Genomic DNA, 57,671 nt, shown 5'->3' with positions numbered 1-57,671 from the left:
CCCGGCACCATTTTGACCCAAAAATCCATAAACATCCCCTTCTCGAACTGAAAAAGAAAGATCATTAACTGCTGTGAGGTTTTTGAAAGACTTTGTAAGACCTTTTACTTGTATAATTTCCTGCATTTCCATGTATAACATCGAAGGTACGGAGTAAGTTCATAGAAGGTGAAAAGTGTCCTTAGGACTCCGTTGGAGAAATGTGAAAAATGAAAGAAAAGCGCTATTCTTTCCCTACTTGAAGGTATTGCTGTAGCGCCTGAACATAAGCTTCAAAAGCCTCAATACCTTTAGGCGTTATTTTACAGGTAGTTTGAGGGTAATTGTCTTTGAATTGCTTGGTCACCTCAATATAACCTGCTTCTTTGAGCTTTTGTACTTGTACGCTCAGATTCCCGGCAGTTGCATTGGTCTTCTCACGGATAAAAGTAAATTCAGCTTCTTTCACGCCAATGAGCAGGCTCACGACTGCCAGCCGTAACTGAGAATGTAATATGGGATCGAGCTCTTTAAACATTCGCTTGCTGTTGGGCTAGATATTTTCTTCTTAAAATGACTCCCGGGATAAACCAGCAAATCAATGCAGCAGCTCCTCCTAATAAAAAGTCATATTCAGTAATGGTAAAACAAGACCAAATGAATAAACCATAGGTAATCAATGCCCCATATAACATGGGTTTAAATTTTTTTACCATGCCGGTTACCAATGTTGGAAGTGCATAAATGAGTATAAATAAAGAGTAGATACTAGGTGTAAATGTATTTATAGGCTCATCGGGCTTTGTATTATCCAGGTAATGTTTGGTCAGTTGCCATCCTTCCAGTTGAATGAATTTATCTGTAACATCAGGAACGATCATTTGGTAGGCATTCAAACCAAAAATTGTAATACCGAATACTAGCCAAATAGCGTTCAAGGCATCGTCCTCATACTTTTTTACTTTATTCGATTTCTTTTCCTGAATGGAAATAATGATTTGAGGAATAATGGCTCCTAATACCAGTAACCAAATATCAAAACCAATATAGAAATCATAGGTACGCTGAAAATACGTCACCACAGATGCAATGGTAACAACTGTTCCCCACAACAGAGAACCAATACCGGTTTCATGATAGCTGCCTTTGGCCTTTTGGATCATATTCGTGATCAGGTCAAGACTCTCCTGTTCGGTCATTTTTTTATCGTCTGCCATGGATTAATTCTTTTTGGTGTTGTATCGGATGCGTAATAAATGTCCGGGTATGATATAACTGATCAAAATAGCCAATGCCCCCATGAGTAACTGACCCGCGAAATTAAACTTTATGGAAACAGCGGCGATGATAAAATTCAAAATTCCACCGATTACTAAAGGCTTGAAGCGTATAAGTCTACCACTTACAAAGGTTCCGATTGCATACATCAGGATATAATAAGTAAATGCAGTATTCCATGCTTCAGAAGTTACATTGATGAACACCATTACAAAAAAGGAAATACCAATAGCAATCCACAGATAACCCAATGCCTCTTCAATATAAGTAACTGACTTTTGTTTTTTGGCTTGTCTTGAACTGTATATGCCTGAAATGATCCCTCCAATAGGCATTGCCCACCAAACAAAACTATGATAGGGGTATTTAAAATAAATCATTAAAACATATTCAACGATACAACAAATAAACACCAACCATCCCCAAAATAGCAGGTAGAAACTATCAACTGCTACCGAATCCTTTGTTTTTCGGATCATGGTTTGGATCAGTTGTAAACTCTCTTCCGGAGAGAACGACTTTTCCTGATCATTTTGGTAATCAATGTTTGACATAAGTATTGTTTTTGGGTCTCGTATATTTTCTTAGGAATACCGTAATAAAGATACTACCGATAACAGAAGGGAGTAGCCATAATACCCATTGCATATCAATCTGCACATTCACCACCAAGAATGCTGTATAGGAAGCAATCATGGCTCCCATCATTCTTACGATATGATTGTACATCCAAGATTGTTTAACAGTTACATTCCCAGTCAACAATCTGATATCTAAAAGAACATAGCTCATACATATTAATCCGAATACACCTGGCACAATACTGAATGTGTTTCCGTGCAATAGACCTTTGACCGACTGGATCAATAAAAAAAAAGCAAATGAAAAACCAAATAGAGTGATCAAATAATCGATGGGTGAAAAACTTTGTTCTTGCTGTTTAGATTTTCTTTTCAATAGTACAATTTGATAACCACTTAAGATCATATACAGTGTAAAACCACCTACCGCAAAAAGGAAAAGACTTTCATGTCCGGGAACCCAGCTTAAGATCAATGCACTGAATGATGCAATGAACATTCCCCAGAAAAATATTTTTCCTGATAATAAATGAGGTTTAGACCCTTTTTTTACTGATGCGGCGATAGTGCCGGCAATTAATCCGGTACTACCTCCCAAAATATGGAGTATCAATAAAGGGGTGAATAGCTGCTCCATTTTTTAAAGTTATTGGATCACCATTTTGTTTTGTGTGTATTCGTCAGAAATTTACTGACATGCAGCTAACAATTTAGTTGCCTGATCCTTTCCCCATATAGGATGAAAAGCAGAAGCTGGCTTATAAGTATCATACAGCTCCAAAGATTTTTCTACCAATTTCTTAGCTACTGCTTTACCACCGCCAAAAGCTGTGGGTACATTGATCATGTATTGGGCTTCGACCAGATAAATTCTAGGATTGTTGGCGTCAGCTTTCTTTGCATCTTCAATAGCTTGCGCTGCGATAGCTCCATAGGTTTGGTAACGTGTCATACCATCTACCGTTAATTGCTGGATCGCAATCATCTGACGCATACAATACGTATCTGCATTTCTTTCCAATACTTCTGCTTTACTTAACAGGTCTTTACTTTTTTCTGCTACTTTATCTTTATCAGCTTTTGGATTCATCCAACCCGTTAGATGATTGGCATAAGCTGCATAATAATAAGGTAGCCACTTGTCTTTCTCAGCATCAGCAATACGCTCAAAAAATGCTGAAGCCGCAGCCATATCTTCTGCTGTCTTAGCTGCACTAAATTGTTCCAATCCCTTTTGCATACCGGCTTCATACCTTGTTTGCGCAGTAAGATGTCCGGTAATGAACATGGATAAAATGATGATGATTTGTTTCATGGTTTAAAGTTTGATTTCTTGATTTATGATTTTTTATCCGAAAGACTCCTGCGGAGATTTTATTTTTGACTTTTGACTTTTCACTTTTGACTTCTTTCCTCTTGCTCCTTCAACTTCTCATACTCTTCCGCAGCCGTTAAAAATTTGGTGCCATGATAAGCATGAAAATATTGGAAAGCCAATCCAACACCCCATCCTAACATCACCCAGATGGGCCAGAAGTATGAGTCGATTCCTGATGTAAAAAACCAGACTCCTATTAAAAAAGCATTTACCATCAGATAGCTGAATAGACTCCATTTGAATCCGGCTCTGGCTTTTGCCATCTGCCAAAGTTGCTCATCGCGTTGTTCGTTGTTCATTTTATTAAGTTTGATTTTTAGATTTTTTGATTTCTTGATCTTTGATTTATGATTTCTTGTCCGAAGGACTCCTTCGGAGATCTTTTTGACTTTTCAATTTTGACTTTTCACTTTTTTTGTGGTCTGTAGCTTGAAACTTGTAGCCTATAAATTATTATTTATTGCATCCTGCCTTCTATCCACTCCCCAACTCAGAAATACACCTAAGAAGAAGAACTGTGGAGCAGGGGGTGTGATGGCTTCTTTTCTTTGTCCGTTGTTTGAATAGTTATAACCGAATATTTGTTTGCTATTTAATACGTTGGTAACCGAACCCACAAATACCGCATATGCTTTTCCTAAGGAAGTGAGGTAATTGAAACTGAAACCCAAATTGTGATAATCGATCGTTTTACCCTGATCTGCTATGGTATACTGAGCTCCGCTCTGAACCAAGTTGTAGTAAGGGCGACCGGTAGCATAAGAATACGTGAAGTTGAATCCTGTATTGATCTTGCTGATAAAACGTTTCATCACAAATGATGCTGTATGATTGGCTGCGAATGTGGGTTGTAATTGTTTGGGATAATTGAGAAAATCACGTTTGGTATCGAGATAAGAATAACTGACCCAGTAATCCAATCCTTTGATTGTTTTTTTATCTCTCCAAAATAATTCAACCCCTTTGGCATCACCGGCTCCGGCATTATTCAACACTGGATGTGTTTTTACCAATTCATCATATTTTTTATAAAATGCTTCTACACGAAAAGTTTGTAAAGCTGTATTTTTGATGTAGTTAGCAATAAAGTGAGTGGCTTTCGCATAACCAAAATTTGTAGTAGTATAGAGAAAATTATTTTCGGGCTTTTGATAGAACTCACCATAAGCAATACTCATTTGTGCTCCTTTTCCTGTTTTATAGGCAAGTGATAAACGAGGAGCGATATTGGCTTTATTTATCAAAGAAGAATGTTCAAATCGTACCCCTACTTTGGCTGCCAGATCATTGGTAATATACAGATCGGCTTCTGTAAACAATGCTTTGAAATGATCAGGTAATGTTGCTTTTTGATTGTTGAATGTACTGCTGTTATAGAAATACATGTATTCACCTCCTGTTCTCAATACACTAATACCACTCAATCGTTTATCAAACACTGCTTTGATTTGTGAAAGATCTGAACGTGTTTTGATGGTAAAGTTGTTATTATCAATCCAGGGTTGTCCTGTGGTAATTTTTTGGTTTTGCTGATTTTGAATCTGTTGTTCAATATCATTATAATCAGTGCTGTAACCCAATCCCAGATTCATTTTCCAGCCATTTCCTAAATTCTCTCTCCAACTTAAATTATTATATACATTGATATTGTTGAGACCGAAAGCGTTCTTTAAATTAGGTTCATCAATATTTGCTCTACGCAAACCCAAATCACTAGCTCCAAAAGTTCCATAGTATTTGATCATACCACCATTTTTGGTTTTCATCCGGAAGTTGAGATCAGCGGTATGAAACTCCGGCATACGGAAATAATCGGGTTTTTGTTTTACGATGCTGAAGTAAGGAAGCAGGTTGGTATAACCATAGTTACCACCCCAAGAAGATTTTTTATTTTTTGCTACTTTCTGTAAACCTGCACCCAGAAAAACTGATGAGATAGAAGCAGATACTTCTGAACGATCAGGGATATCAATACTTTCCATGATCAATGCCGAAGACAATGCTTGTCCATATAAAGCTGAATAGCCCCCGGTACTAAATACGGTTCCTTTGAACAAAGCCGGTGCAAAACGTCCGCGTGATGCAATATCAGGTACGCTCGCAAAAAATGGATTGTTTACTAAAGTCCCATCAATAAATTGTTTGGCTTCATAACCGGCACCGCCGCGTACAAATAATCCTTCCTGTTCTCCTACTTGTTGTGCACCGGGTAGTGTTTTTACAACTGCAGAAATATCTGCATTCGCCCCACCTGTGGTATATACATCTAAAGAACTTAAAACTGTGGCTGCTCTTTTCTTATCACCTGCTTCAAAACTTCCCGCCGTAACAGTTACAGCTTTTAATTCGCTGATTTCTTCTTTCAAAAGAAAATCAATACGAATAGGAAGAGAATCGATGTTTACTTCTTGCTCTACTGTTTTATTGCCGATGCTACTGGCAACAATGAATTGTTTGCCCTTCTCATAGGTTTTAAAAGAAAAGCTTCCGGTAGAATCTGAAACCGTTCCATCATAAGAACCTTTGACAACAATATTGGCTCCCGCTAGAATACGACCTTTTTGATCTTTCACAGAACCTGTCACCTTAATCTGTGCCTGAACCCCGCTGATCAACAGTGTTACGATCAAACTTATTATCCATTTTTTCATTACTCAGTTGTTTTGATAGGACAAACATAGAATAGTTTATTTTATAAACCAAATTATAAAAAGAACTTTTTTATCAAAAAAATAATGGATTGATAATCAATGCTTTTAGTATGATTAACAGATCAGAGATGCTCTAAAGCCCATTTTTGAATGGCTGAAAAAACCGGTTTTAGGTTCTTACCCATAGGGGTCAATGTATATTCCACGGTCGGAGGAACCGTCGCGTAAGCAGTTCGCTGTATAATACCATTTGCTTCCAATGCTTTTAACTCTTTCACCAACATGCGGGTATTGATACCTGCTATGGATCTTTCTAGTTCCTTGAATCTTTTTGTACCATCCATGAGAGAATAAAGTATAGCAAATGCCCATTTCCCTCCAATCAGTTCCAGTGTAGTTCTTACAGGACAAACATTTAATTTCTTAACATTTTTTTTCGTTGCCATAATCTCTTGTTTTTCAGTTATGCTTTACTTCGTGTTAGTACTGTACACTGGTGTAACTACTTTCAAATGTAAAGTAATAGGATCATATTTGTTATTCAGATAAAAACATTGATCCAATTTAATCATTAGACTATGGCACAGCTTATCAAAAAAGTGATACAGAACACACAACTCAATTTTACGAATGACTTTCCCGGATTACGCGGTGTGAATATCATGGCCAAGGATTTTGCCATTGAACCTTTTCTTGTATTCACAGAGTTTACAATGGATCAACCGGTATTTGGTCCTCACCCACATGCGGGTATTTCAGTCATGACTTATCTGTTGCCCGATAGCAAAGGAAGCTTTATCAATCGTGACAGTAATGGTGATTTCAGTACCATTGAACCCGGAGGTCTACATATTACCCAAGCAGGGAGTGGCATTCATCATGATGAATTTCCATCAAAAACAGGAGTTGAAACACATGGCTTTCAAATATGGATCAATCATAAAGAAGATCAACGCATGATAAATCCTAAAGCTATGCACGCAAACGCATCAGAGATCATTCAAGTTCAATCAGAAGATGCGATCATAAGTCTGATTCATGGAAAGTTTAACCACAAAGTTTCTTCCTATCAAATGGTTACTGATATCACATTATTACACGTATTTCTACAGCCTGAAAAATCCCTGCAATTGCCTTCTCAGGAAATGGCTTTTTTGTATGGCTTGAAAGGAACGGGTATTACAGATCAACAAATTATCAACCAACAACGATTGATCAATTATGATACAGAAGGAAATACGATTGAAGTAACAGCGGGAAAAGAAGGACTTGAATTTATGTTTGGAACAGGTATTCCACTCAAAGAAAACATAATTTATGGAGGTCCTTTTGTAATGACAACTGCTGCTCAAATGCAAGAAACAAGAAAACGTTATGCAGAGGGCAACATGGGACACCTCGATACTTATTCTACGAAGTAAATTAAACAGAGCTGAAAATGAATCTCAGCTCTGTTTAAAACTAATACTATTGAATAAACCGATCTTTTGCAAATGCCTTCGCATACATTAACAAAGCTCCAATAACCATGATATTCCTAAAAATATTCAACATATCATTACTGCTTTCCGCAGCCCTAGGAATATGAATCAGGAAGATCATCAACAATACATACAAAGCCATCAGTAAAGAAGCCAACTGGTCGTATTTACCGATTAAACAACTCACAATAAAAGCGGTGATCAGCACGCCGGTTGCATAATTCAAAAAAAGTCTTCCGGGAAAAAAAGAGGGTATCATATCAGCACCCACTTGTGGTAATCCGAAATGAAGTCCGGTATATAACAGGAACGACAGAACAAACAGCCATTTACCTGTTGCCAATACTTTTTGCATATGATGTGTATTTAGCGGTTTATATTTCGAATGGCATGATTGGGCGAATTTCTACTGATCCTTTTTCATATTTCAGAATGGGACAGCTTTTTGACCAGTCTGTTACTTCCGCTATACTTTCTGCCTTACAGATCAGATAGCCGGTCAATAAAATCTGTTGCTGAATAAAAGACCCTTTTTGTATCCCTTTCTGATCAACAATGGTTCCATAGAATTCAATCGGCTTACTCGATACCAGTTTTCCCTGCATCGCAATATTGCCGATCCATTGCTGCCACTTGGGCATGTCTTCGAGCATATCTTCCGGTGAATTGATATACTGTCCGTTACCGGATTGATTGTAGAACAATAACAGATACTCTTTCATAATGATGATGATTTAAGTTTGAAAAATGATCATCACAAAAATGAAAAAGCTAATATGGATGGCTCTTGATAAATGTCAATATTTTACAACTTGCCCTTTAATCTGGTATAAGTTTCAGGAGAGATACCAAGATAAGACGCGATCATTTTACTAGATAAGCGAGTGAAAAGTTTAGGCTGATGATCCATCATCCAACGCAAACGTTCCAATGCATCCATCGATACAAAACTATTGATACGATATACTGAGTTAGCATAAGAAAGCTCGAGTATTTGTCTATACATTTTTTCAAATTGAGGGAACCGTGCAGATAAATCCATAAAATGCTCTCGACTGATGCATAACACCTGCGAAGGTTCGGCTGCACGAAAAAATTCCTTGGAGGGTACTTGTTGCAAAAAACTATTGATCTCCATCAACCAGTGTTCTTCTAGAATAAAATCTCTTGTTGTTTCATTACCAACCGCATCGATGGTGAATACTTGAATAACTCCATTTACAATGAAATAACAAGACCTACATAGCTCTCCTTCTCTTAACAAGTAATCATTTCTTTTCAACTCCAGTGGCTGGAAATAAGAGATTACTTCTTCCAATCCCGCTGTATCGGTACCAAGTTTCGCTCTGATATGTTGTTCTAATACCTGATGCATATGTTTACTGATTGAAAGATGCGTAATGAAAGTTACCTAATAATACAGAATGCTGTCAACCCAATGAACAAAAAAGAGGAAGTCTCAAAAGTAAAAAGAAGGCTTTGAGAATCGCCTAAATGAAAACTTTCTCCATCAGGTACCCGAATAAAAAGAGGCTGTATCGGACTTTTGATACAGCCTCTTGTATAACAGTTTAGGACTAATTATTTGTATTGAGGCATCAAGCTCTTCGCCAGTTCAACCATTTTGTTGATACCGTCTTCAGGCAGATTACCTTTTTTGAATTCAGCCAATACATCCGGCAGTTTGTTTTCCATTTCCATGAGGAAGTGTGCTTCAAAGTCTTTTACTTTTTTCACAGCTACTTCACGCAACAAACCTTGTGTACCTAAGTAGATGATCGCTACCTGCTTTTCAACAGAGAATGGAGTGTACTGAGGTTGTTTCAGGATCTCTACGTTACGAGCACCTTTATCCAATACCAGTTTGGTAGCAGCATCCAAATCACCACCGAACTTAGAGAAGGCTTCCATCTCACGATAAAGTGCCTGATCCAGTTTCAGTGTACCTGCTACTTTCTTCATGGATTTGATCTGTGCATTACCACCCACACGGCTTACAGAGATACCTACGTTGATCGCCGGACGGATACCTGCGTTGAACAAGTTACCTTCCAAGAAGATCTGTCCGTCAGTGATAGAAATTACGTTGGTAGGAATATATGCAGAAACGTCACCTGCTTGTGTTTCGATGATCGGCAAAGCAGTCAATGAACCACCACCTTTTACAAGGTGCTTGATAGACTCAGGAAGATCGTTCATGTTTTTAGCAACATCATCGTTAGCGATCACTTTTGCAGCACGCTCTAACAAACGGCTATGCAAGTAGAATACGTCACCAGGATACGCTTCACGTCCCGGAGGTCTTCTCAACAACAGAGAAACTTCACGGTAAGCAACCGCTTGCTTAGACAGATCATCATAAATGATCAAAGCAGGACGACCGGTATCACGGAAGAACTCTCCAATAGCCGCACCAGCGAATGGAGCATAGAACTGTTGAGGAGCCGGATCAGATGCAGATGCAGATACGATAGTAGTATAAGCCATTGCTCCGTTATCAGCCAAAGTCTTCATTACACCTGCAACGGTAGAAGCTTTTTGTCCGATCGCAACATATATACAATATACAGGCTTACCTGCATCGTAAAATTCTTTCTGATTGATGATGGTATCGATACAGATGGCAGTTTTACCGGTCTGACGGTCACCAATTACCAATTCACGCTGACCACGACCTACAGGGATCATTGCATCAATCGCTTTGATACCGGTTTGTAATGGTTCTTTAACCGGCTCACGATAAATTACACCCGGTGCTTTACGCTCCAAAGGCATTTCATATAAATCGCCAGTGATTGGACCTTTACCGTCGATAGGTTCACCAAGGGTATTGATCACACGACCAACCACACCTTCACCTACTTTGATAGAGGCGATTTTACCGGTTCTTTTTACTTTGGCGCCTTCTTTGATTTCACCACTCTCTCCCATCAATACCACACCCACATTGTCTTCTTCAAGATTTAGGGCGATGGCTTTGGTGCCATTTTCAAATTCAACCAGTTCACCACTGCGTACGCCATTCAGGCCATACACACGGGCGATACCGTCACCCACCTGTAATACGGTACCCACTTCTTCTAAATCGGCAGATACATTGAAATTGCTGAGCTGCTGTCTCAGTATCGCTGATATTTCATCGGGTTTAATGTCCACCATACTGTATTCTTTTAATAATGATTGTGTTTGTTATTATCGTAACTGCTGAACGTATAAATTCTGCAGGAACTGTTTTTTAATGTCTTTTAGGTCGCGCAAGATGCTTGCATCAACCAAGTTGTTATTGAATTCCAAAACAAATCCACCGATCAGGCTTTCATCTGTTTTGGTTTCCAATTCTATATTGGCAAAGCTTTTCTCAGCTTTTACTTTCTGCTCGATCGATTTTTTTAATTCTTCGCTTACTGGCACAGCAGTAGTTAATACTACTTTATGAATGCCTTTGATTTCATTGTATTGATCAATGAATGCATTAGCGATCTCATACAAATCTCCTTCACGTCCTTTTTTTACCAATAGCGTATTAAATGCTGCAGTTAACTCACTCACTTTACCATTAGTAACGCTATTGATAATACTATTCTTCTGATCTGCTTTAATAACCGGACTCTTCAGGAGGTTTACAAAATCTCTGCTGCTTTTACAAACAGCCTGCAGGTACTTCATATCTGCGTACACCGTTTCCAGCTGACCTTTCTCTGTTGCGAGGTCAACCAGGCTCTTAGCGTATCTTCCTGCTAAACGTGGATTCTGCATGTATTTTAATTTGAAAATTTGAGAATTTGAAAATTTGAAAATGGCATTTTGGAGATTTGAAAGTTAAAATGAAGTCTTTTCCTCATTTTCAAATTTTCAAATAACCACATTTTCAAATTGGTTTTAATTCAGCTTCACTCCTTCCGCCAACTGCTTGATATAGTTTTCCTGATCAGCTTTGTTAGCAAGTTCTTTACGTAATACTTTTTCTGCTACTTCAACCACTAAAGAACCCACTTGATTCTTAACATCCGTTAAAGCAGCATTTTTTTGCTGATTGATAGCCACTTGAGCATCAGCAACAATTCTATCGTATTCGTTCTTCGCTTTCTCTTTAGCATCAGCAACCATTTTATCAGCAGTTTCTTTTGCTTCTTTGATCATCTGTGCTCTTTCTTCACGGGCTTTTGCCAGTAATGCTTCGTTTTCACTCTGCATAGCAGCGATATCAGCCTTCATTTTATCGGCTTTGCTCAAAGCATCTTCAATTCCTTGTTCACGATCATGAATTGCTTTCAGCATAGGTTTCCATGCGAAAGCACGCAATACAAAGAATAAAACGATGAATGCAATTGTATTCCAAAATACTAATCCGATATCAGGTAATACCAGCGGGTTGATCTCTAATAACATAAACTATGTTTATACAGCGTTTGAAATTTCTTTCTTTGAAAGTTATACGGACCCTTCCGCCCTTTGCATGGGGTCCGTATAAAAAGTTGAACGGATTATCCGTTACCCAACAGGGCAACTACCACCGCAAACAGGGCAACCGCTTCCACGAAAGCCGCAGCAACGATCATGTTTGCACGGATATCGTTAGCAGCTTCCGGCTGACGTGCAATACCTTCTACTGCACCTTTACCGATCTGACCGATACCGATTCCGGCACCGATAGCAGCTAAACCAGCGCCGATTGCGGCAACACTTCCTACTACCATTGTTTTATGTTTTAATTGTGAGTGAAAAAAAGTTTTTATTAATGATGCGCTGCTTCATGGTGATGCTCTTCTGTAGCCATTCCAATATACATAGCGCTCAACATGGTAAAGATGTATGCCTGCAGGAATGCCACAAGCAATTCAATCAATCCAATGAACACTGCAAAAGGAACCGCAATAGCAGATGCAAACACGGTTTTAAATATGAAGATCAGGCAGATTAAGCTCAATACAAGAATGTGACCCGCAGTAATATTCGCAAACAATCGGATCATCAATGAAATGGGTTTGGTGAATACACCAATCAATTCAATAGGTGCTAAGAACAATTTCATGCTCCAGTGCATACCCGGCATCCAGAAAATATGCTCCCAATAACTTTTATTACCATTCAGGTTTACGACGATGAATACGAATACAGCCAAAGTCATTGTGAAGGCAATATTTCCACTCACATTCGCACCACCCGGGAAGAATGGAATCAAACCTAAAAAGTTGTTGATCAGGATCAGGAAGAAAATGGTCAACAAGAAAGGCATGTATTTCGCATACTTGTGACCGATATTGGGTTTCGCCACTTCATCGCGTACAAATAAAACGATGGGCTCCATGAATGACTGCAATCCTTTAGGCGCAGACTTTACACCTCTTTTACGATAAGCACCACCAACAGTCAAGAATACCAATAACAAAATCAGAATTGAAACGAAAAGTGAAGCCACGTTCTTGGTGATAGAAAAATCCCACACTTTGGCAGAAGCGGCTTCGTCTATAGAACCATCCGCATTCACCACTTTGATCTTACCCTCGATGGTTTTATAATTATAACGACCAGCGTACATCGCAGGCTCATGATGTTCGTCCATCAGTTTTGCTGATGAAAATACCTCTAAGCCCTTATCAGAATAAAGGATAACAGGCAGAGGAAGAGTTGTATGACCCCATAAATGCCAGCTGTGGTCGTCTTTAATGTGCTCGAGAATGGTTTCGGTTACATTAAACTCGCCTTCACCATGACCTGCAGCTGCAGATTGAGGCGTTTCATTGGCATATGAAAAAGTAGAAAACAGCAATGTGAAAAGGCTGAAAGTCGCTACCAGTAAAGATTTTACACTCATGCGGGCCATACCTGTCTCGAAATTTGCGGCAAAGATAGGGGTAAAGGGGGTGAAAAAGGAAAGTCTAAGCCGGAAAACAAAGAAAAAAATCAACCTTGATCTTTAGGGTCATTTTTCAATAAGTTTTTGATTTTTTCAAGGTAAATCAAATCCACCTGATCCTTAGGTCTGTTAGCGGCTTTTTTAGACTCCATCAGGTGGTTGATGTGTAAAAAAGGCACTTTTATATCGTTAATTTCAGCAATAGAAGCTTTGGCCAGACATTCATCAAATCCAAAACCTTCCAACCCTTTCACATCTACCATTAAATCCAGCCGAAAACCGTTATTTAGGTTAAAATGAGTCCAACCGGGTATAATCTGAAGTGTTTCCAACATGAAATAATCGACCTGACTGTATTTTTTCATGGCTTTTCGAAAATTCAAACGGTTTTCCGGGGTATCTTTAATCCAAACATCAATGTCATCTGTAGTTCGCTGAAAGCCGTGCAAATTGGTAGCCACTCCACCAATCATGATGTAAAGAACACCCGCCTCATTCAAAGACGACCAGAATTCTAATAAATCTTCGTCAAATACATCCATAATTATTTAGGTTGGTCAGTATCATTGATTGGCTGATGACTAATTTTTGCTTTACTGAACATCAAATTCATTTTAATGAGTTTGGTCATCACTTTAAACCTTTCCGTATGAGTTCTCTTAAGAGCGCGCAATAATTGTTGCTCTTCTTCTGAAGGTCCGTATGAATAGTGCGACTCTTCTACTTTTGAAGATTCATTTTGGGGAATCATATTTTGAGAAGAATGATCTGCCATTTTATACCAATGCAGTCTTCTTTTTTTCAAACTGCATCTCATGCAATTTAGCATAAAATCCGCCCATGAGCAAGAGTTCATCATGACTGCCGATCTCTTTAATCTCACCCTTATCCAACACGATAATTTTATCTGCTTTGCGTATAGTAGAAAGTCTGTGAGCAATCACGATAGACGTTCTGCCTGAGATGAGTTTATCGATGGCTTTTTCAATCAGCATTTCACTTTCCGTATCAATGGAAGATGTGGCTTCATCCAATATCAAAATAGAGGGATTGTATAACAAAGCTCTGATAAAGGAAAGCAATTGTCTTTGTCCCAAACTCAACGTGCTGCCTCTTTCCATCACATTGTAATCATATCCACCGGGCAATTGCATAATGAAATCATGCACGCCTATCAGCTTTGCAGCTTCTACCACTTGCTCTTTATGAATAGATGGATCGCGAAGTGTAATATTATCCATTACAGAACCGGAAAAAAGAAACACATCTTGCAAAACCACACCCATGCTTTTTCTTAAACGGTCAATATCATAGTCATTGATATTTACCCCATCAATTCTGATCACTCCTTTTTGGATATGATATAATCTATTCAGTAAACTGATAATAGATGTTTTGCCACTACCGGTATGCCCAACCAACGCTACCGTTTCACCGGCTTTCACTTGGAAGCTGATATTTTTCAACACAAAGTTTCCATCTACATAAGCAAATGATACTTGTTCAAAATCAATATCCCCTTTAATATGAGTTGGCTGAAAATTACCATGATCTTTTACACTCAATTCATCACTATTGTCTAATACTTTGAACACTCTTTCAGCAGCTACCATCCCCATTTGCAAGACATTAAACTTATCTGCAATCACACGTAATGGACGAAATATCTGATTCAGGTATAAAATGAATGCCATTAACAATCCTGCATCCAATGATTTTCCAGCGATCCACCATACGAGTAATCCGGTGCTTAAAGCAAGTACTACTTCCACAATTGGGAAAAAAACAGAATACGCAAAAATGGCTTTGATATTGGCATTCCGATGTTCTGCATTGATTTTTTTAAATTTATGCATCTCCCGCTCTTCCGCAGCAAAAGCTTGCACTACTTGCATTCCCGTAATATGCTCTTGAACAAAAGCATTCAAACTAGCGACCGCATTTCTAACCTTGATAAAACTTTTGTTTACACTTTCTTTAAAATAATAAGTAGCAATGATCATGATTGGAAAGGGTGCCAGACTAATCAATGTCAACCGCCAATCCATCCAAAACATCGTTGCCAGTGTGATGATGATGGTAAGCAAATCTGCTATGATCGGAATAAGACCATCTGAAAAAATATCATTGATGCGTTCTATATCATCAATGGTTCTGGTGGTAAGCGTACCGATAGGAGTTTTGTCGAACTGACGAAGATTTAACCCAAGTATCTTTTTATACACCGCAATACGCATATCCTTTACCACATGTTGTCCCATGGATGCAGTAATAAAGCTGAAAATGAATCGGATCGATGTTTCCACTACCAGGAATACGATCTGAAAAAGCGTTACCGAAATAATAAATCGACTGGCATCCGAGAGATCGGTATTGAACAGAACCGTTTCAAGCCATCCGGGAATCTGCACAGACTTACCGGTTGCCGTATCCACCGTTAACTGAATCAGATAGGGTCTGATGGGTGCAAATAAAGCCATTACCACAGCCAAAATCAAACTGAGATAGAACATTCCTCTATAAGGCCTCACAAAATGGAATACCCTGCCTAGTAAGGAAAAATCAAATACCTTTTTTTTACTCGTTTCAGTCATGACAGTTGCCAAAGGTAACAACAAAGGCTTGGCAGTGTTTACCGATGCTGTAATTTTTGGGAATCACAGTCCATGGTCGATGGTCCATAGTCCATGGCGTATGGTTCATGGCGTATAGTCGATAGTCCATGTCCTGTAATAAATACTTTATTCTTTACTTATATGAATACAAGCGACGCTTGTACATTCCCATTTTCCTACCATATGCTATGGACCATGGACTATACGCTGTGGACTATTGACCATGGACGATCGACTACACACATCCCATTTTCCCTACCATAAGCCATGAACAATAAGCCATTTGCTATGGACCATAAGCCATCGACTATTCGTATATTCGTAGTCAGATATGGAGCAAGCGAAAGATACGACTGCGGAGGTGGTGTTACCTCGTTATAACCTGAACCCAGATCAGGAAAAAAATGAAATATTAAGGCATTACCGCGCCCTTTTGAGAAGCTTGAAATCAAAGCTAAAGAAAGGCGATAAGGAATTGGTACGTCATGCTTTTCAAATGGCCGCCGATGCGCATAAAACCATGCGAAGAAAAAGTGGCGAACCCTATATTCTTCATCCCATAGCCGTTGCCATGATTTGTGTGGAAGAAATCGGACTAGGGGTAAGAAGTACCATTTGTGCTTTGCTACATGATACGGTTGAAGACACAGATATATCGCTGGAAGATATCGAACGTGAATTCGGAACAGAGATCGCAAGAATTGTGGATGGTCTGACCAAGATCTCCACCGTAATGGATACCAATACTTCTCAACAGGCTGAGAATTTTAAGAAAATCCTTTTAACACTTACTGATGATCCGCGTGTGATCCTGATCAAACTGGCAGACCGCTTACACAATATGCGTACGCTGGATCATATGAAACGCGAAAAACAGTTGAAGATCGCATCAGAAACGGTTTGGGTGTATGCTCCATTGGCACACCGGATGGGATTGTACAATATCAAGACCGAGTTGGAAGACCTGTCCATGAAATACATGGAGCCGGAAGCCTATCGGGATATTGCTAAAAAACTTGCAGAAACCAAACGCGAAAGAACCCGTTACATCAATGAGTTTATTCGTCCCATAAAAGAAAAAATGCAGGCCGCCAATTTCAATTTTGAAATTTATGGTCGCCCAAAAAGTATTCATTCTATTTGGAACAAGATCAAAAAGAAGGGCGTTGCTTTTGAGGAAGTATATGATTTGTTCGCTATTCGTGTAATACTGGACTCACCTACTGAAAAAGAAAAAGAGGATTGCTGGAAAGTCTATTCCATGATCACGGATGAATACATGCCTTCGCCTGAACGTTTACGTGATTGGTTGAGCAATCCCAAAAGCAATGGTTATGAAGCTTTACATACGACTGTAATGGGACCTCAAGGTAAATGGGTAGAAGTACAAATTCGTACCAAGCGTATGAATGAGATTGCAGAAAAAGGTTTGGCAGCCCATTACAAATACAAAGAAGGTAATAATGAGGAAGACAGATTTGATAAATGGTTTGGTCAGATCAGGGAAGTATTGAGTACACAGGATACAGAAGGAGTCGACTTCTTACAGGATTTCAAAACATCTTTTCTAGCCGAAGAAATTTATGTGTATACTCCAAAAGGTGAAGTGAAAATGTTGCCGATGGGAAGTACGGCGTTGGATTTCGCTTTCTCTATTCACTCAGCCATCGGTAGTAAATGTATTGGTGCCAAAGTACATCATAAACTGGTGCCTATCAGCCATAAATTAAGAAGTGGTGACCAGATTGAGATCATTACCAGTAATAAACAAAAACCATCCGAAGACTGGCTGGGCTTTGTAGTAACGGCGAAGGCGAGAAATAAAATCAAAGATGCTTTAAGAGAAGAAAAACGAAAAGTAGCGGAAGATGGTAAATACCTGCTCCAAAGAAAACTGGAAAGCATGGGTGCAGCATATAGCCAATACAATATTGAAGAACTGGTTCAATTTTATAAACTTCCTTCATCACTGGATCTGCATTATAGAATCGCTACCAAGGTTCTCGATCTAAAAGAGCTGAAAGACTTCCAGGTATTGGGCGATAAAATAGAAATCCCCAAACCCAAACCTGTGATCCAGGAAATCATTACGGATCCGGTACAAAAAACATATAGTAAAAAAGAATCTGAGCTCATCATTTTCGGGGAAAGCAGTGATAAGATCATGTACACCCTCGCTAAATGCTGTAATCCTATACCTGGAGATGATGTGTTTGGTTTTGTTAGCACCGGTAAAGGGTTAATTATACATCGAACCGGTTGTCCAAATGCAGCACAATTACTCGCGAATTATGGCCATAGGGTTGTAAAAACCAAGTGGGCTAAGAACAAAGAAATCTCATTCCTTACCGGACTCAAAATCATTGGGTTGGATGATGTGGGCGTGGTCAATAAAATCACCAACGTCATTAGCGGCGACCTTCGGATTAATATTGCAGGCTTGACCATTGAATCCAGTGAGGGCTTATTTGAAGGAACGATCAAAATATTTGTACACGATAAAGAGGAATTGGAAGAATTGGTTGAAAGACTTAAATCACTCAATGGTATCCAAAGAGTGGATCGATTTGATACGGAAAATGAGAAGTGATGAGAGGGTTGATAGTTGTTAGTTGACAGTTGACAGGAAAACCAGTCTTTCTTATTTCTGTCAACTGTCAACTAACAACTGTGAACTTTATCCTCCCAAAAATATTCTTCCCAAAACCCCAAACTATCTCCTATTTTTGCCGCGATTCAAAGCAAACTTATGGTGGACGTTTTACTGGGTTTACAGTGGGGTGATGAGGGTAAGGGAAAGATCGTTGATTATTTCGCACCCAAATATGATATCATTGCCCGTTTTCAGGGCGGTCCGAATGCAGGACATACCTTATACGTGAATGGACAAAAAATGGTGTTGCATCAGATACCTTCCGGTATTTTTCATCAACACATCGTTAATGTTATTGGTAATGGTGTGGTGCTTGATCCTGTAACCTTGAAGCGTGAGTGTGATGCAGTAGCTGCATATGGTATTGACGTACGTAAGAACTTATTTATCTCACAAAGAACCAATCTGATCGTTCCTACACATCGTGCTTTGGATAAAGCATCTGAATTACAAAAAGGTGATGCAAAAATTGGATCCACTTTGAAAGGCATCGGACCTGCTTATATGGATAAGACAGGAAGAAATGCACTGAGAGTAGGCGATATTTTGAGTCCGTCTTTTGATGCTCAATACAAAGAGCTGCGTGCTAAACACCAGACTTTATTAAATAATTTCAATTTCAGCGAAGATATTTCTGCATCAGAGCAGGAGTTCTTTGAAGCGATTGAGTTTTTGAGAACATTGAATATTATCAACTGCGAATATTTTATCAATAAAAGTTTGGCAGAGGGTAAAAAAGTACTGGCAGAGGGCGCACAAGGAAGTATGTTGGATATCGACTTCGGAACATTCCCTTTCGTTACTTCTTCGAATACCATTTCTGCGGGTGTGTGTACCGGATTGGGGGTTTCTCCAAAACAAATCAATGAAGTATTGGGTGTCACCAAAGCTTATTGTACCCGTGTTGGTGGCGGTCCCTTCCCAACAGAGCTGAATGATGCAACCGGAGAAGAGTTAAGAAGAATTGGTAGCGAATTTGGCGCCACTACCGGACGTCCACGTCGTTGCGGCTGGATTGATCTGGTTGCTTTAAAGTTTGCTTGCATGATCAATGGTGTAACACAGCTCATCATGACTAAAGCGGATGTATTAGATAGTTTTGATACGCTGAACGTTTGTACCGCTTATAAAATCAATGGTCAGGAGCATACTGAAGTTCCTTTTCAGATGTCGGGAGTGGATATTGACCCTGTTTGGAAAAGTTTTTCCGGATGGAAAATAGACAGTACCAGCATCAAAGTTGCCGGTTCCTTGCCTGAAACCATGACAACTTATATCGATTTCATCAACAAATATGTTGGTGCGCCTGTTAAATACGTTTCAAACGGACCGGGCAGAGAACAGATTGTAGCCATTTAGTTTGTGGCATCGCATTTGTAACAAAAAAATTTTTTTGGTTAATCAGAATTTGCGTTGAAATTTTACGCAGTTAATCTTATTGGAAATATGGCAGCAAGATCTGATAAGGATAAAAAATCCTCCACCCTTAAGAAAGCAGCACCTAAAAATGCTGATGAGAAACCGTCTCCAAAAAGCAAAAAGCAAATGGAAGACGATGATGATGATTTGGAAGATGATGATGATGAGATGGATCTCAAAGCTCCTTCCAAAAAAACTGCATCTAAATCTTCGTCTAAGAAATCAAAATCTGATGACGACGACGATGATGATGACGAATTAGATGAAGATTCAGACGATTGGGAAAAACCAGAAGATGAAGACGATGACTGGGATCCCGACTTCGATGAATTTGATATTCCCAAAAGCAAAGGGAAAAAAGCATCCGGCGGCGCAAAAAAGAAGGGCGATGATGATGATTTTAGCTTAGATGAAGACTTCAAAGAATTCGACCTATTTGATGATAAAGCAGGTGGATTTGACGATGATGACGATGATGATTTTTAATCGGCCTAAATAACGATCTATCATTTATTCCTTTTCTATAACAGATAGTATAGAAACCAAACAACAAATGTTGAACTGGGCTAATCAGTTCAACATTTGTTGTTTTCTGGACAACCATCAATACCAAAGTTCCGCATCAGTAGTGGAATGTATGGTTGCCTGTGGTGTAACTGCCGCATTGCCTTCTGATGCTTCTCTGAATACCTTGGATGATTTTATCCATACCCATAAAACCAAATGGATCTTTGGTCATCTGGGATACGACATCAAAAATCAAATTGAACAGCTTCGTTCTATACATACGGATGGTATTCAATTTCCCGATCTTTTCTTTTTTGTTCCCGCAATCATTCTTTCCCTGAAAGAACAAACACTTTTCATAGAAATATACAATGATGCTGATGCGTCAAGTATTTATGAGTCAATTAAAGCTACTCCCGCTGTTTTGAGTGTACCGCAACCTAGCGTATCTGTTCAGCCTAAAATGACCAGACAAAAATATATCGCAACGATTGAGCAGCTTAAACTGCATATACAAAGAGGCGATTGTTATGAGATCAATTTTTGTCAGGAGTTTTATGCTACCGATACAGTGATTGAGCCTTTGTCATTGTATCAACAACTCACAAAAGTTTCACCAAATCCTTTTGCATGTTATTATCGACTAGAAGATAAATACCTGCTCTGTGCCAGTCCGGAACGCTTTTTACAGAAAAAAGGCGATCGTTTATTATCACAACCTATCAAAGGCACTATTCCACGAAATCAATCCGATCCGGAAGCTGATCAACAATTGATTGAGCAATTGCAGAACAGTGAGAAAGACAAAAGTGAAAATGTAATGGTGGTAGATCTGGTACGGAATGATCTTAGCAAAGTATGTCAACAAGGATCGGTGCAAGTCACTGAATTATTTGGCATTTATAGTTTTCCGCAAGTACATCAGATGATTTCTACAGTTGAAGGAGCCCTTGATCCTGCTTATCAGTTTACAGATATCATCAAAGCTTGTTTCCCTATGGGTAGTATGACAGGTGCTCCTAAAAAAAGAGTGATGGAACTGATAGAGCAATATGAACAAAGCAAACGCGGTTTATATTCGGGTGCTGTAGGCTATATCAGTCCTACCGGTGATTTCGATTTTAATGTAGTGATCAGAAGTATTCTTTATAACAGCACTAATCAGTACCTGGGTTATCAGGTTGGCGGTGGTATTACTTTTTATAGTGATCCGGAAAAGGAATATGAAGAATGTCTGGTAAAAGCTGCGGCCATTAGAAGAGTGCTTGAAGGCGCATAAGCCCAATTATCTGGATGCAGAAGCACTTTCCAATAATGATTTCACAGACTCCATCAACAATTGTTGCTTTTTAGCATGGAACACTTGTTCCTTATCCTTGAGTATGCGCATGGAATACTTCTTTCCTTCCGCTAAAGTTTTATCAAAATTCGGGTTCCAACGATTGAATTGATTCAAGTTCATTAAAAGCGCATTGGAGACAATCAGCGAATTGTATCTACCCGCTATTTCAACCACAGTAGAATTATTCAGTTCATCCGTGGTCAGTTGAACCGTTTCTGTACTTTGTAGAATTGCTTTCTTTTGTTCTGTCTCCGCAGCCGTCATGGTAGTCCAACCCCCGCTTCCCTCAAATGCATAATGAGTCCCGATGAATTTTTTGACATGATTTCTGGTTTCTTCAGGTAAATGGTATTGCAAATCCCAGAACTCTCTACTACCCGATTTTCTGATCGCTTGTTTTACACGACCTGCCCCTGCATTATAGGCCGCAACCACCAATAACCAGTCATTGAATTCAGCATACAATTCGCGCATCAGTTTTGCAGCTGCGTGTGTGCTCTTGTAATAATCCAATCGCTCATCTACTGCACCCACACGTAAACCAAAACGTTTGGCTTCATAAGGCATCAACTGCCATGGACCTGCCGCACCTGCCCATGATACCACATTCGATCCGAGATGACTCTCGATCACACTGAGGTATTTCATTTCTTTAGGCAATCCATAAACTGTGAGTACGTTATCATATAAATCGAAATAAGGCTTACCCCAGCTTTTCATTTTCTCCAGATGCTCGCCATTTTTTCGAACATATTCTTGTACAAATGCAACAGCTCTCGGATTCAATTGCGCCTCATAGGGTTTAGAAGCATCAAAACGCTGAGCGGTAAACAAACTTTTAAACCCACTTTTATCATTGAGGGTAGAATCACTGTCTGTTGATGCAGAACCAATACCAGCCGCTTTAAAAGACATCATCCCCAGTGAACCTGCCACAAAAGCAAAGCAGACCAACAATGCTTTGCTGGTGCTGATATGACTTTGTATGCTGATACCAAACCACTTCATGTGATCAAATCCTTTAATTATCAATTAGTTCTGTAATGGGTTGCAATAAGTTGGGTTATGTTCAAAACAGAGCGTCTGTTATTCAGAAAGTTCCAAAAACTGTTTTGAAAGGCGGAGCAAAGATACCTCATCATCCTGAGAAGTCATAATCTGCAGACCAAAGGGCATCCCATTAGGGTGTTTAAACAGCGGTATGGAAATGGCGGGTATTCCTACCAGATTGGCGAATACAGTGTAGATATCACCTAAAAACATGGCCAGCTGGTCATTTTGCAACTCACCAATGCGGTAGGCAGGTGCCGGAACGGTTGGCGAAATAATGGCGTCATAAGATGAAAAAACGGTTGCTGTAAGCTGTTGTAATTTTCTTCTAACTTGTTGAGCTTTAGTAAAATAAGCATCGTAATAGCCGGCACTTAATACAAAACTGCCCAGCATGATTCTTCTCTTTACTTCTTTACCAAACCCTTCACTCCTAGACAACTTATAGAAATCTGTCAGATCATCGGTTGGCTGAGTCGATCTATGTCCAAAACGAACCCCATCATACCGAGAAAGATTACTGGAAGCTTCGGCAGTAGTTAAAACATAGTAAGTAGGCACCACATATTCAAGTAGCTCAAAATCAAGAGGTTCTACGATATAACCTTGGGCTGTTAATTTTTTGATAAAGCCTTCAGTTGCGGCTTTGATTGCAGGGTCTAAACCGGGATGGTCCAATGCTTCTTTAAAATAAGCAATTCTTTTGGGTGGGTCATCCATCTTATTCAATGCAGCGGTAAAATCGGGAACCGGCAACTGAGAAACCGTACTATCAAACGCATCAGCACCGGAAATTACTTGAAGTGTAAGGGCTACATCTTGAATGTTTTTTCCAAAAATACCGATCTGATCAAAAGAAGAAGCATAGGCGATGAGACCATAACGTGATATTCTTCCATAGCCGGGTTTGAGTCCGATGATACCACAAAAATCAGCCGGCTGTCGTACCGATCCACCGGTATCACTCCCCAAACTAATCATACAATGATCTGCTTGAACAGCAACAGCCGAACCACCGGAAGATCCGCCCGGTACGCGTGTTTCGTCCAACGCATTTTTCACCGATCCGTAAGCAGAATGTTCATTACTGCTACCCATGGCAAATTCATCGCAGTTTTGTCGGCCAATAATGATGGCTCCTGCATCCAATAATTTTTGTGTAGCGGTAGCGTTGTATACAGATACAAATCCATCCAGCATCCGGGAAGATGCCGATACACGATGGTCTTTATAACAAATCACATCTTTGAGTCCTATCAATACTCCATGTAAAGGCAAGAGTGGTTGATTGGACGATCTTTCTTTATCCATACTTGCCGCTGCAGCAAGGGCTTCTTCTGCATACACTTCAAGCCAGGCATTCAGGTGTTGATCTGCTTGTATCCTATCGATATAAAAACGAACGGCCTCCACACAGGTGGTTTGGCCGTTCTGTAATGCTGTATGATAGTCTTTGATTGTGCTAAAGCGAAACAAAGGCTAAAAATCTTTTTGAAGTGAAATACTATTGTGCAGCCTGATCCTTTTCTTTGATCCCTTCTTCCAGTTCTTTCTTCACATTGTTCTTTGCATCGTTGAATTCACGGATACCTTTACCCAGTCCACGCATGAATTCGGGGATCTTTCTACCACCAAACAATACCAGTACCACCACTGCGATCAATAAAATTTCCTGAAATCCTAAATTACCCATAAAATAAGTTTTGAGAAGTTCAAAGGTAAGGTAAAACCATACTGAATGAACCAATTAACAGCAAAGTTTATGGATAAATATTTGATAGATGGCTAGACAAAAAAAAGCGGAAACCGATGAACTCAGTTTCCGCTTTTACTATACATCTAATGAAATTAGAATCTTTTTTCCTTAATACGTGCGCTCTTACCGCTACGCTCACGCAAATAGTACAATTTAGCGCGACGAACTTTACCGGTCTTATTCAGAACGATAGAATCGATGTTTGGTGAAAGAATAGGGAACAAACGCTCTACACCTACTCCGTCAGAGATTTTACGCACAGTAAAAGAAGCGGTTGCTCCATTACCCTGTAACTTAATCACATCACCACGGAAGCTCTGGATACGCTCCTTACCACCTTCAATAATTTTATAGTTAACAGTGATATTATCACCTGCTTTGAACTTAGGATATTCTTTCTTTACCGTTAACTGCTCGTGTACAAACTGAACTGCTGCGTTCATAACATTTAATTTTTGCGGACGGCAAAGGTAAGGATGGGGGCGGGATTCTCCAAAAGTTTTTGGGCTGTGAGCTGTGAGCTACGAGCTATGAGCTTTACTTGTTTAACTTATGTATAAAGCTAATAAGCATCTTTTGCTCCTCATCAATTTTATAAATTATTGATTTTCTGATGTTTATTGAGCCAAAGCCAAGCAATTCTGATAAGAGAATATGTGTTTCAAGTTCAAAACAAGACCCTAAAGAAATTTGCAAAAAATGAGCATATTCTCGATCACTTTTTCGACTACTACCCTCTGCTATATTCGCGGGAATTGAGCTTGCAGACCTAGTTATCTGACTGATTAAACCATATTTTTCCTCTTTTGGAAACTCTCGAATCAGTTCATAACATAATTGGGCAATTTCCATTCCTTGCTGCCATACCTTGAGACGTTTAAAGTCTTTCATCACAAATATATTTGACCTGCAAAATAACCCATACCTATACGGTAGATACGAAGTGCACTAGTCAATAGCAAACAACAAAAAACCACCTTATATTCAAAGGTGGTTTTATAGTAAAAATATATCAAGCTCGTAGCTCGAGGCTCGCAGCTCATAGCTTATCTCGCTACATTCACCGCCCGCTTCTCCCGAATCACAGTCACCTTAATCTGACCCGGATAGGTCATTTCAGTTTGTATTTTTTGGGCAATTTCAAAGCTGAGTTTATCGCTGTCGCCGTCGGTTACTTTTTCTGCTTCCACTATTACGCGTAATTCTCTTCCCGCCTGAATGGCGTACGCTTTTTCTACTCCCTGATAAGCCAATGCCAGATTTTCTAGGTCTTTAATTCGTTGCAGGTATTGCTGCATGATTTCTCTACGTGCACCCGGACGCGCTCCACTGATGGCATCACAAGCTTGTACGATCGGAGAAATCACATATAACATTTCCATTTCATCATGGTGAGCACCAATCGCATTCACCACCGCCGGATTTTCGCCATACTTCTCTGCTAATTTAGCACCGAGTAATGCGTGACTCAGTTCTGTTTCTTCATCGGGAACTTTTCCGATATCATGCAATAATCCGGCACGTTTTGCCAATTTAGGATTCATGCCTAATTCAGCTGCCATGATACCACAAAGATTGGCTGTTTCACGGCTATGCATTAACAGATTTTGTCCGTAAGAAGAACGGAATCTCATTTTCCCAACAATACGAATCAATTCTTTATGTAATCCATGTATTCCCATCTCGATCACCGTACGCTCTCCAATTTCCATTACCTGCTCTTCTAACTGGCGTCGGGTTTTTTCTACTACTTCTTCAATACGGGCAGGGTGAATACGCCCGTCCGTTACCAATCTCTGTAAACTCAATCTGGCAATCTCTCTTCTTAATGGGTCAAATGAAGAAAGGATAATGGCTTCCGGTGTATCATCCACGATCAAATCAACACCGGTAGCGGCTTCAATGGCACGGATATTTCTACCTTCTCTACCAATGATCTGACCTTTGATCTCATCGGTTTCTAGGTTGAATACAGTAACCGTATTTTCAATGGTTTGCTCTGCAGCGGTACGTTGAATGGTTTGAATAACGATCTTACGAGCTTCCTTATTCGCCTTCTGCTTCGCATCTTCAATGATCTCCTGTTGTAAAGTAAGCGCTCTGGTTTGTGCTTCCTGACGCAGACTCTCCACCAATTGTGATCTTGCCTCTTCTGCACTGAGACCGGCAATTTTTTCAAGTCTGCGGATATGTTCTTCCTGATGCTTCTCTAACTCAGTGCGCTTCAGATTCACCACTTCAATTTGCCGATTCAGGTTTTCCTTGATCGCTTCATTTTCCTTGATCTGCTTGTCTAAAGCAGCTTCTTTTTGATTGATGGAGATTTCTTTCTGCTTCGCACGATTTTCGGATTCGCTGATCTTACGATTGCGTTCATTCACTTCACGCTCATGCTCAGCTTTTAACTGTACAAAGCGTTCTTTTGCTTCCAGCTGTTTTTCCTTTTTAATGGTTTCAGCCCTTAGCTCTGCTTCTTTCAGGATATTTTGTGCCTGTAGATGGGCTTCATCAATTTGTTTTTGGGTGTTTTTGGCAAAGATGAATTTACCTGCTATCAACCCCACAATGAGTGCCACAGGTGCGGCTATGATCAAGACAAGCGTCTGGTCCATTTTCTAATTCGTTTTTTAAATAGTTCAAAATCATTGATTCACAATAACACATCACAATTTACAATAATGAGTAAACGGATAAGAGCGAAGATAATTAAATACGTAGAAGAAAAGTGAAATCTGTTTAGAATAGTCCATAGTCCATGGCAAGAACAATTCTTTTGCTTTTTTCCTCCTGCTATGGACTATCGACCATGGACTGGGTACTACTGCCCCCCTTCCTCCAGGGCTTTATCGAGCTGACGCTCGAGGGTGGCTAGTTTTTGGGAGGCTTCTTCCCATTTAACCAGTTCTATTCCGCTTTGATTCTGTTCAGTGGCAAACCATAACAGCACCATCGAAACGTAGTCTTGCATGTCTTTACCCGCTAGGTTCGTCTTAAACTCAGTGATTTTATCATTGATCAACCCCGCAGTCTTACGTACCATTTCTTCGTCTTGGGGTTCAATACGTAGACGATAATTACGATCTGCGATGACAATATTGACAGGAATTAACTCAGACATGCAATTAGGTATTTAACAGCGCCAAACATTTATCGATTTCTTTGAGATAACCATTGATCCGTTTTTCCAATACAGCTTTTTCTTCCGGAGATTTTGCGGTAGCACTGAGTTTCAGTGCATCCAACTGTTGATGAAGCATCGCAATTGCAGCTTCCTTTTCCGCTAAGGATTGCTTGCTTTTTTCCAACTCTTTCGTCAACCGCTGGTTCTCCTTCACCAACACTTGCTGATTCCGCAACAATTGCTGAAGCTTTTCTTGAATATTTTTGATATGCCGATCAAGATCTAACATCTCTCTAAGATAGTTTCAATTTTAGGGGTTACAACATTTTTAGTGCACTTATTTTGCACTTTATAGCGTGTGGCTTGCAGCTTGTAGCTTATAGGTCATAGCTAATAGTAGGAATGAGGTTTTGCTATTTGCCATGAACTATACGCTATAAGCCATTAGCTAAAGCCTTACTTTCTGATCTCCGCTCCCACTTCCTTCTCCAGCGCCTGAATTAGCTTAGCCACCATGCTATCGGCTTCTTTATCAGTCAGGGTTTTTTCTTCATCGGTAAAGGTGAAACTGATGGCCATGGATTTTTTTCCGGCTCCCAGTTTATCGCTTTCAAATACATCAAATAAACGCATGTCGGTAAGGCGAGGAATCTTTAATTGCTGTACCACCGCTTCTATTGCTGCATATGTGGTATTGCGATTCACCACCAACGCCAGATCACGCTGCATGATTGGGAACTTATTCACTTCTTTATAAGTGATTTTTTGTTGGGAAACCAATTGGGTGAACGTTAGATAGTTGATGTCTACAAACACTACATTTTGCTTGATATCAAATGCAGCTGCTTTCTTTTTATCTACTTCCGTTACAATCCCCACTTGTTGTTTTCCAACATACAATTCCAGTGTAGATGCATCATTCGCCGATGGAACGAAATGAAGTCCCTTCAAGCCTGTCAATTGAATGATTGCTTGCACAATTCCCTTTCCGTGATAAATGTCAAAAACACCCGGCTTGCCTCTCCATCCTGCTTCAGTGGATTGTCCGGTCAGGTATATACACAAACGTTCCTCTTCCCGATATTGACCAACAGCGTCTGTTGCATAGACTTTTCCAAACTCAAACAACTGCAAATGCAGGTTTCTACGGTTCAAATTATAAGCAACCGTTTCAAGTCCGGTTTCCAGCATGGTTGGACGTAAAACATCCAGTTCCACACTAAGATTATTCAACATTTTGACTGAACTCGCTAATACTTCTTCTGAGAAATATTTACTATTGGTTATAGAATTGGTAAGTATTTCAACAAAACCCAGTCCAACCAAATAACCGGCAATCTTATCTTTCAATGCTTCTTTCACACCCGATGCAGCTATGGCCGGACTAATTGTGATAGAGGTAGGAATATCAATATTATCCAGACCATCGATGCGAATGATTTCTTCTACGATATCTGCCGGAATACTGATATCCGGTTTGTTGTAGGGAACTGCAACTTTAAGTTCATCAATATCTTCTCTCACTACTTCAAAGCCTAATGCATTCAATATCTTTTTAACTTTATCTGGATGATAGTTCTTCCCGCTTAATTTTTTGATATAATGATACTTCACTGCCACTTCTGTTTTGGCTTTGGGTGAAGGATATACATCTGTAACATCACTTGCAATCTCGCCACCTGCAACCTCTTTAATGAGTAATGCAGCACGTTGTAATACCTGTACGCAACCAGATATATCAACACCTTTTTCAAAACGTGTAGCAGCTTCTGTTCTCAATCCATGTCGTAAAGATGTTTTACGAACGGAAATGGGATGAAACCATGCGCTCTCTAAAAATATATTCGTTGTAGCTGATGTAACACCACTCTTAGCTCCACCAAAAACACCTGCAATGCACATTCCTTCTCCAGATCCATTACAGATCATCAGGTCTTCTGCTGATAGTTTCCGTTCCTTTTCATCGAGTGTGATAAAACTACTTCCCTCGTCTAAATTTTTTACCACTACTTCTCCGCCTTTGATCGTATCTGCATCAAAAGCATGCAGTGGTTGACCGGTTTCATGCAGGATATAATTCGTAATGTCAACGATATTGTTGATGGGTCTTTGTCCAATGGCCAGTAGACGATTTTTCAACCAAGCCGGAGATTCTTTTACGGTAACGCCTGTAATACTTACACCCGCATATCTTGGACAAGCTTCCTGATTTTCTACCGTTACCTTGATGGGCAGTTTTTTTGAATCAACTTTGAATGTATTGCTGAATGGTGAAACAGGCTTGGCTTCTTGTTCATGGTGGGTGAGATAGGCACAAACATCTTTTGCCACACCCAAATGACTCATTGCATCCATACGATTGGGTGTGAGTCCGATCTCATAAATCCAATCATTGTAGGGTGTAAATAAACTTGCTGCATCGGTACCGGGAACTGAATCAGCCGGTAATACCATGATTCCGTCATGACTGGTACCCACACCAATTTCGTCTTCTGCACAAATCATACCCTGACTTTCCACCCCACGAATCTTGGCAATCCGCATGGTTAAAGGCTCTCCGCCAATGGGATAAATGGTAGTACCAACCGTTGCAACAATTACTTTTTGTCCGGCAGCTACATTGGCAGCCCCACAAACAATCTGCAGCGGTGTTTCTCCGCCAATATTTACGGTAGTGATCTTTAATTTATCAGCATTGGGATGTTGTTCACAGGTAAGTACTTCACCTATTACCAAACCTTTCAATCCACCCTTGATGCTCTCATACGCTTCCAGACTCTCCACTTCCAATCCGATAGAAGTCAAGATTTTAGACAATGCTTCAGGTTCAAGGGTTGTGGGGAGGTATTCACTCAGCCAGTTATAACTAATGGTCATATTCGATTGCTCTTTTCGGGGTGTAAAAGTAAGGATAATAAGCTGCAAGCGACAAGCTACAGGCTACAAGCTATAGCTCAAAAGATTTAGATCTAAAATTTTCAACTACAGCACAACGTTTTGACAACAACTAGCCGATACTAAAGTCTTCGTCACTTGAAGCCTCTAGCGTGAGGCTTGCAGCTTGAAGCTTACAGCTCTTTAATTACGCTTTTCTCCCATCTCCAACCCCATTTTTTAGAAATTTCTTTGTACACAGGTATTTGTGCATTTCCTGTGTGTTTGGTCGGAAAACTTTTGATTTTGGGGGATAACCTTAGTAATTTGTGTGAATAGAGCGGTGAATAAACTGCGTGGAACTGTGAATTGATGTGGATGAAAAATGCCAGAAAAAAATTTTAGTAAGACAATTTTCTACACCATATTCGCTCCCCCTAACTGCCGAGGTAACAATTCCGTAACACGGGAAATGACTTAGGAAGGAAATAGGAAACTTACTAACCACCAACCAAGAACTGACTACGACCATGGATCTGACCAGCCTGAATAAAGACCGCAAAAGAAGAAAGCCCGCAGTAGACCTTAGCACAATGGTATATGGAAAAGTACCCCCTCAGGCCAAAGAATTAGAGGAAGCGGTATTGGGTGCTATCATGCTGGAAAAAAGTGCTTTTGATACCGTTACAGAAATCGTTAAGCCCGAGTGTTTTTATGTAGAAGCACACCAGCTCATTTTCAAAGCAATGCAAAGTCTGCAACAGAAAAGTATGCCCATCGATATACTCACTGTGGTAGAAGAATTGAAAATGAAAGAACAACTGGATGCAGTGGGTGGCCCCTATTATGTTACCAAACTCACCAACTCAGTTGTTTCTACTGCGAATATTGATGCGCATGCGCGTATCGTTTTACAAAAATTTATTCAGCGTGAATTGATTCGTATCAGTGGTGAAATTATTGGTGATGCGTATGAAGACAGTACCGATGTCTTTGATTTATTGGATGACAGTGAAACCAAAATGTTCAACATCACCAACAATTATCTGAAAAAGAATTTTGAAGATGTAGGAAACGTGTTAGCCAAAACATTGAACAGAATTGATGAACTGCGTACCAAAACAGAAGATGTCTCCGGTGTACCGAGTGGATTTTCAACATTAGATCGTGTGACGTATGGATGGCAACCCACCGACTTAATCATTCTTGCAGCAAGACCTTCAGTGGGTAAAACTGCGTTTGCATTGAACCTTGCCAGAAATGCGGCCCTGAATAAAATCAAACCCGTAGGTGTTGGATTTTTCAGTTTGGAAATGAGTGCATCGCAGTTGGTTCAGCGTATTCTCAGTGCTGAAAGTGAAATACCACTGGAAAAAATATCACGCGGTAAATTGGAGGATCATGAATATGAGCAACTGCTGCACAAGGGTATTAAAGCCTTAGAAAATGCACCACTCTATATCGATGATACTGCTGCATTGAATATTTTCGAATTCCGTGCCAAGGCAAGAAGAATGGTAAATAAATACAATGTCGGACTGATCATCATCGACTACTTGCAGTTAATGAGTGGTAGCGCAGATAGAAATTCAAACCGTGAACAAGAGATCAGTACCATTTCACGAAGTTTAAAAGCATTGGCAAAAGAATTGAGTATTCCCATCATTGCATTGAGCCAGTTGAGTCGTGCGGTGGAAACCAGAAAAGAAAGTAAAATTCCTCAGTTGAGTGATCTTCGTGAATCGGGCGCTATTGAACAGGATGCGGATATGGTTATGTTTATCTATCGCCCTGAATATTATGAAGTCAATAGCAATGAAATGGGCGAAAGCACCAAAGGCGAAACCCATATTCGTATTGCCAAGCACAGAAATGGTTCACTGGAAAACATCATACTGAAAGCCAATCTGTCTATCCAGAAATTTGAAATAGCCAACGATGATTCCAAGTTTTTAGGAACCGGTAATTACAGACCACTACCTCCGGGTACATTATCCAACTCAAACACAGAGCCGGATAGTGGCAAACTCTTTATACAGAAAGGAAGCAAAATGAATGGAGGAGATTTTGATGAAGGTTTTGACAACGATGTTCCTTTTTAATCTGTGAATGAACTGTATGGTCAATTGTGAATAATCTTTTGCTTCATGGCTTTACCTTTTTTTTACGAATCAACCGTTGCAGCCTCTTCTTCTTTATTCGAACTGAGTGAAGAAACCAGTAAACATTGTATTCAGGTACTGAGGATGAAAACAGGTGAACGCATTCAACTGACCAACGGCAAAGGCGGATTGTACACAGCAAGCATTGCGCACGAGGATAAAAAACATTGTACGGTAAATATCGAATCAGCAAAACAATATCCGGCGCCTGAGAAAAAAACAACCATCGCCGTTTCACTACTCAAAAATGCCAGTCGATTTGAATGGTTCTTAGAAAAAGCTACTGAGGTTGGTATTACAGAGATCATTCCATTGATCTGTTCAAGAACGGAACACACACGTTTTCGTTTTGAAAGAATGCAGCAAATTCTCATTTCAGCGATGTTACAGAGTCAGCAAAGCTGGTTACCTGTTTTACACGAACCCATCAAACTTCAAACACTGTTTGAGGCTCATTCAGCTACTCAGAAATTAATTGCACATTGCGAAGAGGATGTCAAGACCCCCATTCATTCGATCTCATTCAATGAATCTGTACTAATGCTCATTGGTCCGGAAGGAGATTTTACACCGGAAGAAATCAGGCTGGCCATCCATCATGCTTATCAACCCGTTTCTCTGGGAAATACTCGATTGCGAACAGAAACCGCAGCAATCGTTGCCAGCACTTTTTTATCCATACGATAAAAAAACTCCCTGCACATCATCATTCGAAACAGTTCCTTTTGTAAATTCATTACATGAGCAGGTACTTCTTTTTTTGTTGCATACTATCTTTTTTGCTGATACAATCATGCAGTAATAGCAGCAGCAAAAAACCTGTTTTTAGAGACACATCCATCACTGTTGCTACCTCTTTCAATGATCTGTTTATGGATAGTCTCGAACTTGATCAATTCCTAAAAAATAATACTGCATATCAAGACTATACAGAACAGTTCAATGATTTTTATAAAGACCGAAACTATGCGTATGCCTGGTTTGACAGCAGTGGTCTTTCAGAACAAGCATCTAACTTCAGAAATTTACAATTGAATTTTATCAGCAGTTTTGAAGACAGCAGTCTGTATCATCCTGAAATGGAACAATTACTCGAGCGCTTCGTATCATCCAATAAAAAAAATAAGCCGGCAGATTCATTGGTTTTAAAAGCTGAATTATTATTGACCGGACAATTTTTCCGTTATGCAGCTAAAGTTTACAAAGGAAGCGATATTGATGCGGCAGAACTAGGCTGGTTCATTCCAAGAAAAAAAATCGATCTACATGCATTGCTGGATTCGGCGATCCTTCATAAAAATGAAGAAGCGTATGCACCACAAAACCAGCAGTATAAAAAACTACAACAATATGTAGAACGCTACTCAGCTTTGGCCAAGCAACATTCACCAGATCCCATTCCTCCACTTCAAAAATCACTCCGAAGTGGAGATTCATCTGCTATTCTGATACAGATCAAAAAGCATTTACAATTGGTGGGAGATCTGGAAGAAAATGTAGATAGTCCTTTGTTTGATACGGCCCTTGTTATCGCTACCAAAAAATACCAGCAACGAATGGGATTAACCATTGATGGTGTGATTGGCAATAAAATGATTGCAGAACTCAATGTACCATTGAAACAAAGACTGCGTCAAATTCTCATCAACCTGGAACGTTTGAGATGGATGCCGCCTGAAAAAGACACGAACTATATTTTGGTCAATATCCCCGAATATAAAATGCATGTGTACGACAGTGGTCGATTACAGTTCGATATCAATGTGATTGTAGGTACGGCTGCGAATAATACCGTTATTTTCAATGATAAACTTCAATACGTGGTATTTAGCCCATACTGGAATGTACCCGAAAGTATTGTTACAGGTGAGATTCTGCCTGCTATTAAAAAAAATCCTGATTATCTCACCAAACAAAATATGGAAATTGTAAAACAAGGCAAGATACCTGTAATCAGACAGAACCCAGGTCCGGGTAACTCGCTTGGATTGGTTAAGTTTTTATTCCCGAATAATTACAATATCTATTTTCACGATACTCCGAATCGGAATCTTTTTTCCCAATCGAGTAGAAGTTTTAGTCATGGGTGTATCCGCATTGCAGAACCTAAAAAAATGGCTGCCTATCTGTTACGACAAGACAGCAGTTGGAATGATCGTACCATTGATAGTGCCATGCATTTGAAAAAAGAAAAATGGGTTGCCTTGAAAAAATCAGTACCTGTATTCATCGTGTATTTTACAGCCTGGGTAGATAAAAATGGGGAGCTGAATTTCAGAAAAGACATCTATAAACATGACGAAAAAATGGCTAATAAATTATTCAAGTCATAAAAGACCATCAGCTTCAGTAGAATTACTAACCTAGAGACTTCAACTACTTTCTTACCTTTGTTTAAACCAGTGACCATGCATTTGATTGAAGTAAATGATGCTGCTACTAAGAAAGAATTTTTGGAAGTAAGTGCAAGATTGAACCAACACAATCCTGCTTATATCAGACCTTTGAATAATGAGGTAGAAGCTGTATTTGATGCTGAAAAGAACAAACAATTCAAATACGGCACTGCCAAGCGATGGATCGCCGAAACCGATGATGGAGAAGTAGTAGGTCGCATTGCCGCATTTACCAGCTCTAAATACATCAATAAGGGAACTGATTTTCCGACAGGTGGTATTGGTTTTTTTGATTGTATCAATGATCAGGCTACGGCTAATCTTTTATTTGATACTGCCAAACAATGGTTACAAGAACAAGGTATGGAAGCCATGGATGGCCCCATCAATTTTGGGGATCGCGATAAATGGTGGGGATTAATGGTTGAAGGATTTGATAAAGAGCCTATGTATGGTATGTCATTCAATCCAGATTATTATGAATCACTTTTTACCACTTATGGGTTTCAGAACTACTATAATCAGTATTATTATTCGATGCAGGTAGATGATCCACTACCCCCTCGCTTTCCTGAGAGACATGCAAAATTCAAAGGCAAAACCGGCTATGAAGCCAAGCATGTGAAACTATCCGAGTTGGATAAATATGCAGGAGATTTTGCTACGGTATACAACGCAGCCTGGGCGCAACATGGAGAAAACAAAGAGATCACCAAAGAGCAAGTGATCAAGTTATTCAAAACCATGAAGCCCATCATGGATGAAAGGGTAGTATGGTTTGCTTATTATAAAGAGGAGCCGATTGCTATGTTCATCAATATTCCTGATATCAACCAATACTTCAAGCACTTCAATGGGAAATTCGGCATTTTACAAAAACTACATCTTTTATGGATGAAATACACAGGCGCCTGTAAACGTTTGACAGGTCTCGCTTTTGGTGTGGTTCCTAAGTACCAAGCCTTGGGTATCGATAGTTTTTTAATCTATGAATGTGGTTTACTGATCCAAAATAAAGGGTGGTATTTTGAATATGAAATGGGTTGGGCCGGTGATTGGAACCCAAAAATGTTGAATATCTATAAAAGTTTAGGCGGAGTACCCAGTCGCAGAATGGTCACTTTCCGCTATCTTTTTGATCAAAACAGAGCTTTTGAAAGGCATCCGGAGATGGAATATAAATAAGCTACTAGCCGCCAGCTACTAGCTGCTAGTTATTAGAAAGATTTTTTACACATTCTGCTAGCAGCTAGCAGCTAGTGGCTAGTAGCTAGCTGCTTCTCCTTATATTGCACCACTGATATGGACAATAAATTCATCGTTTCGGCGCGTAAGTATAGACCACAGAATTTTAGTACGGTGGTGGGGCAGTCGCATATCACTACTACACTGAAAAATGCAATTAAGAATAATCAACTGGCGCATGCATTTTTGTTTTGCGGTCCGAGAGGTGTGGGTAAAACCACCTGTGCCCGTATTCTTGCTAAAACGATCAATTGTACCAATCCCACTCCAGATGGTGAAGCATGTAATACTTGTAATAGTTGCGTTTCATTTGATGCCGGAACTTCTTTGAATATTCATGAGCTCGATGCAGCAAGTAATAACTCAGTAGAAGATATTCGAACCTTGGTAGAACAGGTTCGTTTTGCACCACAGGCCGGTAAATACAAAGTATATATCGTGGATGAGGTACATATGCTCAGTACCAGCGCCTTCAATGCTTTCTTGAAAACACTGGAAGAGCCCCCATCCTACGCTATTTTTATTTTAGCTACGACTGAAAAACATAAGATACTTCCCACCATATTGAGTCGCTGTCAGATTTTTGATTTCAAAAGAATCACGAATAATGATACGGTTGAACATTTACAGGAAATTGTAGAGAAAGAATCTATTCAGGCAGAAAAAGCTGCATTACAGGTCATCGCCCAAAAAAGCGAAGGTTGTATGCGTGATTCATTGAGTATTTTGGATAAGATCGTAAGTTTTACCAATGGAACCCTTACCTACCAGAATACCTTAGAACATTTGAATATTCTGGATGAAGATTATTATTTCCGATTACTCGAATCTTTACAAAAACAAGACATGGCTGCAGCTATGATGTTGTATGATGAGATCAATAGAAAAGGGTTTGAAGGCGATTTAGTGATAAACGGTTTTGCTGAGTTTATTCGCAACTTACTGGTATGTAAAGATCCCAAATCTGCTACTTTATTGGATGTAGTGGAAGGCTTACAAGAAAAATACATTCAAACAGCAGCCAACACCAGCCTTTCGTATTTGGTGAGTGCACTCAATATTCTGAACGAAGCCGAGATTCAATTTAAAATGGCGCGGAATAAGCGATTGCATGTTGAACTCGCTATCATTAAACTGAATTTCCTCCAACAAGCCATCGAATTGTCTTCCGAAAACGGACAAATCATTAAAAAAAAACGACTTGATGGTCCAATAGCTTTCCGAACTAAGACAGTTTCATCCTTACAGGTAAAAACTGTTCCGGATCAGGCTCCACCAAAGTTGTTGATACAGGAAGAAAAGAAAACTTCGGTTCGGCCTGTTGTATCAAATCCAACGATTCAAGCTCCTCCGCCTACCAGACCCGCAGCCGTTAAACCTGTTTCACCAACTATCGGTGTACCTAAAAAAAGTTTATTGGATGCTTTGCGAGAAAAAGTAGGTGATCAGTATGCCATTGAAGAAGTAAAAGAAGCGGAAGTACTCAATCTAGAGAAACTGATGCGCTGCTGGAATGAATACACCCAAAAATTAGAACAACAACAAAAACATTCATCGGTAGGAACATTTAAAATTGCTCAACTGCAGATCGAAGATGATATTCACTTCTCTGTCACAGTCCCCGCACTTACTGCACAGAAATTTGTAGAGCAGGAAAGAATGATGTTAATCGATTACCTACACACTGCATTTAATAACCGAGCTATTACTTTTAATATCCTGGTAGAAGCTACCGAGCGCGAAGATGTACCCATTCACCTCAAACTCAACAGCAAACAAAGATTTGAACGCATTGCCGAGCAGTATCCGCTCATTCGAGAATTAAGAGATCGATTGAAGCTGGAGATAGATTATTGATTAGAGTCCATGGTCCATAGCCTATAGTTGATAGTCAATAGTGCATATCTTACTTGCGGCTTGAAGCTTGTAGCTAAAACAATTACCTTTATAGGTATCTTAATAAGAAAATTCTATGCCCAAATCCACATTCAAATACACAAACAATGAGGTAACCGTTGTATGGAAACCGGATACATGTATTCATAGCAGAATATGCTGGACTCAATTGAGAGAAGTATTTGATCCGGCGAAAAAACCTTGGGTCAATATAGAAGGCGCAACAACCGATGCCATCATTGAACAGGTAAGAAAATGTCCGAGTGGCGCCTTGAGTTATTTTATGAATACAACGGGAGAAAATACAGCAGAAAAAGATATTCAGTCGGAAGTAGCAAGCATTATGAATATTCAAATTAAACCCAACGGTCCAATATTGATCACTACCGATTGTGAGATCACCCACAGCGATGGTAGAAAAGAAATCAAACAAGGAACCACGGCATTATGCCGTTGTGGAGAATCATCTAATAAACCTTATTGTGATGGAACACATAGAAAAGTAGGATTTGAAGCAGAATAAATGATGAATATTGAATAATGAATATCGAAGTTGGATATTCATTATTCAATATTCATCATTCTGCTGTTTTTATAGTTTCTTACTCTTAGCATACCCATTCTTTAACAACCATTGTAATACTTTCTCTCGTTGGTCTCCTTGAATGATTATTTCTCCGTCTTTCACAGAACCGCCTGTTCCACAAAAATTTTTGAGTTGTTTTCCTAGTTTTTCGAGATCGTCTGTTTTACCGATAAAACCTGTTACCAAGGTCACCGATTTACCGGCTCTTTGCTTTTTATCCAATAAAATACGCAGCATTTGCTGAGTAGGAGCCTGCGTATCCGGTTCTTCTTCCCGTTCCGGCTGAAATTGAAAGTTCGGATCTGTGCTGAAGATAAAACCGTTGCTGTCTGATTTGAATTTCTTAGACATACTTAGATTTTGGCAAAGTAACTGAAAACTGAGATCCATTTCCGGGCTCACTTTTCACAGATAATGTTCCATGATTGGCCTCTACAAACTCTTTACACAATAGCAAGCCAAGACCCGCACCCTTCTCATTTTTTGTACCCGTAGTTGTAAAATGGGTATTGACCTTGAATAATTTCCCGATCTGTTCTTTTGTCATACCAATACCATTGTCTATAATATCTAATATCGCCATATGCTCATCTTCGCGGTATTGAACAGTAATGCTGCCCCCTTCTTCCGTGAATTTAAGTGCATTCAATAATAGATTTCTGAGAATGATATCAACATGATGCACATCAGCATAGGCTTTTGCAGTAATGGATACATCATTATGAATAACAATTTTCTTTTGATTGGCTGCACTGGTGAGCAAGTGAGAATTATTTTCTACCATTTCATACAAGGAACATTCACTCGCCTGAACATCTGTTACCCCTTCCATCTGATTACGAGACCATAATAACAGATTGTCCAATGTAGTATTCAGTGATGTAATTTGCTTGCCCAACGCATGCTTGATCTTTGTAAATGCATCTTCTGATAAACTTTGTTTGTCAATTAACTGCAATACCCCACTCAATGACGAAATAGGCATTCGAAGATCATGAGAAAGAATAGAAAATATTTTGTCTTTTTGAAAAGATGCTTGCTCCAAAGCCGCTTTCTGTAATCGTAATTGTTTATTAGCAAGTTGTTTAAATTGATTTCTTCTCCAAGATACGAGCCAGAGAGCCATCACAAGCGCCACTACTACTAATAATAAGAAAGTATATAAACGTTGATCCTTGATTTTTTCTTTCTGAGCCTCATCTTCTTTTTTTAAAAGATTGATCTCAGCTTGTTTTTTCTCTGTCTCAAAAGCAACCTGCATTTGTGCAAATCTGGCTCGGCTTCTTTCTTCAAAAAGGGTATCGTTTAATGCGACATGTATCGCTTGTGATTCGTATGCTTTTTTGTAATCACCTATTTGTGCATATGAGAAGGCCAATAATTTCTGAATCGTTGCTTGTTCACTTTTGGCTCCTAATATTTTCGATACAGCTACTGCTTCTTGTAAATAAGTGATTGATACTTTCCATTGTTTTTTTCGCTGGTATGCTTTTCCCAATCGATACAGCGATGTTTCAATAATGAAATTACTCTTAGCTGCTCGAGCTGCTGTTAATGAAGCTAAAAAATAATCAATAGAGCGGTCAATGGAACCTTCTTCAAAATATACATCGCCCAAAGTACGTAAGCTAAAAGCTATCAGGTACTGATCTCCCAACTTAGAGTTATGCTCTAAAGCTGCGTGTCCGAAAATGATCGCAGAATCTTTGATTTTTGCACGATGTGCACAGAATGCAATATTATTCAAACTTCTACCCACTCCTAAAGGATTATTGAGTTTCGCATGAATACTCATTTCCTTATGAAAATAATCCATCGACTCCCGATACTTGGCTTGTGAGTTATAAATAGCCCCTACATTTCGATAAGAAATTGCTAGTTGAGACAGCAATTGCAAAGAGTCATTGATTCGAAGTGCCCGTAGGGCATAGTCAAACCCCTTTGAGTAATCACCCTTACGGTAGTAAGCCCAACCGATATTGTTGAGCGCTTTTCCCAATCCGGGTACATCCTTGATCTTTATCGCCTGTAGTTGGGCTTTGATGGCAAAATCGAGAGATTGATCTGCGTCTTTATCTGAGAGTTCCTCTGCAATCTGATTCAGTACACTTACATAAGTACTATCCTGTTGAATTGTTTTGGATATAAGTATCAAAGAATCAGCCTTGGGTGTTTGTGCACTGATTATTCCAGAGAGTAACAGAAGGAATAGTACAGGAATTGATCTTATCATCATGAGCAAAAAAGGCGTATTCAAAAGCAAACATCATTAGATGAAGACCAAGATACGCTAAACCCGCTTATTTTCCAACAGCCTTATGCGATAATAACCGCTTTCAAACTCAGATCCAAGCTCTGTGCCTGATGAATGAGTCCCCCTACACTTACATAGTCAACATTTGTAGCTGCATAGGCTTGTATATTTTGTAAGGTAATACCACCACTTGCTTCCGTTTCAAAACGACCATTGATCAATGCTACGGCTTCTTTTACTTGGGTAGGCATAAAATTATCCAGCATAATTCTAAATACTTTACCCGTGGCTTTGGTACAAACCAACTCAACATCCGATAATGTTCTTGTTTCTACTTCAATTTTTAAGTGAGGATGATATTGTGTTACATAATCATATGCTTTATCGATAGCTTGTATAATACCACCCGCATAATCTATATGATTATCTTTTAGCATGATCATATCATACAATCCAAATCGATGATTAACCCCACCTCCTATTCTTACTGCCTCTTTTTCCAACAAGCGAAAATTGGGTGTTGTTTTACGTGTATCTAATAGACGCGTGTTATATCCTTTTAATCGTTCCGTGTATTGACGGGTAAGTGTTGCAATGCCACTCATTCGCTGCATGCAATTCAATACCAGTCTTTCACAGGAAAGAATGGTATGAATAGACGCTGATACTTCAAAAGCCGTTTCTCCTTCTTGCATAGCGTCACCATCAGACTTATGTATTGTGAATACAGCATCAGGATCCTGCATGCTGAATATTTTTTTGGCAATCTCTACTCCTGCTAAAATGCCATTTTGCTTGATTTTTAAGACTGCTTTCCCTTTCTGATCCCGAGGAATACAACTTAAGGTGGAATGATCTCCTTCACCAATGTCTTCTTTTAGTGCTGCAGTTACCAATATCTTTAAGTGTTCATCAAAATGGTTCATACAACAAAACTAAAATATATTCATGGACCCTATAAAAATAATCCGCCTATTGTTCTCTTAAAAACAACAGGCGGCGAATCTCAATACGAGATTAACATATTCATATCATTTAAAATCAATCACGCAAAATGTCGAAACTAAATATTGCTCCCGTGCCGAATGGCCCCGTCCTTGTTACTCCGCCTCAGGCAGACATTGACCTCTGATCATCCGCCCCGGCGGATGATCTGTCTTAGCTACGCTTGACACCGACCCCAATGAGGCCCGTCCACAAGGACTGATTAAAAATTATTTATTGATCATCACTCGTGCCTTAGTCTTTTTACTACAGCTTTAGAATATAGAAATATATAAATAGGCAATCACGTTATAAGATTAACTGATTCGTAGCGAAATAATCTTGAACTTGGCAGCTTGTGATTTGATCAGTACAGTGATATTATATCCTTTATTATTCTTGTCAGACGAAACGAGTTTACCGACCAGATAAGTGGTACTCCCCAAATCTCGATTGGATAGTTTTTCAAAGCCCGTAATTGCATTCTCTGTGAAAAAAGTCTTTAGCGCAATGGAAGCCTGATTCTTACTGATATTTTTAATTTCATCTTTATCCAGAAATTTCAGATCTACATAAGTATCAAAAGATTGAGCAATTTCTTCTGTATCAGCCTTTTTAAAAGCATTAAAGATCTGATCCAGACTATTCTCCTGAACTACAAAAGACATGGCTAAAAACGCCCATCCCACAGTCAAAAAAAATGTTTTCATACAGTTTATTTTGTATTCACTATTATAATGTGCCAAAAACATGCCAACTTTGAATGCAGTTAAAGTTAATGCCTAATCAGCAATTAATAAACCATATCATTTTTTAATATGAATAAAAAAGTCATTCTCCTCATCATGGATGGGTGGGGTTTAGGTAAAACCGCAAGTGCTGATGCTATCCAACAAGCAAATGTACCCTTTGTGTCTTCTTTATATCAGCAATATCCAAATACAACATTGATTACCTGTGGTGAAGAAGTTGGGTTACCGGAAGGACAAATGGGCAACAGCGAAGTGGGCCATTTGAATTTGGGGGCAGGAAGAATTGTGTATCAAGAATTACAACGTATCAATGTAGCTGTTAAGACAGGGGAATTGGCCAACAATGCCAATTTCTTAGCAACATTATCGTATGCCCAAACCCATCAAAAAGCACTGCATCTGATCGGTCTGGTAAGCGACGGTGGTGTTCATTCACATATTGATCATCTAAAAGCCATTTGCGATCTCTGTCAAAAGAACCGGTTATCCCAAGTTTTTATTCATGTATTTACCGATGGAAGAGATACCGATCCAAAAAGCGGACTGGGTTTTGTGAAAGAATTGGAAGCTCATTTACAACAGTCGGTAGGCACCATTGCAACAGTTAGTGGCAGGTATTATGCAATGGACAGAGATAAAAGATGGGAAAGGGTAAAACTGGCTTATGATTGTTTGGTGAATGCGGTAGGCCCCACCGCTACAAGTGCTGTAAGCGCCATTGAGAACGCTTATAAAAATGGCACTACCGATGAATTCATTTTGCCTACCATTATTACCAATGAACAACAACAACCCATCGCCACTATCAAAGAAGGTGATGCAGTGATTTGTTTCAACTTCCGCACCGATCGTTGCCGTGAGATCACAGAAGTACTTACACAACAGGCCTTCCCGGAACAAGGGATGCAGCCTTTACAACTTCATTATACTACCATGACGCAGTATGATCAGAAGTTCAAAAAAGTGAATGTAATTTTTGAAAATGATAACCTTACCAATACCCTTGGTGAAGTATTGGAAGCACATGGTAAGCGACAAATACGTATTGCTGAAACAGAAAAATATCCGCACGTTACTTTCTTTTTTAGCGGCGGCAGGGAAGTACCTTTTGAAGGTGAAAAAAGAATCATGGTGCCCTCTCCCAAAGTAGCTACTTATGATCTACAGCCTGAGATGAGTGCTGTTGAAATTACAGATCAACTGATTCCTGAAATTGAAGCAGGAGCAGTTGACTTTGTTTGTTTGAATTATGCAAATACAGATATGGTTGGACATACCGGCGTTTTCAGTGCTGCTATGAAAGCCGCTGAAACAGTAGATAGCTGTGTAAAACGCGTAGTAACTGCCGGACTTGCATCAGGCTATACTATTTTCCTGACTGCAGACCACGGCAATGCTGATTTTATGATTAATGAGGATGGTAGTCCCAATACAGCACATACCTTAAACCCCGTTCCATTCTTTATCATTGATAAGGAATGGAAAGGAGCCATCAAGCCCGGCAAATTAGGTGATTTAGCCCCTACCATCTTAACAATGATGAATCTTCCGATTCCTGCTGAAATGACGGGAAATGTCTTAATTTAAACGCATAAACAACCCAAACCAATCATGAAAATTGTCAAAAAAATTTTGTGGGTGCTTTTGATCGCCCTTGTAGTCATACAGTTTATTCGTCCTGAAGCCAATGCCTCTACCGATATATCAGGCAATATCAAAAACCTGTATACTGTTCCTGAAAATGTAAATGCCATTCTTGTAAAAGCCTGTAACGATTGTCATACCAATAATACTGTTTATCCATGGTATTCAAAAATACAACCGGTTGCATGGTGGTTAGATGATCATGTTAAAGAAGGTAAATCTCATTTGAACTTTGATGCTTATACTTCTTATAACCTGAGAAGACAATATCATAAAATGGAAGAAGTGATTGAGCAGGTAAAAGAAAAAGAAATGCCGTTGAATTCTTATACATGGGTACACCGTGATGCCAAACTTACTGATGACGAACGCGTTGTTTTAACAAACTGGGCGCAGTCTGTAATGGATACGATGAAAGCTAAATATCCATTAGACAGCCTGATCAGAAAAAAGAACTGAGTTGCTTGTATTACGTAAGTGTATAGCAATTTTCTTTTTATTATTGGTGTTATCTCCAATGACAGGATTTGTATTGTTTCATCATCAACAAAATCAAATACGATCAGATGTAAAAAAAGCTTTTAAAACCAAAGAGCTTTCTACTGTTCGGGTCAAACATCTACGTTGGTATAAAAAAAATAAAGAAATCATTGTAAATGGTACTCTGTTCGATGTAAGTTCCATCCGCAAAGAAGCAGATGGAACTTACACCGTAAAAGGCTTATACGATTATCAGGAGCATAAATTGCATGCTTTGATGGATAAAGCTGCTCATAAAAATAAAGGAGCAAGTAGAATACTCTCTTTTTCATTTTGTTTTATAAGTGATCAAATTTCGTCTTCAGTTCAAGTAACTAGTACAGGTTTTTTCCTTCGCACTTGTTATGCTACTGATATTGTTTCTTGGAAACCACAATTTCAACCAGACCTCATCGCACCCCCGCCAAAGCAAATACTGTTTAGAACATCATTTTCTTAATTATTAAACAGTACATCCATGCGAATAAATATGGGGTGGACATGTACTTTATGGTCGTGTCTACTATTCAATATACACTTACAAGCACAACAAAAAAAAGACAGCATTTCAACAGATAACGAGTCCGTTAATCTGAATGAAGTAACCGTATATGCAAACAAATTTGCCGAAAGATCCGGTCGTGTTGCTCAAACTGTAAAAAGTATCCGAGACAAGAATACATTGAATATGCAGGCCAATACCGGCGATATCCTCATCAATACCGGAACTTTATTTGTACAAAAAAGTCAGCAAGGGGGTAGCAGTCCGGTAATACGTGGTTTTGAAGCAAGTCGTGTATTGCTTACCGTTGATGGAATCAGGATGAACAATGCTATATACAGAGCCGGACATCTACAGAATGTCATTACCATCGACAATATGATTCTCGACAGAATGGAGGTATTGTATGGTCCATCATCAACACTGTATGGTAGTGATGCCTTAGGTGGTGTAGTGAGTATGTACACCCGAAATCCAAAATTATCTAGCGGTACAACAACAGAAGTTTCCGGCAGCAGTACGCTTCGTTATACCAGCGCCATTGATGAACAAAGAGGTAATGTCATATTCAATATTGGTGGAACAAAATGGGCATCGCTGACATCAGTGACATACGGAACTTTTGGTGATATGAGACAGGGTAAGAACAGAAACAGTAAATACCCTGCTTTTGGTTTAAAACCATTTCTTGTTCAAAGAGTCGGGAATACAGATATAGCTGTTCCTAATCCCAACCCTAATCAACAAACGCCCTCCGGCTATGAACAGATAGATGTATTACAGAAGTTTTTATACAAAGCATCTGATAAAGTTGATCACATTTTTAATTTTCAGTTTTCCAATACAGGAGATATCCCTCGTTATGATCGACTCAGTGAAGGCACATTGGCAGCACCTGTGTTTGCCGAATGGTATTACGGTCCGCAGTTACGCAACTTGGCATCCTATCATCTCAATGTTTCCCAACAATATGGCTTTTTTCAAGACTTGAAACTCACTGCCAGTTTTCAGGATATCGAGGAGAGCAGAATAACACGTCGATTCAATAATAACAATAAAGATTATCGATGGGAAAAAATCAATGTATTCGGATTGAATTTTGATGCGAAACACTACAAGGGTAAACATGAACTTCATGTAGGCGCTGAAAGTTATACCAATTTCGTTCGTTCAACAGCAGAACGCCGCAATATTGTAACCGGAGCACTGAGCAGAATTACTACCCGATATGCTGATGGTCCTACAAAAATGGCATCTAATGCATTGTACGCACAACACACGTATAAGATCACTGACGAGTGGACTTTGAACGATGGCATTAGATTGAATTTGATAAGATTGGATGCCAGGTTTGCAGATACTACGCTTATGCATTTCCCCTTTAATAAGGCGCAACAAAATAATATCGCCGTTACAGGAAATATTGGACTGGTATATGCTACAAAAGACAATTTCCGACTAGCCATGATTCTTAGCAGTGGTTTCCGCACTCCTAATGTAGATGATCTGTCGAAAGTGTTTGATACCAGAACCGGTATTGTAGTAGTACCCAACCCTAATATCAAACCTGAATATACATACAATGGAGAGCTGAGTATTGCCAAACAAACCAAAGCATTTTCATTAGGTGCTTCATTATTTTATACCATTTTCAGAAATGCACTTGTGCTGGATAAATACAAGTTTAATGGACAAGACAGTATTTTATACAGTGGTGTACGCAGTGCTGTATTTGCCAATCAAAATAAAGCCAGTGCTTATGTAACAGGCTTTAGTTTAAACGGTTCTCTTACCATTGCAAAAGGAACAGCGATAGATGGAGTATTTACCTATACCTATGGAAGATATACCGATCAAAACAAAGTGAAGGTTCCATTAGATCATATTCCACCGGTATATGGAAGAATAGGTCTTAAAACACAACAGGACACTTGGAATGCAGAATTTTATACTTTATTCAATGGGTGGAAGAGATTAAAAGATTATAATCCGAACGGAGAAGACAATTTACAATATGCAACAGCAGATGGAATGCCTTCATGGTTTACTTTGAACCTGAGAGCAGGATTGTTTATCACTAAAAAACTACAATCGGTACTATTATTAGAGAATCTTACCGATAAGAATTACCGCTATTTTGCCAGTGGTATTTCTGCTCCGGGAAGAAATCTGTCTATTTCATTGAAAGTAGATTTCTGATCACGCTAACTATCTATTGTATTGTTTTAAAGCCCGCTGACGAAAGATCAGCGGGCTTTTAGTTACTTTGCAGCATGCAGATCCGTAAAGCCTCTTACCTAATATCCAGTCCCACTTTCGATAAATGTCCCAAACCGGACAAACCGGAGTATGCATTTATTGGAAGAAGTAATGTGGGTAAATCATCCTTGATCAATATGATCACGGGACAAAGAAGTCTGGCCAAAACTTCTGCTACGCCGGGAAAGACACAACTCATCAATCATTTTGTCATTGAAAGCAGCGCAGCAGAAAAAGGACCTCGTGAACAATGGTATCTGGTGGATCTGCCCGGCTATGGTTATGCTAAAAGATCTCAGAGTGATAGAAGAAGATGGGAACAGATGATTGAAGGATACTTTAGAAAGAGAACTAATCTTACTCAAATATTTGTGTTGATCGATAGCAGACATGGTCCACAAAAAAATGATCTGGAGTTTATTAGTCAGCTAGACAAATGGGGTGTTGTATTTTCATTGGTTTTCACCAAAACCGATAAGGAAAAACCCGCGGTTGTAGAAAGAAATATCAAAGCTTTTTTTGATACCCTTAGAGAGAGTTGGCAGTTTTTGCCAAGACATTTTGTGACGAGTGCGGAGAAGAAATTGGGGAGAGAAGAAATGTTGGAATTTATTCAACAATGTAATCAAGCGTTTCAAGGGTCTTAGGATTTAGCTTTCATCTAGGGTACATGATAAAAATCAGTGATGGAACGCAGATTTTTATGATGGTTTATGATGGTAATCTATCGGCGCTCATCATAATAATCATAAAAAATCTGCGGCCTATAAAAGCTTGAAAACTTTTGGAAAGTTTCGAAACTTTCTAAAAGTTGATCCTCTTTCCGGCGATGTCATAATGTGATGCCTTCTTTGGTTGCATAATATACAATATGACCTAATAACAGTTTTTTTTCAGCCCATTCATTTCTTGTTTGAAGAATGATATCGAAGGGGGTTTCAAAATCATGTGTAAGTTGTTTTCGTATATTTTTTTCATACCCTAACTTGGACTTGCTATCTAAATCCTGATCGGTAACGATCAGCAGGTCTACATCACTTGATACAGAAGCCTCTCCACGTGCCCGTGAACCGAATAATATAACATTCGCCCCAGGCAAAAAACTGTGGATAGATCGTTTGATATCTTCATGTATCAACTTACGCATACTTAAAATTATTAAAAAAACAGGGAAAAAGTTTTGAATATTAAAATATATTTCTATATTGTTATTCCCCATATGTTTCCATCGATCTTATAACAGATCTGAATAAAAAAGCCCCGTATTGTAAGACGAGGCGGCTTAAATGTTTTCACAACGGAATAATCCTTATTGTGATTTGCTTTCAGTTATAAAACTATAAATGATTTTTTATATGAGCAAGAAAATTTTAGGGCTTGATTTGGGTGTTACATCAATTGGATGGGCTTTAATTGAAGAATTAGAATCAAATAAAAAAATTCTAGGAATGGGCTCGCGTATTGTACCACTGAATACAGATGAGAAGACTGAGTTTTCAACTGGCAATAAAATATCAAAAAATCAAACCCGCACAATTAAAAGAACCCAAAGAAAAGGCTATGATCGCTATCAGCAACGAAGGGCAAATTTGACAAGGGTTTTACTTGAACGTAAAATGTTTGATGAGCAACTTTTTAAACTAAGTAGTTTAGAACTCTGGGGATTAAGGGCTAAAGCTGTTAAAGAGAAAATTTCATTAACAGAAATTGGTCGTGTTTTGTATCACTTAAATCAAAAACGAGGATATAAAAGTTCAAGAACTGATGCAAACATGGATAAAAAGGATACAGATTACGTTGCAACGGTAAAAGGAAGGTATCAGACTTTAAAAGATTTAGGATTTACTATTGGTGAAAAATTCTACCAAGAGCTCAAAGCTAACGAGTATTATAGAATAAAGGAGCAGGTCTTTCCGCGAGAAGCATATATTGAAGAATATGATTCCATAATGCTGGAGCAGTCACATCATTATCCAGAAATTATTACAAAGGATTTAATCCATAAAATCAAGTTTGAAATTATTTATTACCAACGCCCACTTAAATCGCAAAAAGCTCTTGTAAGCAAATGCGAACTCGTAGGATTTTGGACAAAAGATAAGACTGGAAAGCAAATATTTGTAGGTCCTAAAGTTGCTCCAAAATCATCTCCATTATTCCAGTTGTGCAAGATTTTGGAGACCATTAATAATTTAAGTCTAAAAGTCAAAAATCCTGAAATATCTAAGCATAAATGGTTAGACTTTTATCCTTCTCAAGAACAGAAAAATACTATATCTAAGTATCTAAATGAAAATGAAAATTTAACGTATGCAGAGCTGTTGAAAATTTTAGGTCTTAGAAAGGAAGACGTTTATGCAAATAAACAAATTATAAATGGATTGCAGGGAAACACAACTGTCACTATACTAAAGAAACTGATCGATAAAAAGCATCTGCAATTCGATCTGAAAATAATCACTAAAGAAGACGCGAAGCAGTTAGTAGATAGAAAAACGGGAGAAGTTCTTTGTGAAGAACTATATGCCGAAGTGTCTTCATCGTTTGAAGTAGAGCCGTTATATCAGCTTTGGCATACAATATATTCAATTAAAGAAGAAAAGGAATGTCAAGAAGTATTAATAAAAAAATTAGGTGTTGATAATGAAATAGCGTTACAACTGTCGAAAATAGATTTTACGAAGCAGGGTTTTGGCAATAAGTCTTCTAAAGCGATTAGGAAAATACTACCCTATCTAATGCGGGGACATGTTTATTCTGATGCATGCGAATTTGCTGGGTATAATCATAGCAAAAGTCTGACAAAAGAAGAAAATCAGAAAAGAGTAATTGCGGAAAAATTAGAACTCTTACCTAAAAATAGTTTGAGACAGCCTGTAGTTGAAAAAATTTTAAATCAATCCATAAATATAGTTAATGCAATAATTAATCGTTTTGGAAAGCCTGATGAAATTAGGGTTGAGCTTGCAAGAGAATTGAAGCAGAGTAAAGATGAAAGGAATCAAGCAGAACAAAGAAATAAAGCCAATGAGAGGCTGAATGCAGAGATTGCCAATAGATTGTCCGAATTCGGCTTACCTGGAACTAAACGATACATACAAAAATATAAGTTCATATTCCCATCACAGAGTAGAAATTTAAAAGATGCACACGTTGAAAATACTTGTATTTATTGTGGCAAATCATTTAGCATAGCCGAAGCTTTAACTGGTGATAATTTTGATGTTGATCACATAGTTCCAAAATCATTGCTTTTTGATGATTCACAAACAAATAAAGTGCTTGTACATAGAAGCTGTAATGCCTCCAAAACCAATCAAACAGCTTATGATTTCATAGCCAAAAAAGGGGAATCTGAGTTAAACGGATATATTGAACGTGTAGATGAATGGTTTAAAAGGGGGATTTTATCATATTCTAAGATGCAGAGATTAAAAGTTTCTTATCAAGAATATTTAGAAAGAAAATCTAAAAAAAAACAAACTGATTCTGATATAAAGCTTTGGGAAAGCTTCATCGAAAGACAATTGAGGGAAACGCAATATATCTCAAGAAAAGCAAGATATATTTTCGAAAACATCTGCAACAAAGTATCAACAACAGAAGGCACCGTAACTGCTGAGTTAAGAAGATTATGGGGTTGGGATGATGTTTTAATGAACCTCCAGTTGCCTAAGTATAAAGAATTAGGCTTAACTCAGATCAAAGAGTGGACAAGTGATCATGGTAGAAAAAAACATAAAAAAGAAGAAATAATTGAGTGGACAAAACGAGATGACCACAGACATCATGCAATTGATGCTTTAGTAGTCGCATGTACAAAACAAGGCTATATTCAAAGAATTAATACTCTAAGTTCTAGTGATGCAAAAGATGCAATGCGGAAAGAAATTCTTGAATCTGCTCTAGTTTTCGATGAAAAGAGAAATCTGCTAGAACAATACTTAATTAAAGAAAGCCCCTTTAGCACCTCAGAAGTTGAAAAAGAAGCATCAAAAATTATCATCTCATTTAAATCTGGAAAAAAAGTAGCAACTAAGGGTATCAGAAAAGTTAAAATAAACGGAATAAAGCAGGTTGTTCAAAAGAATATCATTGTACCAAGAGGTGCCCTTAGTGAAGAATTTGTTTACGGTAAAATCAAAAAAATTGAAAAAAATAAACCTTTAAAGTACTTATTTGAAAATCCCAGTAAGATTGTTGAACTGGAAACTAAAAAGCTTATTATAGATCGTTTGAATGAATTTAATCAGGATACGAAAAAGGCTATTCAATCAACAAAAAAGAATCCACTATTAACAACAAAAGGAATTGCTATCGAATTTGGTAATTGTTTCAAAGATGAGTATGTGATTAAATACCCATTACAATCTTTAAAAGCAAAAGATATTGATTTTATTGTTGACAAAGGAGTAAGAGACATTATTCAAAAGCATTTAGCAAAATTTGATGGTAAGGAAAAAGAAGCTTTTAAAGAACCTGTTTGGTTTAACGAAGAGAAAAAAAATCAGATTAGAACTGTAAGAAGCTTCACAGGTTTGTCTGCTGTTGAACCTGTTTCAAAAGATAAAAAAGGAAATGATATTGGCTTTGTAAAACCCGGTAATAATCATCATATAGCCATTTATAAAAACGGCTCTGGTGAATTTTCGGAGCATTCATGTACTTTTTGGCATGCAGTAGAAAGATTAAAATTTAAAATAGCCGTAATTATTAAAGACTCCAATCAAATATGGACTGATATTATCAACAAAGAATTACCTGACTCTTTTATTGAGAAATTACCAGAAGATAATTTAAAGCTAGAATATGTATTGCAACAAAACGAAATGTTTATTCTAGGTATGCATAATGAAGAACTAGAAACGGCAATTATTAATAACGATTATTCACTACTAAGTAATTTCATTTACTTGGTTTGGAGTATAGCAGATAATGATTACTGGTTTAGGCATCATCTTGAGACAAAGAATTCTGATTTAAAGAAAGTTACGACAGCGAAAGATTCTAAAAGATACTATCGTACAAGCCTTAATGGATTTTTAAAACTGAATCCTGTCAAAATAAAAGTTGATTGTTTAGGTAGAATTATAAGGTTGTAGATGATAAAACGTACTATTTGCATAGAAAGCCCTTGTCACCTTCACTGTCAAAATGAACAACTGGTAGTCAGCTATACCCGTGTAAAGGGTATGGAAGAGGCTCCGGATAAAACCGTACCCATAGAAGATATCGGTATTTTGGTATTAGAACACCAACAAATTACCATTACCCATTACTTGCTAGACAAACTGGCAGCCAATAACAGCGCTGTTATTACCTGTAACAGTCAGCACCACCCAAGTGCTTTATTGATGCCACTGGAAGGTCATACCCTGCAAACTGAACGTTTTCGTTTTCAAATTGAAGCAACAGAGCCCTTAAAAAAACAACTTTGGCAACAAACCATTAAAGCCAAAATTCATAATCAAGCAGCAGTACTTGAAAAATGGCAATTGCCTAGCCAATTACTATTGAACCTCAAACAAAAGGTAAAAAGCGGTGATAGCGATAACCATGAAGCACAAGCATCTGCGCATTACTGGAAGAACCTCTTCCCCCCTGCCTGGCAGTTCTTCCGGCATAGAGAAGGACCTCCCCCCAATAACCTGTTGAATTATGGTTATGCCATCATCCGGGCAACCATGGCAAGGGCTTTGACAGGAGCGGGGTTATTACCTGCCTTGGGTATATTTCACCGGAACCGGTACAATGCCTATTGTTTGGCAGATGATATCATGGAACCATACCGACCATTTGTGGATCAAATTGTGAGGAACATTATTGACAAAACCTCGCATGTGGAGGAGCTCAATCGCGACTTAAAGAATCAGTTACTCAAGCTGCCTACCGTAGATGTGCTGATTGAAGAAGAAAGCAGCCCCTTATTCGTAGCCACGCAGCGTACGGCTACTTCATTGGCCAAATGTTTTGCGGGGCAGCAGCGAAAGATCGCTTATCCCGTTCTGCCATGAAAGCAGACCGTTTAAATGCATACCGAATTATGTGGGTAATCGTATTTTTCGACCTGCCCGTGGTCACCAAAAAAGACCGGAAAATCTATGCCGATTTTCGAAAGAAACTGCTGCAAGACGGGTTTGGTATGTTCCAGTACTCCATTTATTTGCGGCACTGCCCCAGTATGGAAAATGCCCAGGTACATATCAAAAGGGTAAAAAAACAATTACCCGAGAAGGGGCATGTGGTCATGATGACCATCACCGACAAACAATTCGGGATGATTGAGATTTTTCAGGGTAAAAAGCCTGCCGAACCCTTGGAAACGCCTCAACAATTAGAATTATTCTAAAAATAGGATAGTCTAAACTTTAACCCAGCAGATAAAACAAGCGCTCAGAAGCCCATTTTTCAGCGAACACGATCTTTGATAACCCTTACCGGTATTGCATTTCAGCCAATCCTGTTGTTATCAAAGATCGTTGTTCCTGAAATTGAAAGCAAATCACAACGGCGATATATAACAAAGAGATCTACGCATGTTGTTATCAAAGATCGTTGTTCCTGAAATTGAAAGCAAATCACAACAAGTCTTTGGTTATATCCCTCGGTACAGTGGTTGTTATCAAAGATCGTTGTTCCTGAAATTGAAAGCAAATCACAACTAGAATGCTTAACAATGAATTTAACTAACAGTTGTTATCAAAGATCGTTGTTCCTGAAATTGAAAGCAAATCACAACAGTAGACTGGTTAAAGCGCCGGGAGCGGGAGTTGTTATCAAAGATCGTTGTTCCTGAAATTGAAAGCAAATCACAACTGTACTATGGATGGAAAAAGGTGTATCGTTGTTGTTATCAAAGATCGTTGTTCCTGAAATTGAAAGCAAATCACAACACAGTCAATTGATTTTATATAACTATCTCTGTTGTTATCAAAGATCGTTGTTCCTGAAATTGAAAGCAAATCACAACACGCCCGGCGTAACAACGGTATCAGTTTCAGTTGTTACCAAAGATCGTTGTTCCTGAAATTGAAAGCAAATCACAACTAGCTACGTATTGCCTTTCTAAACCTGCAAGTTGTTATCAAAGATCGTTGTTCCTGAAATTGAAAGCAAATCACAACCAAACCAATGTGCCAGGCAATAAGTATTGCGTTGTTATCAAAGATCGTTGTTCCTGAAATTGAAAGCAAATCACAACAGCTATATTAAACAAAGAGATTTACGCATCGTTGTTATCAAAGATCGTTGTTCCTGAAATTGAAAGCAAATCACAACAGCAGAACAGCGTTATTTCAAAGGTGCATCGTTGTTATCAAAGATCGTTGTTCCTGAAATTGAAAGCAAATCACAACACAGCAACCCGATCTTATGCAACAGTTCAGTTGTTATCAAAGATCGTTGTTCCTGAAATTGAAAGCAAATCACAACTGGTTACATTATGGGCATCATGTCTGTAAGTTGTTATCAAAGATCGTTGTTCCTGAAATTGAAAGCAAATCACAACTAGCAGAGCATCTATTATTTATAATGATCTGTTGTTATCAAAGATCGTTGTTCCTGAAATTGAAAGCAAATCACAACTGGTGTAGAATAATCAACTACTAGGTTTTCGTTGTTATCAAAGATCGTTGTTCCTGAAATTGAAAGCAAATCACAACTCGAAAATACAACTTTCCCCCAAATACCAAGTTGTTATCAAAGATCGTTGTTCCTGAAATTGAAAGCAAATCACAACTGATTAGCGGAAGGCATAGCGGCAAGCGTGGTTGTTATCAAAGATCGTTGTTCCTGAAATTGAAAGCAAATCACAACGTGTTTCAGGATCAATGGGTGCCGTTGATGTTGTTATCAAAGATCGTTGTTCCTGAAATTGAAAGCAAATCACAACAAGCAACCAACAGGGTGTATTTGGATGCAAGTTGTTATCAAAGATCGTTGTTCCTGAAATTGAAAGCAAATCACAACATACAAAGTGCTGGCAGATGCTACCGGTCAGTTGTTATCAAAGATCGTTGTTCCTGAAATTGAAAGCAAATCACAACCTGCGCAGGAATCGTTTGTCTGCTTCCTGAGTTGTTATCAAAGATCGTTGTTCCTGAAATTGAAAGCAAATCACAACTGCGTACTATCCGTTCCGTGTGAAGATGCAGTTGTTATCAAAGATCGTTGTTCCTGAAATTGAAAGCAAATCACAACAAATAGGGGTGGCCGGTGTGATCTATTCCGGTTGTTATCAAAGATCGTTGTTCCTGAAATTGAAAGCAAATCACAACAATGGACGATTTACCATTTTAAATTGTAGTGTTGTTATCAAAGATCGTTGTTCCTGAAATTGAAAGCAAATCACAACAGAACAGCGCAATTGATTAATGGTTACAGTGTTGTTATCAAAGATCGTTGTTCCTGAAATTGAAAGCAAATCACAACGGACTGGTCGTTGGGCCGGAAGGCTGGTGCGTTGTTATCAAAGATCGTTGTTCCTGAAATTGAAAGCAAATCACAACTATAGCCGATCAAGAACGTAAGCGCCAAGCGTTGTTATCAAAGATCGTTGTTCCTGAAATTGAAAGCAAATCACAACACATGAGCCAAGCGATAATCAAATGTCACGGTTGTTATCAAAGATCGTTGTTCCTGAAATTGAAAGCAAATCACAACCACTCAACAAAACGTACAACGCGCACTGCGGTTGTTATCAAAGATCGTTGTTCCTGAAATTGAAAGCAAATCACAACTGGTACAGGGGGCAACGCTTATTCTTCATCGTTGTTATCAAAGATCGTTGTTCCTGAAATTGAAAGCAAATCACAACTCGAGTGGAGAATACAACATCTGAGCAAGAGTTGTTATCAAAGATCGTTGTTCCTGAAATTGAAAGCAAATCACAACCTGTTTGCGGACTTGGTTTCTTACATAGACGTTGTTATCAAAGATCGTTGTTCCTGAAATTGAAAGCAAATCACAACTTGTCCTGTAATTGCTTTTTTCTGTTTGCGTTGTTATCAAAGATCGTTGTTCCTGAAATTGAAAGCAAATCACAACATCACTTATGCATAGTGCAACCCCTGCGGGGTTGATGATGTTTTAATAAAATGGGAGCTACCTTCTTTTACCCCCCCGGGGTATTGCTTATAAAGGGCAAATAAATTGTACGAATAAAGATTACTTTAAGATAAATGTTGCCCACATGCTTCAAATATCTTATTGCAGATAACATGAAAGTATCCATCATTATGATAAGAAGGCAGCTACTTTTTTAAACCAACAAAATATTCATGGTTTTTGACGACTCCCGGATTTTTCCATAAGGTGTGGTTCCACAAACATTTGGAAATGATCGTTAATAACAACAATGTTCTATCAGCCCTCATCATAATAATCATATCCAAAGGATCCTATGGAAAAATCTGCGGCCCATAAAAGCCTATTGTAATAATTAAAGACCCTAAAATTTTGGAGAGATTTCAAAACTTTCAAAAGTTAATGGTCACAAATACTTCATAGTTGCTTCGTATCAGTAATGATCTTGTACCATGAATAAAACCAATATAAACCGTATATAAGCCCTATATAAGCCCATTATAAGCCCATATTTTAAGAATGGACTTATATACATATTAAACTTGTATTTTATTAATAAAATTTATATATTGTATCCATATTAGATATGAATAAGCCTCCTACATGCTAAAATGGAGGTATTGATAACCACTTTACAACCAACCTATGGCCATCCTTAAAAACCTCACCGAATTCACTGGCAGCTTGGGTAATATCAGTGCCTATCGTCGTAAAGACAGCGACAAGGTAATTCTGCGCATGAAAGGCGGTGCTACCAAGAAAAAAATAAAAACAGCGAAATCTTTTGAGCGCACAAGGGAACTCAATGCTGAGTGGGGTGGTTGTGCTAAAGCTGCCAGTAGTTTA

At 38.8% G+C, this 57,671-nt stretch carries 54 protein-coding genes and 1 CRISPR repeat array (1 of these 55 running past the window's edge); of the genes, 20 read left to right on the top strand and 34 right to left on the bottom strand.

Annotation, left to right across the window (positions count from 1 at the left end):
- The 9 genes from ACTIEV_RS05890 to ACTIEV_RS05850 all read right to left on the bottom strand — a co-directional run.
- Positions 1-132 carry the start of an ABC transporter ATP-binding protein gene (locus ACTIEV_RS05890; RefSeq protein ID WP_439516241.1) on the bottom strand. Its footprint begins 801 nt before the window's first position, so only the first 132 of its 933 coding nucleotides appear in the window; its start codon is at positions 130-132; its stop codon lies off the left edge, out of view.
- A gap of 91 nt (positions 133-223) precedes the next feature.
- Positions 224-517: a winged helix-turn-helix domain-containing protein gene (locus ACTIEV_RS05885; protein WP_178886937.1), complete on the bottom strand. Its 294-nt coding sequence runs from the start codon at positions 515-517 to the stop codon at positions 224-226.
- Positions 510-1,196 (bottom strand): hypothetical protein, encoded by a 687-nt coding sequence (locus ACTIEV_RS05880; RefSeq protein ID WP_322195558.1) that lies wholly within the window; start codon positions 1,194-1,196, stop codon positions 510-512. Before ACTIEV_RS05880 ends, ACTIEV_RS05885 begins: the two co-directional genes overlap by 8 nt.
- A 3-nt stretch (positions 1,197-1,199) precedes the next feature.
- Positions 1,200-1,811, bottom strand: coding sequence for a hypothetical protein (locus ACTIEV_RS05875; protein ID WP_322195559.1), 612 nt, complete (start codon positions 1,809-1,811; stop codon positions 1,200-1,202).
- Complete coding sequence (locus ACTIEV_RS05870) at positions 1,798-2,475, bottom strand: hypothetical protein (RefSeq protein ID WP_322195560.1); 678 nt, start codon at positions 2,473-2,475, stop codon at positions 1,798-1,800. Before ACTIEV_RS05870 ends, ACTIEV_RS05875 begins: the two co-directional genes overlap by 14 nt.
- A gap of 51 nt (positions 2,476-2,526) precedes the next feature.
- Entirely contained in the window at positions 2,527-3,153 is a 627-nt protein-coding gene (locus ACTIEV_RS05865; RefSeq protein WP_322195561.1) for a hypothetical protein, read from the bottom strand.
- 80 nt (positions 3,154-3,233) lie between these two features.
- Positions 3,234-3,515 carry a 2TM domain-containing protein gene (locus ACTIEV_RS05860; RefSeq protein ID WP_322195562.1) on the bottom strand — a complete coding sequence of 94 codons (282 nt, stop codon included), beginning with the start codon at positions 3,513-3,515 and terminating at the stop codon, positions 3,234-3,236.
- Between the two features lie 144 nt (positions 3,516-3,659).
- Complete coding sequence (locus tag ACTIEV_RS05855; RefSeq protein WP_322195563.1) at positions 3,660-5,867, bottom strand: TonB-dependent receptor; 2,208 nt, start codon at positions 5,865-5,867, stop codon at positions 3,660-3,662.
- Positions 5,868-5,989: 122 nt separating this feature from the next.
- A complete protein-coding gene (locus ACTIEV_RS05850; RefSeq protein ID WP_322195564.1) occupies positions 5,990-6,313 on the bottom strand; it encodes a winged helix-turn-helix transcriptional regulator in 324 nt (107 codons plus the stop codon).
- A 132-nt stretch (positions 6,314-6,445) separates the two neighbouring features.
- On the opposite strand from ACTIEV_RS05850, the gene ACTIEV_RS05845 reads away from it, so the two are divergent.
- Complete coding sequence (locus tag ACTIEV_RS05845) at positions 6,446-7,288, top strand: pirin family protein (protein WP_322195565.1); 843 nt, start codon at positions 6,446-6,448, stop codon at positions 7,286-7,288.
- 46 nt (positions 7,289-7,334) lie between these two features.
- Here the strand turns inward: ACTIEV_RS05845 and ACTIEV_RS05840 are convergent, their stop codons facing one another.
- The 11 genes from ACTIEV_RS05840 to ACTIEV_RS05790 all read right to left on the bottom strand — a co-directional run bounded on the left by ACTIEV_RS05840 (position 7,335) and on the right by ACTIEV_RS05790 (position 15,799).
- Positions 7,335-7,703 carry a hypothetical protein gene (locus ACTIEV_RS05840; protein WP_322195567.1) on the bottom strand — a complete coding sequence of 123 codons (369 nt, stop codon included), beginning with the start codon at positions 7,701-7,703 and terminating at the stop codon, positions 7,335-7,337.
- A gap of 19 nt (positions 7,704-7,722) precedes the next feature.
- Positions 7,723-8,070 (bottom strand): YciI family protein, encoded by a 348-nt coding sequence (locus ACTIEV_RS05835; RefSeq protein ID WP_322195568.1) that lies wholly within the window; start codon positions 8,068-8,070, stop codon positions 7,723-7,725.
- An 83-nt stretch (positions 8,071-8,153) separates the two neighbouring features.
- Complete coding sequence (locus ACTIEV_RS05830) at positions 8,154-8,723, bottom strand: Crp/Fnr family transcriptional regulator (RefSeq protein WP_322195569.1); 570 nt, start codon at positions 8,721-8,723, stop codon at positions 8,154-8,156.
- 206 nt (positions 8,724-8,929) lie between these two features.
- Complete coding sequence (gene atpA / locus ACTIEV_RS05825) at positions 8,930-10,507, bottom strand: F0F1 ATP synthase subunit alpha (protein WP_322195570.1); 1,578 nt, start codon at positions 10,505-10,507, stop codon at positions 8,930-8,932.
- Between the two features lie 33 nt (positions 10,508-10,540).
- Positions 10,541-11,104 carry an ATP synthase F1 subunit delta gene (gene atpH, locus ACTIEV_RS05820; protein ID WP_322195571.1) on the bottom strand — a complete coding sequence of 188 codons (564 nt, stop codon included), beginning with the start codon at positions 11,102-11,104 and terminating at the stop codon, positions 10,541-10,543.
- Between the two features lie 123 nt (positions 11,105-11,227).
- The gene (atpF, locus tag ACTIEV_RS05815; RefSeq protein WP_322195572.1) at positions 11,228-11,737 is read right to left on the bottom strand and encodes a F0F1 ATP synthase subunit B; all 510 of its coding nucleotides are present in this window, start codon (positions 11,735-11,737) and stop codon (positions 11,228-11,230) included.
- Between the two features lie 95 nt (positions 11,738-11,832).
- On the bottom strand, positions 11,833-12,045 hold the full coding sequence (atpE, locus tag ACTIEV_RS05810) for an ATP synthase F0 subunit C (protein ID WP_026768996.1): 213 nt from the start codon (positions 12,043-12,045) through the stop codon (positions 11,833-11,835).
- A gap of 38 nt (positions 12,046-12,083) precedes the next feature.
- A complete protein-coding gene (gene atpB, locus ACTIEV_RS05805; protein ID WP_322195573.1) occupies positions 12,084-13,172 on the bottom strand; it encodes a F0F1 ATP synthase subunit A in 1,089 nt (362 codons plus the stop codon).
- Positions 13,173-13,252: 80 nt separating this feature from the next.
- Entirely contained in the window at positions 13,253-13,747 is a 495-nt protein-coding gene (locus ACTIEV_RS05800) for a nucleotidyltransferase (protein WP_322195574.1), read from the bottom strand.
- A gap of 2 nt (positions 13,748-13,749) precedes the next feature.
- Positions 13,750-13,980 (bottom strand): hypothetical protein, encoded by a 231-nt coding sequence (locus ACTIEV_RS05795; protein WP_439516240.1) that lies wholly within the window; start codon positions 13,978-13,980, stop codon positions 13,750-13,752.
- A gap of 1 nt (position 13,981) precedes the next feature.
- Complete coding sequence (locus ACTIEV_RS05790) at positions 13,982-15,799, bottom strand: ABC transporter ATP-binding protein (RefSeq protein ID WP_322195575.1); 1,818 nt, start codon at positions 15,797-15,799, stop codon at positions 13,982-13,984.
- Between the two features lie 352 nt (positions 15,800-16,151).
- Between ACTIEV_RS05790 and ACTIEV_RS05785 the strand changes: the two genes are divergently transcribed.
- From ACTIEV_RS05785 to pabB, 4 genes are all read left to right on the top strand, one after another.
- A complete protein-coding gene (locus ACTIEV_RS05785; RefSeq protein WP_322195576.1) occupies positions 16,152-18,410 on the top strand; it encodes a RelA/SpoT family protein in 2,259 nt (752 codons plus the stop codon).
- Positions 18,411-18,569: 159 nt separating this feature from the next.
- Positions 18,570-19,832, top strand: a complete 1,263-nt coding sequence (locus tag ACTIEV_RS05780) for an adenylosuccinate synthase (RefSeq protein WP_322195577.1) — start codon at positions 18,570-18,572, stop codon at positions 19,830-19,832.
- An 87-nt stretch (positions 19,833-19,919) separates the two neighbouring features.
- Positions 19,920-20,378, top strand: a complete 459-nt coding sequence (locus ACTIEV_RS05775) for a hypothetical protein (RefSeq protein ID WP_322195578.1) — start codon at positions 19,920-19,922, stop codon at positions 20,376-20,378.
- Positions 20,379-20,445: 67 nt separating this feature from the next.
- On the top strand, positions 20,446-21,678 hold the full coding sequence (gene pabB, locus ACTIEV_RS05770) for an aminodeoxychorismate synthase component I (RefSeq protein WP_322195579.1): 1,233 nt from the start codon (positions 20,446-20,448) through the stop codon (positions 21,676-21,678).
- A gap of 6 nt (positions 21,679-21,684) precedes the next feature.
- Here pabB and ACTIEV_RS05765 read toward each other — a convergent pair whose 3' ends face one another.
- The 9 genes from ACTIEV_RS05765 to pheT all read right to left on the bottom strand — a co-directional run bounded on the left by ACTIEV_RS05765 (position 21,685) and on the right by pheT (position 30,545).
- Positions 21,685-22,749 (bottom strand): lytic transglycosylase domain-containing protein, encoded by a 1,065-nt coding sequence (locus tag ACTIEV_RS05765; RefSeq protein ID WP_322195580.1) that lies wholly within the window; start codon positions 22,747-22,749, stop codon positions 21,685-21,687.
- A gap of 78 nt (positions 22,750-22,827) precedes the next feature.
- Positions 22,828-24,267 carry an Asp-tRNA(Asn)/Glu-tRNA(Gln) amidotransferase subunit GatA gene (gene gatA, locus ACTIEV_RS05760; protein ID WP_322195581.1) on the bottom strand — a complete coding sequence of 480 codons (1,440 nt, stop codon included), beginning with the start codon at positions 24,265-24,267 and terminating at the stop codon, positions 22,828-22,830.
- A gap of 28 nt (positions 24,268-24,295) precedes the next feature.
- Entirely contained in the window at positions 24,296-24,484 is a 189-nt protein-coding gene (locus ACTIEV_RS05755) for a Sec-independent protein translocase subunit TatA/TatB (RefSeq protein ID WP_178886965.1), read from the bottom strand.
- A 155-nt stretch (positions 24,485-24,639) separates the two neighbouring features.
- Positions 24,640-24,990, bottom strand: coding sequence for a 50S ribosomal protein L19 (gene rplS, locus ACTIEV_RS05750; RefSeq protein ID WP_133474606.1), 351 nt, complete (start codon positions 24,988-24,990; stop codon positions 24,640-24,642).
- 94 nt (positions 24,991-25,084) lie between these two features.
- On the bottom strand, positions 25,085-25,438 hold the full coding sequence (locus tag ACTIEV_RS05745; protein WP_322195582.1) for a four helix bundle protein: 354 nt from the start codon (positions 25,436-25,438) through the stop codon (positions 25,085-25,087).
- 155 nt (positions 25,439-25,593) lie between these two features.
- Positions 25,594-27,159, bottom strand: coding sequence for a ribonuclease Y (gene rny / locus ACTIEV_RS05740; protein WP_322195583.1), 1,566 nt, complete (start codon positions 27,157-27,159; stop codon positions 25,594-25,596).
- Positions 27,160-27,365: 206 nt separating this feature from the next.
- Positions 27,366-27,665, bottom strand: coding sequence for a cell division protein ZapA (locus tag ACTIEV_RS05735; protein ID WP_322195584.1), 300 nt, complete (start codon positions 27,663-27,665; stop codon positions 27,366-27,368).
- A 4-nt stretch (positions 27,666-27,669) separates the two neighbouring features.
- A complete protein-coding gene (locus tag ACTIEV_RS05730; protein WP_322195585.1) occupies positions 27,670-27,957 on the bottom strand; it encodes a hypothetical protein in 288 nt (95 codons plus the stop codon).
- 167 nt (positions 27,958-28,124) lie between these two features.
- Positions 28,125-30,545, bottom strand: coding sequence for a phenylalanine--tRNA ligase subunit beta (pheT, locus tag ACTIEV_RS05725; RefSeq protein WP_322195586.1), 2,421 nt, complete (start codon positions 30,543-30,545; stop codon positions 28,125-28,127).
- A gap of 527 nt (positions 30,546-31,072) precedes the next feature.
- Here pheT and dnaB point away from each other — a divergent pair.
- From dnaB to ACTIEV_RS05695, 6 genes are all read left to right on the top strand, one after another.
- On the top strand, positions 31,073-32,644 hold the full coding sequence (gene dnaB, locus ACTIEV_RS05720) for a replicative DNA helicase (protein ID WP_322195587.1): 1,572 nt from the start codon (positions 31,073-31,075) through the stop codon (positions 32,642-32,644).
- Positions 32,645-32,689: 45 nt separating this feature from the next.
- Positions 32,690-33,391, top strand: a complete 702-nt coding sequence (locus ACTIEV_RS05715; RefSeq protein ID WP_322195588.1) for an RsmE family RNA methyltransferase — start codon at positions 32,690-32,692, stop codon at positions 33,389-33,391.
- 92 nt (positions 33,392-33,483) lie between these two features.
- Positions 33,484-35,037, top strand: coding sequence for a L,D-transpeptidase family protein (locus ACTIEV_RS05710; RefSeq protein ID WP_322195589.1), 1,554 nt, complete (start codon positions 33,484-33,486; stop codon positions 35,035-35,037).
- Positions 35,038-35,112: 75 nt separating this feature from the next.
- Complete coding sequence (locus tag ACTIEV_RS05705; protein ID WP_322195590.1) at positions 35,113-36,285, top strand: hypothetical protein; 1,173 nt, start codon at positions 35,113-35,115, stop codon at positions 36,283-36,285.
- A gap of 117 nt (positions 36,286-36,402) precedes the next feature.
- Entirely contained in the window at positions 36,403-38,202 is a 1,800-nt protein-coding gene (locus tag ACTIEV_RS05700) for a DNA polymerase III subunit gamma/tau (protein WP_322195591.1), read from the top strand.
- Positions 38,203-38,317: 115 nt separating this feature from the next.
- On the top strand, positions 38,318-38,764 hold the full coding sequence (locus ACTIEV_RS05695; protein ID WP_322195592.1) for a (4Fe-4S)-binding protein: 447 nt from the start codon (positions 38,318-38,320) through the stop codon (positions 38,762-38,764).
- A 69-nt stretch (positions 38,765-38,833) separates the two neighbouring features.
- On the opposite strand, the gene ACTIEV_RS05690 is transcribed toward ACTIEV_RS05695, so the two are convergent.
- The 4 genes from ACTIEV_RS05690 to ACTIEV_RS05675 all read right to left on the bottom strand — a co-directional run bounded on the left by ACTIEV_RS05690 (position 38,834) and on the right by ACTIEV_RS05675 (position 42,775).
- Entirely contained in the window at positions 38,834-39,178 is a 345-nt protein-coding gene (locus tag ACTIEV_RS05690) for a translation initiation factor (protein WP_322195593.1), read from the bottom strand.
- Positions 39,171-41,063, bottom strand: coding sequence for a tetratricopeptide repeat-containing sensor histidine kinase (locus ACTIEV_RS05685; protein ID WP_322195594.1), 1,893 nt, complete (start codon positions 41,061-41,063; stop codon positions 39,171-39,173). Before ACTIEV_RS05685 ends, ACTIEV_RS05690 begins: the two co-directional genes overlap by 8 nt.
- An 80-nt stretch (positions 41,064-41,143) precedes the next feature.
- Complete coding sequence (gene nadC, locus ACTIEV_RS05680) at positions 41,144-42,007, bottom strand: carboxylating nicotinate-nucleotide diphosphorylase (RefSeq protein ID WP_322195595.1); 864 nt, start codon at positions 42,005-42,007, stop codon at positions 41,144-41,146.
- A gap of 375 nt (positions 42,008-42,382) precedes the next feature.
- Complete coding sequence (locus ACTIEV_RS05675; RefSeq protein WP_322195596.1) at positions 42,383-42,775, bottom strand: DUF4783 domain-containing protein; 393 nt, start codon at positions 42,773-42,775, stop codon at positions 42,383-42,385.
- Between the two features lie 108 nt (positions 42,776-42,883).
- Between ACTIEV_RS05675 and gpmI the strand changes: the two genes are divergently transcribed.
- The 5 genes from gpmI (at position 42,884) to yihA (ending at position 48,388) form a co-directional block, all read left to right on the top strand.
- Positions 42,884-44,404 (top strand): 2,3-bisphosphoglycerate-independent phosphoglycerate mutase, encoded by a 1,521-nt coding sequence (gene gpmI / locus ACTIEV_RS05670; protein ID WP_322195597.1) that lies wholly within the window; start codon positions 42,884-42,886, stop codon positions 44,402-44,404.
- Between the two features lie 24 nt (positions 44,405-44,428).
- On the top strand, positions 44,429-44,920 hold the full coding sequence (locus ACTIEV_RS05665; protein WP_322195598.1) for a heme-binding domain-containing protein: 492 nt from the start codon (positions 44,429-44,431) through the stop codon (positions 44,918-44,920).
- A gap of 1 nt (position 44,921) precedes the next feature.
- On the top strand, positions 44,922-45,440 hold the full coding sequence (locus ACTIEV_RS05660; RefSeq protein WP_322195599.1) for a hypothetical protein: 519 nt from the start codon (positions 44,922-44,924) through the stop codon (positions 45,438-45,440).
- A gap of 18 nt (positions 45,441-45,458) precedes the next feature.
- Positions 45,459-47,681 carry a TonB-dependent receptor plug domain-containing protein gene (locus ACTIEV_RS05655; protein WP_322195600.1) on the top strand — a complete coding sequence of 741 codons (2,223 nt, stop codon included), beginning with the start codon at positions 45,459-45,461 and terminating at the stop codon, positions 47,679-47,681.
- Positions 47,682-47,755: 74 nt separating this feature from the next.
- Positions 47,756-48,388 carry a ribosome biogenesis GTP-binding protein YihA/YsxC gene (yihA, locus tag ACTIEV_RS05650; RefSeq protein WP_322195601.1) on the top strand — a complete coding sequence of 211 codons (633 nt, stop codon included), beginning with the start codon at positions 47,756-47,758 and terminating at the stop codon, positions 48,386-48,388.
- A 185-nt stretch (positions 48,389-48,573) separates the two neighbouring features.
- On the opposite strand, the gene ACTIEV_RS05645 is transcribed toward yihA, so the two are convergent.
- Complete coding sequence (locus tag ACTIEV_RS05645; protein ID WP_322195602.1) at positions 48,574-48,888, bottom strand: nucleotidyltransferase domain-containing protein; 315 nt, start codon at positions 48,886-48,888, stop codon at positions 48,574-48,576.
- A gap of 208 nt (positions 48,889-49,096) precedes the next feature.
- Between ACTIEV_RS05645 and cas9 the strand changes: the two genes are divergently transcribed.
- From cas9 to ACTIEV_RS05625, 4 genes are all read left to right on the top strand, one after another.
- Positions 49,097-52,843 (top strand): type II CRISPR RNA-guided endonuclease Cas9, encoded by a 3,747-nt coding sequence (gene cas9 / locus ACTIEV_RS05640; protein ID WP_322195603.1) that lies wholly within the window; start codon positions 49,097-49,099, stop codon positions 52,841-52,843.
- A complete protein-coding gene (cas1, locus tag ACTIEV_RS05635; RefSeq protein WP_322195604.1) occupies positions 52,844-53,755 on the top strand; it encodes a type II CRISPR-associated endonuclease Cas1 in 912 nt (303 codons plus the stop codon).
- Complete coding sequence (gene cas2, locus ACTIEV_RS05630) at positions 53,752-54,090, top strand: CRISPR-associated endonuclease Cas2 (RefSeq protein ID WP_322195605.1); 339 nt, start codon at positions 53,752-53,754, stop codon at positions 54,088-54,090. The genes cas1 and cas2 overlap by 4 nt, the downstream gene beginning before the upstream one ends.
- 113 nt (positions 54,091-54,203) lie before the next feature.
- Positions 54,204-56,786: a CRISPR direct-repeat array (repeat unit 47 nt; unit sequence GTTGTTATCAAAGATCGTTGTTCCTGAAATTGAAAGCAAATCACAAC).
- Positions 56,787-57,470: 684 nt separating this feature from the next.
- Positions 57,471-57,671: hypothetical protein (locus ACTIEV_RS05625; protein WP_439516239.1), on the top strand; the 201-nt coding region annotated here is incomplete at its 3' end.

The sequence above is a fragment of the Sediminibacterium sp. genome (genome assembly GCF_051861365.1).
GTDB lineage: Bacteria > Bacteroidota > Bacteroidia > Chitinophagales > Chitinophagaceae > Sediminibacterium.
The sequence above is the reverse complement of the archived record's forward strand: the minus strand, read 5'-3'. Positions and strand labels throughout refer to the sequence as shown.

What these genes read in the sequence shown, in the direction of transcription:
- ACTIEV_RS05885 (WP_178886937.1), bottom strand. Translation starts at nt 517, where the DNA reads ATGTTTAAAGAGCTCGATCCCATATTACATTCTCAGTTACGGCTGGCA.
- ACTIEV_RS05880 (WP_322195558.1), bottom strand. Translation starts at nt 1,196, where the DNA reads ATGGCAGACGATAAAAAAATGACCGAACAGGAGAGTCTTGACCTGATC.
- ACTIEV_RS05875 (WP_322195559.1), bottom strand. Translation starts at nt 1,811, where the DNA reads ATGTCAAACATTGATTACCAAAATGATCAGGAAAAGTCGTTCTCTCCG.
- ACTIEV_RS05870 (WP_322195560.1), bottom strand. Translation starts at nt 2,475, where the DNA reads ATGGAGCAGCTATTCACCCCTTTATTGATACTCCATATTTTGGGAGGT.
- ACTIEV_RS05865 (WP_322195561.1), bottom strand. Translation starts at nt 3,153, where the DNA reads ATGAAACAAATCATCATCATTTTATCCATGTTCATTACCGGACATCTT.
- ACTIEV_RS05860 (WP_322195562.1), bottom strand. Translation starts at nt 3,515, where the DNA reads ATGAACAACGAACAACGCGATGAGCAACTTTGGCAGATGGCAAAAGCC.
- ACTIEV_RS05855 (WP_322195563.1), bottom strand. Translation starts at nt 5,867, where the DNA reads ATGAAAAAATGGATAATAAGTTTGATCGTAACACTGTTGATCAGCGGG.
- ACTIEV_RS05850 (WP_322195564.1), bottom strand. Translation starts at nt 6,313, where the DNA reads ATGGCAACGAAAAAAAATGTTAAGAAATTAAATGTTTGTCCTGTAAGA.
- ACTIEV_RS05845 (WP_322195565.1), top strand. Translation starts at nt 6,446, where the DNA reads ATGGCACAGCTTATCAAAAAAGTGATACAGAACACACAACTCAATTTT.
- ACTIEV_RS05840 (WP_322195567.1), bottom strand. Translation starts at nt 7,703, where the DNA reads ATGCAAAAAGTATTGGCAACAGGTAAATGGCTGTTTGTTCTGTCGTTC.
- ACTIEV_RS05835 (WP_322195568.1), bottom strand. Translation starts at nt 8,070, where the DNA reads ATGAAAGAGTATCTGTTATTGTTCTACAATCAATCCGGTAACGGACAG.
- ACTIEV_RS05830 (WP_322195569.1), bottom strand. Translation starts at nt 8,723, where the DNA reads ATGCATCAGGTATTAGAACAACATATCAGAGCGAAACTTGGTACCGAT.
- atpA (WP_322195570.1), bottom strand. Translation starts at nt 10,507, where the DNA reads ATGGTGGACATTAAACCCGATGAAATATCAGCGATACTGAGACAGCAG.
- atpH (WP_322195571.1), bottom strand. Translation starts at nt 11,104, where the DNA reads ATGCAGAATCCACGTTTAGCAGGAAGATACGCTAAGAGCCTGGTTGAC.
- atpF (WP_322195572.1), bottom strand. Translation starts at nt 11,737, where the DNA reads ATGTTATTAGAGATCAACCCGCTGGTATTACCTGATATCGGATTAGTA.
- atpE (WP_026768996.1), bottom strand. Translation starts at nt 12,045, where the DNA reads ATGGTAGTAGGAAGTGTTGCCGCAATCGGCGCTGGTTTAGCTGCTATC.
- atpB (WP_322195573.1), bottom strand. Translation starts at nt 13,172, where the DNA reads ATGGCCCGCATGAGTGTAAAATCTTTACTGGTAGCGACTTTCAGCCTT.
- ACTIEV_RS05800 (WP_322195574.1), bottom strand. Translation starts at nt 13,747, where the DNA reads ATGGATGTATTTGACGAAGATTTATTAGAATTCTGGTCGTCTTTGAAT.
- ACTIEV_RS05795 (WP_439516240.1), bottom strand. Translation starts at nt 13,980, where the DNA reads ATGGCAGATCATTCTTCTCAAAATATGATTCCCCAAAATGAATCTTCA.
- ACTIEV_RS05790 (WP_322195575.1), bottom strand. Translation starts at nt 15,799, where the DNA reads ATGACTGAAACGAGTAAAAAAAAGGTATTTGATTTTTCCTTACTAGGC.
- ACTIEV_RS05785 (WP_322195576.1), top strand. Translation starts at nt 16,152, where the DNA reads ATGGAGCAAGCGAAAGATACGACTGCGGAGGTGGTGTTACCTCGTTAT.
- ACTIEV_RS05780 (WP_322195577.1), top strand. Translation starts at nt 18,570, where the DNA reads ATGGTGGACGTTTTACTGGGTTTACAGTGGGGTGATGAGGGTAAGGGA.
- ACTIEV_RS05775 (WP_322195578.1), top strand. Translation starts at nt 19,920, where the DNA reads ATGGCAGCAAGATCTGATAAGGATAAAAAATCCTCCACCCTTAAGAAA.
- pabB (WP_322195579.1), top strand. Translation starts at nt 20,446, where the DNA reads ATGTTGAACTGGGCTAATCAGTTCAACATTTGTTGTTTTCTGGACAAC.
- ACTIEV_RS05765 (WP_322195580.1), bottom strand. Translation starts at nt 22,749, where the DNA reads ATGAAGTGGTTTGGTATCAGCATACAAAGTCATATCAGCACCAGCAAA.
- ACTIEV_RS05755 (WP_178886965.1), bottom strand. Translation starts at nt 24,484, where the DNA reads ATGGGTAATTTAGGATTTCAGGAAATTTTATTGATCGCAGTGGTGGTA.
- rplS (WP_133474606.1), bottom strand. Translation starts at nt 24,990, where the DNA reads ATGAACGCAGCAGTTCAGTTTGTACACGAGCAGTTAACGGTAAAGAAA.
- ACTIEV_RS05745 (WP_322195582.1), bottom strand. Translation starts at nt 25,438, where the DNA reads ATGAAAGACTTTAAACGTCTCAAGGTATGGCAGCAAGGAATGGAAATT.
- rny (WP_322195583.1), bottom strand. Translation starts at nt 27,159, where the DNA reads ATGGACCAGACGCTTGTCTTGATCATAGCCGCACCTGTGGCACTCATT.
- ACTIEV_RS05735 (WP_322195584.1), bottom strand. Translation starts at nt 27,665, where the DNA reads ATGTCTGAGTTAATTCCTGTCAATATTGTCATCGCAGATCGTAATTAT.
- ACTIEV_RS05730 (WP_322195585.1), bottom strand. Translation starts at nt 27,957, where the DNA reads ATGTTAGATCTTGATCGGCATATCAAAAATATTCAAGAAAAGCTTCAG.
- pheT (WP_322195586.1), bottom strand. Translation starts at nt 30,545, where the DNA reads ATGACCATTAGTTATAACTGGCTGAGTGAATACCTCCCCACAACCCTT.
- dnaB (WP_322195587.1), top strand. Translation starts at nt 31,073, where the DNA reads ATGGATCTGACCAGCCTGAATAAAGACCGCAAAAGAAGAAAGCCCGCA.
- ACTIEV_RS05715 (WP_322195588.1), top strand. Translation starts at nt 32,690, where the DNA reads ATGGCTTTACCTTTTTTTTACGAATCAACCGTTGCAGCCTCTTCTTCT.
- ACTIEV_RS05705 (WP_322195590.1), top strand. Translation starts at nt 35,113, where the DNA reads ATGCATTTGATTGAAGTAAATGATGCTGCTACTAAGAAAGAATTTTTG.
- ACTIEV_RS05700 (WP_322195591.1), top strand. Translation starts at nt 36,403, where the DNA reads ATGGACAATAAATTCATCGTTTCGGCGCGTAAGTATAGACCACAGAAT.
- ACTIEV_RS05695 (WP_322195592.1), top strand. Translation starts at nt 38,318, where the DNA reads ATGCCCAAATCCACATTCAAATACACAAACAATGAGGTAACCGTTGTA.
- ACTIEV_RS05690 (WP_322195593.1), bottom strand. Translation starts at nt 39,178, where the DNA reads ATGTCTAAGAAATTCAAATCAGACAGCAACGGTTTTATCTTCAGCACA.
- ACTIEV_RS05685 (WP_322195594.1), bottom strand. Translation starts at nt 41,063, where the DNA reads ATGATGATAAGATCAATTCCTGTACTATTCCTTCTGTTACTCTCTGGA.
- nadC (WP_322195595.1), bottom strand. Translation starts at nt 42,007, where the DNA reads ATGAACCATTTTGATGAACACTTAAAGATATTGGTAACTGCAGCACTA.
- ACTIEV_RS05675 (WP_322195596.1), bottom strand. Translation starts at nt 42,775, where the DNA reads ATGAAAACATTTTTTTTGACTGTGGGATGGGCGTTTTTAGCCATGTCT.
- gpmI (WP_322195597.1), top strand. Translation starts at nt 42,884, where the DNA reads ATGAATAAAAAAGTCATTCTCCTCATCATGGATGGGTGGGGTTTAGGT.
- ACTIEV_RS05665 (WP_322195598.1), top strand. Translation starts at nt 44,429, where the DNA reads ATGAAAATTGTCAAAAAAATTTTGTGGGTGCTTTTGATCGCCCTTGTA.
- ACTIEV_RS05655 (WP_322195600.1), top strand. Translation starts at nt 45,459, where the DNA reads ATGCGAATAAATATGGGGTGGACATGTACTTTATGGTCGTGTCTACTA.
- yihA (WP_322195601.1), top strand. Translation starts at nt 47,756, where the DNA reads ATGCAGATCCGTAAAGCCTCTTACCTAATATCCAGTCCCACTTTCGAT.
- ACTIEV_RS05645 (WP_322195602.1), bottom strand. Translation starts at nt 48,888, where the DNA reads ATGCGTAAGTTGATACATGAAGATATCAAACGATCTATCCACAGTTTT.
- cas9 (WP_322195603.1), top strand. Translation starts at nt 49,097, where the DNA reads ATGAGCAAGAAAATTTTAGGGCTTGATTTGGGTGTTACATCAATTGGA.
- cas1 (WP_322195604.1), top strand. Translation starts at nt 52,844, where the DNA reads ATGATAAAACGTACTATTTGCATAGAAAGCCCTTGTCACCTTCACTGT.
- cas2 (WP_322195605.1), top strand. Translation starts at nt 53,752, where the DNA reads ATGAAAGCAGACCGTTTAAATGCATACCGAATTATGTGGGTAATCGTA.